At 39.1% G+C, this 57,671-nt stretch carries 46 protein-coding genes, 2 pseudogenes, 1 riboswitch and 1 other annotated feature (1 of these 50 running past the window's edge); of the genes and pseudogenes, 34 read left to right on the top strand and 14 right to left on the bottom strand.

Annotated elements, in window-relative coordinates; translation table 11 throughout:
• On the bottom strand, positions 1 to 160 hold the start of the coding sequence (locus tag HB912_RS11715; RefSeq protein ID WP_185374794.1) for a GHKL domain-containing protein. The gene continues 1,139 nt to the left of window position 1, outside the view; 160 of the gene's 1,299 nt are visible here — the first part of the coding sequence; the start codon lies at positions 158 to 160; its stop codon lies off the left edge, out of view.
• Between the two features lie 524 nt (positions 161 to 684).
• On the opposite strand from HB912_RS11715, the gene HB912_RS11710 reads away from it, so the two are divergent.
• Positions 685 to 1,452, top strand: a complete 768-nt coding sequence (locus HB912_RS11710) for a carbonic anhydrase (protein ID WP_185374792.1) — start codon at positions 685 to 687, stop codon at positions 1,450 to 1,452.
• Between the two features lie 151 nt (positions 1,453 to 1,603).
• Here HB912_RS11710 and HB912_RS11705 read toward each other — a convergent pair whose 3' ends face one another.
• Positions 1,604 to 3,823 (bottom strand): Cna B-type domain-containing protein, encoded by a 2,220-nt coding sequence (locus HB912_RS11705; protein ID WP_185374790.1) that lies wholly within the window; start codon positions 3,821 to 3,823, stop codon positions 1,604 to 1,606.
• Positions 3,824 to 4,414: 591 nt separating this feature from the next.
• Here HB912_RS11705 and HB912_RS11700 point away from each other — a divergent pair.
• The 9 genes from HB912_RS11700 to HB912_RS11660 all read left to right on the top strand — a co-directional run bounded on the left by HB912_RS11700 (position 4,415) and on the right by HB912_RS11660 (position 16,553).
• On the top strand, positions 4,415 to 8,092 hold the full coding sequence (locus HB912_RS11700; protein ID WP_342354372.1) for a nitrate reductase subunit alpha: 3,678 nt from the start codon (positions 4,415 to 4,417) through the stop codon (positions 8,090 to 8,092).
• Positions 8,082 to 9,650, top strand: a complete 1,569-nt coding sequence (gene narH / locus HB912_RS11695; RefSeq protein ID WP_185374786.1) for a nitrate reductase subunit beta — start codon at positions 8,082 to 8,084, stop codon at positions 9,648 to 9,650. The genes HB912_RS11700 and narH overlap by 11 nt, the downstream gene beginning before the upstream one ends.
• The gene (narJ, locus tag HB912_RS11690) at positions 9,643 to 10,218 is read left to right on the top strand and encodes a nitrate reductase molybdenum cofactor assembly chaperone (protein ID WP_036074275.1); all 576 of its coding nucleotides are present in this window, start codon (positions 9,643 to 9,645) and stop codon (positions 10,216 to 10,218) included. The genes narH and narJ overlap by 8 nt, the downstream gene beginning before the upstream one ends.
• A complete protein-coding gene (gene narI, locus HB912_RS11685) occupies positions 10,208 to 10,885 on the top strand; it encodes a respiratory nitrate reductase subunit gamma (RefSeq protein WP_036074273.1) in 678 nt (225 codons plus the stop codon). The genes narJ and narI overlap by 11 nt, the downstream gene beginning before the upstream one ends.
• Before the next feature lie 69 nt (positions 10,886 to 10,954).
• Positions 10,955 to 11,416: a GAF domain-containing protein gene (locus tag HB912_RS11680; RefSeq protein WP_052008599.1), complete on the top strand. Its 462-nt coding sequence runs from the start codon at positions 10,955 to 10,957 to the stop codon at positions 11,414 to 11,416.
• A gap of 1 nt (position 11,417) precedes the next feature.
• Positions 11,418 to 12,458: a sensor histidine kinase gene (locus HB912_RS11675; protein WP_185374784.1), complete on the top strand. Its 1,041-nt coding sequence runs from the start codon at positions 11,418 to 11,420 to the stop codon at positions 12,456 to 12,458.
• Positions 12,455 to 13,105: a response regulator transcription factor gene (locus HB912_RS11670; RefSeq protein ID WP_185374782.1), complete on the top strand. Its 651-nt coding sequence runs from the start codon at positions 12,455 to 12,457 to the stop codon at positions 13,103 to 13,105. The genes HB912_RS11675 and HB912_RS11670 overlap by 4 nt, the downstream gene beginning before the upstream one ends.
• A gap of 108 nt (positions 13,106 to 13,213) precedes the next feature.
• A complete protein-coding gene (locus HB912_RS11665) occupies positions 13,214 to 14,392 on the top strand; it encodes a nitrate/nitrite transporter (RefSeq protein ID WP_185374780.1) in 1,179 nt (392 codons plus the stop codon).
• A gap of 403 nt (positions 14,393 to 14,795) precedes the next feature.
• Positions 14,796 to 16,553, top strand: coding sequence for a Cna B-type domain-containing protein (locus HB912_RS11660; RefSeq protein ID WP_185374778.1), 1,758 nt, complete (start codon positions 14,796 to 14,798; stop codon positions 16,551 to 16,553).
• Between the two features lie 64 nt (positions 16,554 to 16,617).
• Here HB912_RS11660 and modA read toward each other — a convergent pair whose 3' ends face one another.
• The gene (gene modA / locus HB912_RS11655; RefSeq protein WP_185374776.1) at positions 16,618 to 17,403 is read right to left on the bottom strand and encodes a molybdate ABC transporter substrate-binding protein; all 786 of its coding nucleotides are present in this window, start codon (positions 17,401 to 17,403) and stop codon (positions 16,618 to 16,620) included.
• A gap of 149 nt (positions 17,404 to 17,552) precedes the next feature.
• On the opposite strand from modA, the gene HB912_RS11650 reads away from it, so the two are divergent.
• The 6 genes and pseudogenes from HB912_RS11650 (at position 17,553) to HB912_RS11625 (ending at position 24,709) form a co-directional block, all read left to right on the top strand.
• Complete coding sequence (locus tag HB912_RS11650) at positions 17,553 to 17,984, top strand: VOC family protein (protein WP_185374774.1); 432 nt, start codon at positions 17,553 to 17,555, stop codon at positions 17,982 to 17,984.
• Between the two features lie 312 nt (positions 17,985 to 18,296).
• Positions 18,297 to 18,611 (top strand): annotated as a pseudogene (locus HB912_RS11645) (ATP-binding cassette domain-containing protein); the annotation flags it as partial.
• Positions 18,612 to 18,796: 185 nt separating this feature from the next.
• Positions 18,797 to 19,474, top strand: a complete 678-nt coding sequence (locus tag HB912_RS11640; RefSeq protein ID WP_185374772.1) for a Crp/Fnr family transcriptional regulator — start codon at positions 18,797 to 18,799, stop codon at positions 19,472 to 19,474.
• A 56-nt stretch (positions 19,475 to 19,530) separates the two neighbouring features.
• Entirely contained in the window at positions 19,531 to 20,067 is a 537-nt protein-coding gene (locus HB912_RS11635) for an O-acetyl-ADP-ribose deacetylase (RefSeq protein ID WP_185374770.1), read from the top strand.
• A 681-nt stretch (positions 20,068 to 20,748) separates the two neighbouring features.
• Positions 20,749 to 22,530: a DNA helicase RecQ gene (gene recQ / locus HB912_RS11630; protein WP_185374768.1), complete on the top strand. Its 1,782-nt coding sequence runs from the start codon at positions 20,749 to 20,751 to the stop codon at positions 22,528 to 22,530.
• Positions 22,531 to 22,549: 19 nt separating this feature from the next.
• Positions 22,550 to 24,709 (top strand): DNA topoisomerase III, encoded by a 2,160-nt coding sequence (locus tag HB912_RS11625; RefSeq protein WP_185374766.1) that lies wholly within the window; start codon positions 22,550 to 22,552, stop codon positions 24,707 to 24,709.
• Positions 24,710 to 24,990: 281 nt separating this feature from the next.
• Here the strand turns inward: HB912_RS11625 and HB912_RS11620 are convergent, their stop codons facing one another.
• The 5 genes from HB912_RS11620 to HB912_RS11600 all read right to left on the bottom strand — a co-directional run bounded on the left by HB912_RS11620 (position 24,991) and on the right by HB912_RS11600 (position 29,302).
• On the bottom strand, positions 24,991 to 25,233 hold the full coding sequence (locus HB912_RS11620; protein ID WP_185374764.1) for a hypothetical protein: 243 nt from the start codon (positions 25,231 to 25,233) through the stop codon (positions 24,991 to 24,993).
• Between the two features lie 105 nt (positions 25,234 to 25,338).
• Positions 25,339 to 25,833 (bottom strand): hypothetical protein, encoded by a 495-nt coding sequence (locus tag HB912_RS11615; RefSeq protein ID WP_185374762.1) that lies wholly within the window; start codon positions 25,831 to 25,833, stop codon positions 25,339 to 25,341.
• Positions 25,830 to 26,018, bottom strand: coding sequence for a hypothetical protein (locus HB912_RS11610; RefSeq protein ID WP_185374760.1), 189 nt, complete (start codon positions 26,016 to 26,018; stop codon positions 25,830 to 25,832). Before HB912_RS11610 ends, HB912_RS11615 begins: the two co-directional genes overlap by 4 nt.
• An 86-nt stretch (positions 26,019 to 26,104) precedes the next feature.
• Positions 26,105 to 28,546, bottom strand: coding sequence for a MucBP domain-containing protein (locus HB912_RS11605; RefSeq protein ID WP_185374758.1), 2,442 nt, complete (start codon positions 28,544 to 28,546; stop codon positions 26,105 to 26,107).
• 105 nt (positions 28,547 to 28,651) lie between these two features.
• Positions 28,652 to 29,302 (bottom strand): Crp/Fnr family transcriptional regulator, encoded by a 651-nt coding sequence (locus HB912_RS11600; RefSeq protein ID WP_185374755.1) that lies wholly within the window; start codon positions 29,300 to 29,302, stop codon positions 28,652 to 28,654.
• Between the two features lie 851 nt (positions 29,303 to 30,153).
• On the opposite strand from HB912_RS11600, the gene HB912_RS11595 reads away from it, so the two are divergent.
• Positions 30,154 to 30,873 (top strand): methyltransferase, encoded by a 720-nt coding sequence (locus HB912_RS11595; RefSeq protein WP_185374753.1) that lies wholly within the window; start codon positions 30,154 to 30,156, stop codon positions 30,871 to 30,873.
• A gap of 452 nt (positions 30,874 to 31,325) precedes the next feature.
• Here the strand turns inward: HB912_RS11595 and HB912_RS11590 are convergent, their stop codons facing one another.
• Positions 31,326 to 31,871, bottom strand: coding sequence for a PadR family transcriptional regulator (locus HB912_RS11590; RefSeq protein ID WP_185374752.1), 546 nt, complete (start codon positions 31,869 to 31,871; stop codon positions 31,326 to 31,328).
• 101 nt (positions 31,872 to 31,972) lie between these two features.
• Here HB912_RS11590 and HB912_RS11585 point away from each other — a divergent pair, with 101 nt between their 5' ends.
• Positions 31,973 to 32,506, top strand: coding sequence for a phenolic acid decarboxylase (locus HB912_RS11585; RefSeq protein ID WP_185374750.1), 534 nt, complete (start codon positions 31,973 to 31,975; stop codon positions 32,504 to 32,506).
• A 49-nt stretch (positions 32,507 to 32,555) separates the two neighbouring features.
• Here HB912_RS11585 and HB912_RS11580 read toward each other — a convergent pair whose 3' ends face one another.
• Entirely contained in the window at positions 32,556 to 36,170 is a 3,615-nt protein-coding gene (locus tag HB912_RS11580; protein WP_185374748.1) for a M60 family metallopeptidase, read from the bottom strand.
• Between the two features lie 792 nt (positions 36,171 to 36,962).
• Between HB912_RS11580 and pbpD1 the strand changes: the two genes are divergently transcribed.
• From pbpD1 to HB912_RS11565, 3 genes are all read left to right on the top strand, one after another.
• Positions 36,963 to 38,267, top strand: coding sequence for a D-alanyl-D-alanine carboxypeptidase PBPD1 (gene pbpD1 / locus HB912_RS11575; RefSeq protein ID WP_185374886.1), 1,305 nt, complete (start codon positions 36,963 to 36,965; stop codon positions 38,265 to 38,267).
• A 189-nt stretch (positions 38,268 to 38,456) separates the two neighbouring features.
• Positions 38,457 to 38,557, top strand: a riboswitch (guanidine-I (ykkC/yxkD leader).
• Positions 38,558 to 38,618: 61 nt separating this feature from the next.
• Positions 38,619 to 38,960: a DMT family transporter gene (locus HB912_RS11570; RefSeq protein ID WP_185374746.1), complete on the top strand. Its 342-nt coding sequence runs from the start codon at positions 38,619 to 38,621 to the stop codon at positions 38,958 to 38,960.
• Positions 38,960 to 39,274 carry a DMT family transporter gene (locus HB912_RS11565; RefSeq protein WP_185374744.1) on the top strand — a complete coding sequence of 105 codons (315 nt, stop codon included), beginning with the start codon at positions 38,960 to 38,962 and terminating at the stop codon, positions 39,272 to 39,274. The genes HB912_RS11570 and HB912_RS11565 overlap by 1 nt, the downstream gene beginning before the upstream one ends.
• A gap of 39 nt (positions 39,275 to 39,313) precedes the next feature.
• Here HB912_RS11565 and HB912_RS13410 read toward each other — a convergent pair.
• Positions 39,314 to 39,463 (bottom strand): annotated as a pseudogene (locus HB912_RS13410) (substrate-binding domain-containing protein); the annotation flags it as partial.
• A 195-nt stretch (positions 39,464 to 39,658) separates the two neighbouring features.
• Here HB912_RS13410 and HB912_RS11555 point away from each other — a divergent pair.
• From HB912_RS11555 to serS, 11 genes are all read left to right on the top strand, one after another.
• Entirely contained in the window at positions 39,659 to 40,639 is a 981-nt protein-coding gene (locus HB912_RS11555; RefSeq protein WP_185374740.1) for an aldo/keto reductase, read from the top strand.
• A gap of 59 nt (positions 40,640 to 40,698) precedes the next feature.
• Positions 40,699 to 41,079 carry a MerR family transcriptional regulator gene (locus tag HB912_RS11550; protein WP_185374738.1) on the top strand — a complete coding sequence of 127 codons (381 nt, stop codon included), beginning with the start codon at positions 40,699 to 40,701 and terminating at the stop codon, positions 41,077 to 41,079.
• Positions 41,080 to 41,212: 133 nt separating this feature from the next.
• Positions 41,213 to 42,277 carry an L-ascorbate 6-phosphate lactonase gene (gene ulaG, locus HB912_RS11545; protein WP_185374736.1) on the top strand — a complete coding sequence of 355 codons (1,065 nt, stop codon included), beginning with the start codon at positions 41,213 to 41,215 and terminating at the stop codon, positions 42,275 to 42,277.
• Between the two features lie 31 nt (positions 42,278 to 42,308).
• Positions 42,309 to 43,733: a PTS ascorbate transporter subunit IIC gene (locus tag HB912_RS11540; protein ID WP_185374734.1), complete on the top strand. Its 1,425-nt coding sequence runs from the start codon at positions 42,309 to 42,311 to the stop codon at positions 43,731 to 43,733.
• 20 nt (positions 43,734 to 43,753) lie between these two features.
• A complete protein-coding gene (locus tag HB912_RS11535) occupies positions 43,754 to 44,035 on the top strand; it encodes a PTS sugar transporter subunit IIB (protein ID WP_185374732.1) in 282 nt (93 codons plus the stop codon).
• An 11-nt stretch (positions 44,036 to 44,046) separates the two neighbouring features.
• Positions 44,047 to 44,529 (top strand): PTS sugar transporter subunit IIA, encoded by a 483-nt coding sequence (locus HB912_RS11530; RefSeq protein ID WP_185374730.1) that lies wholly within the window; start codon positions 44,047 to 44,049, stop codon positions 44,527 to 44,529.
• A 6-nt stretch (positions 44,530 to 44,535) separates the two neighbouring features.
• Positions 44,536 to 45,183 carry a 3-keto-L-gulonate-6-phosphate decarboxylase UlaD gene (locus HB912_RS11525; RefSeq protein WP_185374728.1) on the top strand — a complete coding sequence of 216 codons (648 nt, stop codon included), beginning with the start codon at positions 44,536 to 44,538 and terminating at the stop codon, positions 45,181 to 45,183.
• Positions 45,180 to 46,067, top strand: coding sequence for an L-ribulose-5-phosphate 3-epimerase (locus tag HB912_RS11520; RefSeq protein ID WP_185374726.1), 888 nt, complete (start codon positions 45,180 to 45,182; stop codon positions 46,065 to 46,067). Before HB912_RS11525 ends, HB912_RS11520 begins: the two co-directional genes overlap by 4 nt.
• Positions 46,040 to 46,741: an L-ribulose-5-phosphate 4-epimerase gene (locus tag HB912_RS11515; RefSeq protein ID WP_221635732.1), complete on the top strand. Its 702-nt coding sequence runs from the start codon at positions 46,040 to 46,042 to the stop codon at positions 46,739 to 46,741. The genes HB912_RS11520 and HB912_RS11515 overlap by 28 nt, the downstream gene beginning before the upstream one ends.
• A gap of 56 nt (positions 46,742 to 46,797) precedes the next feature.
• Positions 46,798 to 48,957 carry an HTH domain-containing protein gene (locus tag HB912_RS11510; RefSeq protein ID WP_185374724.1) on the top strand — a complete coding sequence of 720 codons (2,160 nt, stop codon included), beginning with the start codon at positions 46,798 to 46,800 and terminating at the stop codon, positions 48,955 to 48,957.
• Positions 48,935 to 49,159, top strand: a binding site (T-box leader). It overlaps the preceding gene by 23 nt.
• 68 nt (positions 49,160 to 49,227) lie before the next feature.
• A complete protein-coding gene (serS, locus tag HB912_RS11505; protein WP_185374722.1) occupies positions 49,228 to 50,517 on the top strand; it encodes a serine--tRNA ligase in 1,290 nt (429 codons plus the stop codon).
• Positions 50,518 to 50,569: 52 nt separating this feature from the next.
• Here serS and HB912_RS11500 read toward each other — a convergent pair whose 3' ends face one another.
• Positions 50,570 to 52,060: an AcpB/EbpR/MafR family transcriptional regulator gene (locus HB912_RS11500; RefSeq protein WP_185374720.1), complete on the bottom strand. Its 1,491-nt coding sequence runs from the start codon at positions 52,058 to 52,060 to the stop codon at positions 50,570 to 50,572.
• Positions 52,061 to 52,260: 200 nt separating this feature from the next.
• On the opposite strand from HB912_RS11500, the gene HB912_RS11495 reads away from it, so the two are divergent.
• The gene (locus HB912_RS11495) at positions 52,261 to 52,968 is read left to right on the top strand and encodes an EAL domain-containing protein (RefSeq protein ID WP_185374718.1); all 708 of its coding nucleotides are present in this window, start codon (positions 52,261 to 52,263) and stop codon (positions 52,966 to 52,968) included.
• A gap of 44 nt (positions 52,969 to 53,012) precedes the next feature.
• Here the strand turns inward: HB912_RS11495 and HB912_RS11490 are convergent, their stop codons facing one another.
• Together HB912_RS11490 and HB912_RS11485 are read right to left on the bottom strand one after the other, a co-directional pair.
• Positions 53,013 to 53,255: a hypothetical protein gene (locus HB912_RS11490; protein ID WP_036074213.1), complete on the bottom strand. Its 243-nt coding sequence runs from the start codon at positions 53,253 to 53,255 to the stop codon at positions 53,013 to 53,015.
• A gap of 88 nt (positions 53,256 to 53,343) precedes the next feature.
• Entirely contained in the window at positions 53,344 to 54,849 is a 1,506-nt protein-coding gene (locus HB912_RS11485; RefSeq protein WP_185374716.1) for an AcpB/EbpR/MafR family transcriptional regulator, read from the bottom strand.
• Between the two features lie 369 nt (positions 54,850 to 55,218).
• On the opposite strand from HB912_RS11485, the gene HB912_RS11480 reads away from it, so the two are divergent.
• The coding region (locus HB912_RS11480; RefSeq protein WP_185374714.1) for an immunoglobulin-like domain-containing protein at positions 55,219 to 57,671 on the top strand (2,453 nt) is incomplete at its 3' end.

Below are 57,671 nucleotides of genomic sequence, written 5' to 3'. Positions count from 1 at the left end.
TCATAGACAAAACCACAGAAGAAAAAATGAGTGAAATAAGGGAAAGAGAAATAATTGTTATAAGTGAAAGATTAAAAACCTTTCTAAATAAGATTGTAACGACCCACTTAGACAGTAAAAAGCCAAAAATGAAGAGCGAGGAAACAGAACTAAGAATCATTAAGATTATCCTTTCACGAAATTATTTACAATTTTTCAAGAGAAGCTCCAAATGATATCAGTTAGTATTGCTCTAATAATATAGAGCATTTATTTAAAAATTGCAATCCCTAAAAGATGATTTGTATGGAATGATAGAGTAGATATACTGTGAGCAGGTTTCTATTCATATTTTAGTGATAAGTTAATGGCGTTAAGTATGACAATAAAAGAGAACATAAGGCTAACCGAGTAAAAGGAGGTTTGCCTTTTTTATTTGATTCGCTTCATCATTTATAAAGATCTCTCAAGTTATGTAAGTTCACCGAATAGGCTTCCAAAAAATTTGACAGATGAAGCTTTTTGGAATTTGTTTTGAGTATGATTGTATTGGAGTTTTAAATCAGGTGTTGGCTGTCAAGGTATATTTTTATTTAAAAGTAGGGGCATTTTATTTTTTTTGTAATATTTTGTCCATAGTTTTTTGGGTGACTAAGCGTTATAGTATAGTAGTGTTAATTAATTCATTCCAAGGAGGAAATACTTTTGAAAAAGACAGCATTAGCAGCCGCTTCTGTTCTTTCGTTATCACTGCTTTTTGCAGGGTGTTCGGATGATGGATCAGCTAAGAAATCAAGCGCGAGCAATGGAAGCAAAACAGAAAAAAAAGCCGAGGATCATTTAGATTATAATGATCAAAAAGGCTGGGAATTTGAAGCGGGGGATTCGCAATCTCCAATCAATATCGAGACAGCAAAAACGGAACCAATGAAAGATGAAGGTGAAATTGAACTAAACTATAGCAAGACAATGGTTGATGAAGTTGATAATGGCCATAGTATCCAAGTTGATGATACCGGATCGGCAGTTATAGATGGACGCAATTTCGATTTGCGACAATTTCATTTCCATGCAAAAAGTGAGCACACTGTAGATGGAAATCATTATCCTATTGAGGTGCATTTCGTTAATCAAGCGCAAGATGGACGCCTAGCGGTGGTCGCTGTTTTCTTCAAGGAAGGGAAAGAAAATGCCGCTTTTCAAGATGTTCTAAATAATATCAAAAAAGGTAAGAAGGCAGATGTTTCGAATCCAATTGAAGTTACACAAATGATTCCAACGAATAAAACGTATTATCATTATATTGGCTCATTGACTACTCCGCCGCTTTCCGAGAATGTAGAATGGTATGTTATGAAAAATCCTGTGGAAGTTTCAAAAGCACAAATTGAAACTTTTAATAAATACTATGATTCCAATAATCGTAAAGTCCAAAAACTAAATGGACGGAGTGTTTTAGAGCACGCTGAATAATTAGCGTAGATACTATGGGTAAGTAAACGTTTATATTTAGAAATAAATTCATTATGATTGGTGCTCCATTCTGTCATGGAACGGATGCACGGATAACAGTAAAAAGTTGATGCTAAAACAATGAAAATTCTGTTTAGCATCAACTTTTTATTTATTTTTCTGTTCGTCTATTATTTCGACGAATGAAAATAAATGTACCGATAAAAGTAATAAATCCCGTGAAAATGAGTAATAGATCACTTCGATAAGTGTCCCCTGTTCTTGGAAGTGATTTTTTCGTTTCCGTTTTTGGATCACTCATTTTGGGTGGTATGGGATCGATAACTGTTGGATTTGCTGGTACCGTGTTACTCGGATCAATCTTTATTGGTACGGCAATTTGATTTTCAACCGGTTTATAGACATTTGTAAAGTCATTTCCGGTTTGAATAGTTTGATAACCCTCTACAGGAGCTTCTTTAAGCGTATATTTATATTCATTTCCCTCGCTATCGTACTTTGGTAAAGAAGTGAATGTATACTTCCAATTGTCGCTTTCAGAGACTTTTTTAGACTGAACCTTTTTACTGTTTTGATAAAGTTCAATTGTAATAGAACTTGGTCTTTTTTGTGCGGCATCCTGATTGTCAAGCCATGTCTTACTGCCAGAAATTTGAACGCCTTCGACATTTGATTTTTCTAGTTGAAGAGTATTTTCCTCACTTGGTCGCACAGTAAACGGGATAGGCGTTGCATCTAAAATATAGCCATCAGGAGCCGCCACCTCTACGAAACTATATTTTCCTGGTTCAAGTAGACCAGTATTAACCTGCCCGTTAGCGTCAGAACGTAATTTTTCTTTGACTACTTTTCCTTCTGCATTTACGACATTAAAGAGAGCATTTGCCAAAGGTTTGTGAGTTAAATTATCTAATTTTTTGAGTACAGCAGTCCCTTTAACAGTTGTTGTAGCATCATTACTATAAATTTTGGTTCCCGCATAATTGATATATGCTTTGTTTGTAATTTTATAGCCTTCTTTTGCTGCCGAATTATGATAATTCACCTTGAATTGTATTTTTTTCTGCTCGCCTTCTGTAAGGTCTTTTAATAAAGTATATTTAACAGTATTTGTGGTGCTGTCATAGGTTCCGTTCGAAAAATATTCACTTGACGGTTCAACTGTGTTTGAAAAAGATGTGTGATCCGGCAGTGGATCAACAATTTCGCTTCCTGCTGGAATCGTCCCCACTTTAGAGCTTAAATTGAGTGAATAAATAAATGAGCCACCAGTCGTTGAAATGGTTTCTTGATTGACTCTTTTAATTAGTCCTATTGATTCATAGCTTAAAGTGTCTAAAGCCAAAGGTTCTGTTGCAGTTCTAAGTGTTGTGCCATTACTCTTTAGAATTGCTTGATTGTATTTCACCCCGAAATCTGATGCCGTTGCATTTATATCTACTTGTTGTGCGTACATAACAACATAGCTTTTGTTTGGTGAAATCGTCCCAAAATTAATTTTAAAACCAGAGGATGAAGTTGAGATTTTGTCTATAAATTCACTTGTCACATATTTCCAAGCAATTGGTAAACCAGCATCATCCCGTTCTGTCACTTCTGCGATTCGTATATGTTGCGAAGGTGTAGCATTACCGCTTGCACTAATATACTTGATGGGATCAATTAGTTCAGTTTGCTCAGGAATTACATCTTCAAGAACTGCATTTGGTATCTCCTGTTGGTTATAATTCACAAGAATAGCAAATACATTTGAAGAAGGTGCACTCGTACTCATAATTGCAACGTTTTCTCCATTTATATCTTTGTGTGGTCGAGTGCTCATCTTACTTAACAGAGGTAGCCCGGATATATCTTTTTTGATTTTTGATTTATCTGTGGCTGTGCTCATTTTTATGCCAGCTTTATATAAAGTCGCTTCATATGTTGCAGAATCTGGGGCACCATCTTTAAAAACGGGTGTTCCGTATTTGATTGTAAAAGTTTGGCCAGTTGCTTCAATTGGATTTATTTTTGAATGATGATATGCAACATGGAGTACATAATTTCCGGCGTTGTCTTCAGTTACGGCTGAATCTGGCAAGTAAAATGGATCACCAAGTAATAAATTATTGGTTAAATCAGAAACTTGTGCAACTGTATTCTTAGGAATCTTGATTTGGATTTCTCCATCTTTTTCTAGTTTTCCAGCCGATGCAGATAAAGTAACTCGAATTTCAGTTTGTTGACGTGAAGTCAAAGTTTCTGGAGCAAGTAATGTAACCCCAGGGTCGTCCTCTTCTTTTGCCTTTACGAAATGATTATTACTCACGAAATCCAGTATAGAACCTAAAACCAATAAACTAATTACTAGAATACCTATTATTTTTTTCATTAACCTACTCCTTTTATCAATGCGGTTTCTATTACTTTTAAATTGTCAAACAAGTTACGATATCTGTATTTAGTTACGTTATCCCCTTTTTTCGTAGTAACATTTCAAATTGTATACTTTTTATAAGGAAAAAGGCTGTAGAAAAAGAGTGAATAATTAAGTTATTTAAGTGCAAAAGGCGCTTAAAAAACCCTTGACTTTATTTCCTTTTTAGTATCTAAAAAGTTTTTAGTAACTTAGATATAAGTTTTAATGGAAGATTGCTGTTTGTGATATTCAATAGGAAATAATGATTTGTTTAAATAACGAATATTCTCGGGTTTTGGTATCAGGATTTGATGAAATTAATATCAGGTTTAATCGAATAAATGATTTTTAGCAAAAATTCCTGCTCATTGTTGAAGTCTATGCTTTATATTTTTAAAAATTTGTAACCTTGACAGGTGTTTCAGAAGTGCTTTGAAAATTTTTTTGATTTCTTCTGTAGCAGTTCAAATATAGCGGTTTCCCTAATATGTAAATCTCCTCACAAACGCTATAGTATAATTAAGAAAATCTCTTGATTTTGAAATGAAAATAGAGGTGAAAATCGTGAAATATCGAAAAAAAGGATTAAAATTCTTCAAACGAACAGAAAAATTTAATGGTAACTGGACGATTTTGGAAGAAAAAAGCCGAGCTTGGGAGAAGATGTACCGTGATCGCTGGTCGCATGATAAAGTTGTTCGAACAACACATGGTGTCAATTGTACAGGTTCATGTAGCTGGAAAGTTTTTGTGAAAAATGGAATTATCACTTGGGAAAATCAAGCTACTGATTACCCATCTTGTGGCGTTGACATGCCAGAATTTGAACCGCGTGGCTGTCCGCGAGGTGCGAGTTTTTCTTGGTATGAATACAGCCCACTTCGTGTGAAATATCCATATATACGCGGCTTACTTTGGAAAATGTGGCAAAATGCACTTAAACAACATCCAAACCCTGTTTCTGCTTGGGCAAGTATTGTTGAGGACCCAGAAAAAGCACAGGCCTATAAGGCTTCTCGTGGAAAAGGTGGGCAAGTTCGAGTCTCTTGGAATGATGCTTACGTTTTAATTGGCGCTATGTTACTTTATACCATCAAGAAATACGGACCAGACCGGATTGCTGGTTTTACACCAATTCCTGCAATGTCCATGATTAGTTATGCAGCGGGTTCGCGCTTTATTACATTGCTTGGTGGCGAAATGCTCAGTTTCTATGATTGGTATGCAGATTTACCGCCTGCTTCTCCACAAATTTGGGGTGAGCAAACCGACGTTCCTGAATCGAGTGACTGGTACAATGCTGGCTATATCATGATGTGGGGCTCAAACGTACCACTTACAAGAACACCGGATGCACATTTTATGACGGAAGTTCGCTATAAAGGTACAAAAGTTGTGGCAGTTGCGCCGGATTATGCAGAAAATGTAAAGTTTGCTGATAACTGGCTTGCGCCAAATCCAGGAACAGATGCCGCGCTTGCACAAGCAATGACGCACGTTATTTTGAAAGAGTTTTACCAAGATAAAAAAGAACCGATGTTTTTAAATTATGCAAGAAAATATACGGATCTGCCTTTCTTGATTTTGTTAGATCAAGATGCAAGTGGTGTTTATAAAGCAGGGCGTTTCCTTCGTGAAGCAGACTTTGGCAAAAATAGTGAGCATGCCGAGTGGCGGACATGCCTGATTGATGAAACAACAGGAGAAATTGTGTCTCCTAACGGGACGATCGGACAGCGCTGGGCTAAAGATGAAAAATGGAATCTAAGTTTGGAAAATGAAGATGGAACAACGATTGCTCCGAAACTTTCATTGCAAAAAGAAGGACAGTTTGAAAAAGTTGTTTTCCCATTCTTTGATGATGCTGGAAATGGTGTTTTTGAACGGCATATTCCAGTTCGAGAAATGACTCTTGCGGATGGGACAATTCGGAAAGCCGTGACAGTTTATGATTTGATGCTAAGCCAGTATGGAATTGAAATGTTTGATGGCGACGAGCTTGCGGCAAAAGATTTGGATGATGAATCGAGTAAGTATACGCCAGCTTGGCAGGAAAAAATTACAGGCGTGAAAGCAAGTATTGTCACGCAAATTGCTCGTGAGTTTGCTCAAAATGCGATTGATACGGAAGGGCGATCGATGATTATCATGGGCGCTGGAATCAATCACTGGTTTAATAGTGATACGATTTACCGGTCGATTTTAAATCTCGTTGTGCTTACAGCATCGCAAGGTGTGAATGGCGGCGGTTGGGCGCATTATGTGGGTCAGGAAAAATGCCGTCCGATTGAAGGCTGGCAAACAGTTGCTTTCGCGAAAGATTGGCAAGGCGCGGTTAGGCAGCAAAATGGGACAAGTTTCTGGTATTTTGCAACAGATCAATGGAAATATGAAGAAATGGAAAATGCGGCGCTGAAGTCGCCGATTGCGGATGAACTTCGGTATCAGCATCCGGCTGATTACAATGTGTTAGCGGCTCGACTTGGATGGTTGCCTTCGTTCCCGCAGTTTGATAAAAGTTCGCTTTCTTATGGGCAAGAGGCGGCTGAAAAGTCGGATGCGGAACTGGTGGAACAGTTAGTTGAGGATTTGAAATCGGGGGAGACGAATTTTGCGGTGGAAGATCCGGATAATCCGGTGAACTTCCCGCGTGGGCTTTTTGTTTGGCGTTCGAATTTGCTTTCTTCAAGTGGGAAAGGGCAAGAATATTTTATGAAGCACTTGCTTGGGACAACGGATAATTTGATGTCGAAGCAAAATGATGAGTTCCGCCCAGAAGAAATGGTTTGGCGGGATGAAGAGGTTCGCGGCAAATTGGATTTACTCGTGACGCTTGATTTTCGGATGACTGCAACGCCGATGTATTCAGATGTGGTTCTCCCAGCTGCTACTTGGTACGAAAAAACAGATTTATCCAGTACGGATATGCATCCATTTGTACATCCATTTAATCCGGCGATTGATCCACTTTGGGAATCTAAGTCGGACTGGAATACGTTTAGAGGGCTTGCAGAAGTGTTTTCGAAGATGGCGAAACATGTTTTTGAGAAGCCAGAACGCGATATTGTGATGCTGCCGCTTGGGCATGATTCTGAGAAGGAAATTGCTCAGCCTTACGGTAAAATCAAAGACTGGAAGCGGGGCGAAGTGGAAGCTATACCGGGCAAAACGATGCCAATTTTTCAAGTCGTGGAACGCGATTATCGCGAAATCTACAACAAATTTATCACGCTCGGACCGAATGTTTCTAGCGGAAAAGTTGGGGCGCATGGGACTCAATTTTCTGTGGCGCAGGAATATGAGGAGCTTAAGCAAATCAACGGTGTTTACGAGGACGACACGATTAAAGATGGAAAACCGATTTTGAAAGATGCGCGACATGCGGCGGATGCGATTTTGACGATTTCGAGTGCGACAAATGGCAAGGTGGCGGTTCGTGCTTGGGAAAGTGCGGAAGAAACGACTGGGGTTCCGCTTGCTGATCTTGCGAAGGACCGGGAAGCTGAAAAAATCACATTCCAAAGCATCACAGTTCAGCCTCGTGAAGTCATTCCGACACCTGTATTTACGGGTTCTAATACGAATGGGAAGCGTTACTCACCATTTACAACAAATATTGAGCGGCTTGTTCCGTTTCGAACATTAACAGGAAGACAACAATTTTATTTGGATCATGAATTGTTCTTGCAATACGGGGAATCGTTGCCTATATTTAAACCTACGCTTCCACCGCATGTATTTGCAAAGCGTGACAATTTTGATGAAAAACAAGATGCGGATGCGATCACGCTTCGTTATTTGACGCCACACGGAAAATGGAATATTCACAGTATGTATCAGGATAATCTTCATATGTTAACACTTTTCCGTGGCGGTCCTAATGTATGGATTAATAATGAAGATGCCGATGCAGCGGGAATTCAGGATAATGACTGGCTTGAGGTTTATAACCGAAATGGGGTTGTAACAGCCCGAGCAGTGGTTAGTCATAGAATGCCACGTGGAACGATGTTTATGTATCATGCGCAAGATAAACATGTGAATGTGCCAGGTAGTGAACTTACGGGGCAACGTGGTGGTAGCCACAACTCGCCAACGAAGATCCATGTGAAACCAACGCAAATGGTAGGTGGTTATGCACAACTTAGTTACGGCTTTAACTATTATGGCCCAATTGGGAATCAACGTGATTTGTATGTGAATGTGAGAAAACTGAAAGAGGTGGACTGGCTTGAAGATTAAAGCGCAAATTGGAATGGTCATGAATTTAGATAAATGCATCGGCTGCCACACTTGCAGCGTAACGTGTAAAAATACGTGGACGAACCGGCCGGGTGCGGAATATATGTGGTTTAATAATGTTGAAACAAAGCCGGGTATCGGTTATCCGAAACGCTGGGAAGATCAGGAAGAGTATAAAGGTGGCTGGACGCTTAATAAGAAAGGGAAGTTAGAACTGAAATCTGGTTCGAAACTGAATAAAGTGGCGCTTGGGAAGATTTTCTATAATCCCGATATGCCAGAAATGAAAGATTACTACGAGCCTTGGACATATGACTATGAAAACTTGTTCTCACCGGAACAGCGCAACAATCAACCAGTTGCTCGTCCGAAATCGGTTGTGACGGGTGCGAATATGGAAATCGAATGGGGACCAAACTGGGAAGATGATCTTGCTGGGGCTCCGAAAACGATGCCGCAAGACCCGAACATGAAGAAAATTGAGTCGGAAATCAAATCGAATTTTGAAACGGCATTTATGATGTATTTGCCTCGCCTCTGTGAACATTGTTTAAACCCAGCTTGTGTAGCTTCTTGTCCGAGTGGCGCGATGTATAAACGTGATGAAGATGGGATCGTGCTTGTTGACCAGGAAGCTTGTCGGGGCTGGCGCTATTGTATGACAGGCTGTCCTTATAAGAAAGTTTACTTCAACTGGAAAACGAACAAAGCCGAAAAATGTACATTTTGTTTCCCGCGGATCGAAGCAGGTTTGCCGACAGTTTGTTCGGAAACTTGTACAGGTCGAATTCGCTATCTAGGTGTTATGCTTTATGATGCTGACCGAGTAAAGGAAGCAGCAGAAACAAAAGATGAAAAAGCACTTTATGAAGCCCAACTTGATCTTTTTATTGACCCGAATGATCCGAAAATGATTGAACAAGCACGTAAAGATGGAATTTCGGAAGACTGGATTGAAGCAGCTCAAAACTCACCGATCTATAAAATGGCAAAAGAATACAAAATTGCTTTTCCGCTTCACCCTGAATATCGTACAATGCCGATGGTTTGGTACGTGCCACCACTTTCACCGATTATGAATTATTTTGAAGGAAAAGATTCGGTTGAAAACCCAGATATGATTTTTCCGGCAATTGAAGAGATGCGCCTTCCAGTTGATTACTTAGCGAGTATTTTGACGGCAGGAAATACAGAGGTGATTAAGTCGTCATTACAAAAAATGGCGATGATGCGGCTTTATATGCGAGCAGCTTCTTCTGGTAAGGACTTTGATATAACACGTCTTGAAAGAGTTGGACTTACAGAAACAGAAGTGAAGAAAATGTATCGCTTGCTTGCAATTGCTAAATATGAAGACCGCTTTGTAATTCCAATGAGTCATAAAGAGGACTACATTGATACTTACCGAGCACAAGGTGGAACAGGTTACTCGAATGATGTTTGTAATGGATGTAGCCTTGCTTCAGAACATGGACAGATGATGCAGGCTCAAGCAGATGGGAAGACAACTCAAGAAATGTACGAGGAAAGTTTCTATGGAGGGATTTGGCGTGATTAATGCAGCAGTTTTAAATGAAAAACGGCCGGTATTTGGCAAATTATCAAACCTGCTTGATTATCCAAATAAACTGTATATGAATGAAGCCTATCTTGAAACGGAATTAGATACTGCTGAAGCGGGGACGAAGGATCTTCTTCTTCGCTTTTGGCAGGAAATTGAAACGAAAAGTCTGTTTGAGTTACAACAGTTTTATACGGATAGTTTTGATTTTACTAAAAAATTATCGCTATATATGACGTTCTATAAATTTGAAGATGCGCGTGAACGTGGACAGATGCTCTCTAAATTAAAATTTTTATATGAAATGTTTGGTTTGCTAGCTGTCGATGCTGAATTAACAGACTTTTTACCGCTAATGCTTGAATTTTATGAAGCGGGAGACTGGTTTCAAGATGAGCGTGTTCAGGATTTAGAAGTGTTATTTGGCGTGATGGAAGATGGGACTTACTTTTTACTTCAAAACTTAAATGAAGAAGAAAATCCTTATCGATATCTAATTGAAGCAGTGCGTGTGGAACTTAAGGCATGTCTTTTACAAAAGGAGGGCTCTCAGTATGTGGAATGAATTTTTGTGGGTCATTGTTCCTTATCTTGTTCTTGCGAGCTTTATTGTCGGTCATATTTTCCGCTATCGTTACGATCAGTTTAGTGTGACCGCAAAATCAAGTGAAATGCTTGAGAAAAAGCAGCTAATGATTGGGAGTCTCCTGTTTCATGTAGGAATCATCTTTGTGATTGGTGGCCATTTTGTTGGGCTTGTTATCCCAGAATCTTGGACGGCGGCACTTGGAATTAGTGAGCATATGTATCATATTTTTGCGGTTGGAATCGGCAGCATCTTTGGTGTGATGACATTTGTTGGGATGTTTTTGTTGACGTTTCGTCGCTTATCAAATCCTAGTGTTCGTAGAATCAGCTCGACAGGAGATATTATTGTGAACATCACATTACTTCTCACCGTTATTCTTGGGATGGCTAGTACAGTCTTTGGAACGCAAGAAATCCCTGGTTTTGATTATCGTGAATCAATTTCGATTTGGTTTCGACAACTTTTCTTGTTTCGGCCAGATGCAAGTTTGATGATACACGTTCCAGTTCTATTTAAATTACACATTTTAAGTGCGTTTATCATTTTTGGCTTGTTTCCATATACGCGACTTGTTCATGCATGGAGTGTGCCGCTTAGCTACTTGAGGCGACGCTATATCATTTATCGCAAAAATCCATCTTAATAATCTGACTGTTTTTTTCAGTTAAATTGCGTTATAGTGATAGTATCAGTTCATGGAGGATTCGAGAAAATGGAAGGACAGCTAAAACATGAAATAACGGATTATTTAATTGAAGCAAGACTGGATTTAGGTGTCGATTTTCTTGGGATAGCATTAAATACAAGTGCAACGAGTGTGAAAGAAATTAGATGGTTGTTTGCTTCTGGGAATCGTAATAATCGCTATCAGAAAATTGTTTTGCAAAACGGAAAAGGAATAGCTGGAATTGTCTGGAAGACTGGGCGGGCAATGTCTGTTCAGAATTTAAGAGAAGAAGTGGATGATCTTTCGCAGTTTCCAATTGCGATTATGGAAAATCTAGTTTCGATCGTGGCTATTCCAATTCTCATGGAGCAGGAAGTTTTGGCGATTTTTCTAGGTGGATATCGCAAGGAAACCGTGATGGACGGACGAATCAAACGGCAAATGGAAGCGGTAGCGGCAAAGCTCTCGCCTTATTTGCTTCAATTTATGCAAAGAAAGGAAGATTAGCTTGACTGCATTTGCAAACCATCCTCATTTAGTTGATCTTTTTTTTGAAAAAACAAGTGATGCGATTTTTATCATGGATGGCAACCAGAAAGTCATTAAACAGAATCATGTAGCCGAAGAATTATTTGAGCATGGAACGACGATGGACTGGCAACAAATTAAAAATTTTTGTCAAATTTGTCGCGGTTGTATGTCGTTTGAAGAAGAGCATACATGTGCTAATTGCCGCATCAAAGAACGAGAAAACGGCGAATCTTTTCAAATCTATCTAACGAGCTTAGATGGAATAGAAGTGCCTTACAGTGCAAGTTTTACAGTTTTGGAAGAAAAAAATGGTATCGGCGTTTTGTCACTACGTAATTTAACTGAGCAACAAGAAACGGCCAAAGAACTGCAAAAATCAATGCTGACAAAATATGTGATGAATGCCCATGAAGCGGAACGGAAAAAACTTTCACGTGAACTGCATGATGGGATTGCTCAAGAATTGTATAGTGCGCTAATGGAAGTTAGAAAACTGAAATATATGGAAAAGGGTTCTTCTTTTGATACGCAGATGGATGGTGTCGAAACTTATGTGGCTAATATTTTGAGTGATATTCGGAATATGGCAGTGGATTTGCGCCCGGCAGCTCTAGATGACTTGGGCCTATATTCAGCCTTAAAGTCTTATTGTAAGCGTTACGAGCAGATTTTCGGCGTAGAAGTTGCACTTATTTCTGACATTCAAAATGCGCGGTTTGACCCTTTCATTGAGACCACGCTTTACCGTGTAGCCCAAGAGGCGTTATTAAATGCTGCTAAGTACGCGGATATTGACGATATTGTTGTTACTTTGCGGAGGAAAGATGAGGTCTTGATTCTTGAAGTAATAGATGACGGTTGTGGTTTTTCGACGGAGGACATTGAAGTTAAAGGCTCTGGACTAGGCTTGATGAATATGAAAGAACGCGTTGAGCTGTGTGGGGGGACTTGTGAGATTCATTCGGAGTACGGCAAGGGAACAGAAGTGATTGCTAAAGTAGGAGTTGAGGTCCGATGATTCGAATCATGGTTGTAGACGATCATGTGGTCGTGAGAAGAGGCTTGTCATATATCATTAATGAGCAGTCAGATATGCAAGTAGTTTCCGATGCTGCTGATGGGTTAGAAGCAATGATGAAACTGGAACAAAATGAAATAGATGTTATTTTGATGGATCTTAGCATGCCTCCAGGAGAAAATGGGCTCGTGACAACGAAAAAAATCAAGGAAGTAAACGAGAAAGTCAAAGTATTGATTATGACAATGCATGACGATGAAGAATATCTATTCCGAGCACTCAAAGTAGGAGCATCGGGATATTTGCTGAAAAATGCCTATGATGAAGAAATGCTTGAAGCGATCCGTGCCGTTTATGGAGGCGGTATTTATATCCATCCAAGTGTTGCGCCCGCTCTTGTTCGAGAATTTTTAACAAAAAATGAAGTGGATGAAAAAATCAATTCCTATGAACTTCTATCGAAACGGGAGCAAGAAATTTTGCCACTAATTGCGCTTGGATACGGAAATAAGGAAATTGCTGAAAAGCTGTTTGTATCTGTGAAAACGGTGGAAGCCCACAAAACAAGTATCATGCATAAGTTGGGATTTGAAAAGCGCACAGATTTAGTGCACTATGCAATTAAAAAAAATTTGATTGATTTGTAAAAGATATTGCCCTGTGTGCAATATCTTTTTTAGGTATTTCCCTAATAGTGTTTCATTTGTGAAAAAGGTATCATAATGATGTACAAAACCGTTAAAGGGGATATGAAAATGAATTACTCAAAAAAAGATGCAATCACGGCACTCATTTTTGCGACGGTTGCCATGGCGATTTCCTTCATGGTATGGGCATGTTTGTCGCCTGTAGCCAATCAAATCGCATCCGACTTTGGACTTTCGGCATCGCAAAAAAGTTTAATGATCGCAACACCCGTACTACTTGGTTCTGTCATGCGCATCCCAATGGGGATCCTCAGTGACCGAATTGGCGGAAAGAAAGTTTACATTGGAACAATGCTATTTATCATTATTCCACTTATTTTTGTTCCGCAAGTTTCTTCGTTTCCACTACTCATTTTATTAGCGCTTTTCCTTGGAATGGCAGGAACAACATTTGCCATTGCCATTTCGTATGTTTCTGCATGGTTCCCGCCAGAAAAGCAAGGACTTATCCTTGGTATTGCAGGAATGGGGAATATTGGAAATGCACTTGCAGGACTCATTATTCCACAAATTAATAAGTCTTGGGGATTTGACTGGGTCTACTATTCACTCATTATTGCACTTTTAGTTATCATCATTTTGTTCAGCTTATTCGCAAAAGAAATGCCAATCTCGGCAGAGAAAAAGACACTTGGCGAGCAACTATCTGTTGTGAAGGACAAAAATACTTGGTTCCTGTCATTATTTTATTTCTTAACATTCGGAGCTTTTGTTGCGCTTAGTAACTATCTACCAGCCTTTATGTCAGACCAGTTCCTGATGAACCCTGTCAATGCGGGACTTGTTTCTGCAGCCTTTGCGGCTGTTGCAACACTAATGCGACCAATCGGTGGTGTCGTTGCAGATAAAGCGAGCCCTACGAAGATCTTGACGGGATTATTCTTTCTTGTGATTGTCTTTGCGCTTGTCATGGCACTGTTACTCCAAAACTTCATTATTTTCATAAGTTGTATCTTCCTAACTGCACTTGCGATTGGGATTGGAAATGGTGTGGTTTTCAAAATGGTCCCAATGGTCTCTAAAGGAAACACAGGCGCTGTTACCGGATTTGTAGGGGCAGCTGGCGGACTTGGGGGCTTTTTCCCACCGCTTTTACTCGGAGCTATTAAGGATGCCACAGGTTCATTTTCATTAGGATTTGTCCTCTTAGCACTATTCGCCGTGATTTGTCTAATTGTAGTTTGGGCTGTTTATTTAAGGCCGAAGACAAACTATCAAAATTCTTAATAAAATGAATAACTCTAAAGCGTAACAAATAAAATTATGATATTTAGGAAAAATGAAAAGAACAGAAACTTTGAAACGAAACCATTTATAAAATGGTAGTTCTTAGGATTCTGTTCTTTTTGGTTTGATTTTTTGATTCTGGTTGAGAGAGTCAGATAATTCAGCTAGTAGGTTAGTGAAATTTTCATCTAGTAAAACTAGAAATTGATCGATAACAGATTTGATGTTTAAAGAAAATAGAATTGTGGAATGATTTAAAAAGATAGTTTTTGTTTCTTTTGGATGAAAAGAAACAATAAATGATATAACGGATCTACTTAACCACAAGGAGCTACATAGTTCAGCGAGAAAATATCATTGTTACTTTATACTTTTAAAAAGTATGTATGGGGGAGAGATGACAATGAAAAGAAAGATGAACAATTGGCTGCTTGTTTTTGCGTTGCTTTTTGGTTTAGTTGTTAACTTCGCGACGCCAGCTTCGGCGGCTGAAAACCTGGATGCGAGTCAGTTTGTAAAGGAAGTTTCGCTTAGTAATTCTTCTGGGCCTATTGGGGATAAGAAAATTAGTGATGCATCATCCGTGAATGCTACATATGATTTGACGGTTGGAGATGGGAGTCAAATTGATACAAGTCAGCCGTATACGATGCCTATGCCACAGGAATTGAAGTATGAAACTTCGGCGCCCATTGAACTTTTTACGGAAAATGGGGATCGACTTGGGAATGTAACTATTCAATCAGGAACGATAGCCATTCATTTTGATGACAATGTGAAAACAATGCGCAATGTAGAAGTGTTCTTTAATTTTTGGTCGAACTTTAACAAAGGAACTTTGGATTATGAAAACGGGAATGATTTAGCTTTTCCGCTACAAAGTAATCCAAACAATACCATCCATGTAAACTTTTCGAAAAGCAGTTCGGGTGGTGGATCGGGAACGAGTGCTATATCCAAAACATTAACTTATGACCGAACTGATCCAACGATTGTTCACTGGACAGTGACGGTGAATAATGGTGGTTATGAAGTCGCGGATTCTGTTTTTAAGGACACCATGGAAAATACACAAGACTATATCCCAGGTTCTGCTAAAATTCAGTATCGGAACTGGAATAAGCAAGTAATTGAGGAAAATACAAATGATTTGTCATTTACAACAAATGATGATGGAACGAAATCAACACAACTAGATTTTGGCTATTTAACAAGTGCCGATGCGAAGGAAGATGCGGCAAGAACTTCAGTCTTGATTCGCTATGACACCAAATTAAATTATAATGAGGACAACAACCGTTTCCCAAATCGTGCTTTTTCTTATGATGGAACGAAATTGATTGATTCAGCGCTATCAACAGCATCTTACCGTGGACAAGGTGGCGGAGGTTCTGGTGACGGTTTTATAGACGTAAATGGTGAGAAACATTGGGAGGACTACAACGATAAATTTGGAACGCGTCCAAAAAATATCACTGTGGAACTACTGCGTGATAATCAAGTTATTGACGAAACGAATGTAGTTGATAATGGCACGGATGATTGGGACTACTCGTTTGTAGATTTACCTGAATACAAGGAAACGGGCGAGAAATATGTCTATACAGTCCGAGAAAAAAGTGTTCCTGAGGGTTATACGAGTGATGTAGAGGGAACAGATATTACAAACCGATATGAAAACACTGAAAAAACGACGCTTGAAGGAACTATTGATTGGAATGACTTAGGTAATGAGCTAGGAATACGTCCAGAATCAGTGACGATTGAGCTGCTGCAAAATGAACAAGTATACGATGAGCAAGTTGTAAATCAGGACGATCAAGGGCTTTACAAATACAGTTTTGATAATCTTCCAAAGTATGATGATGATGGCGAAGTTTATAAATATACTGTTCGATTGAAAAATGTTCCTGCAGGCTATACGAAAGTAGCTGGCACATCAGGCATGACGTACCGACTAGATGATGTGACAACCGGAAAAGCACTTGCGAAGAAGCAGGAAGCTGCGAGAGATGAAGCGCCGAAAGTTACTCTAACAGGTTCTTCAGATACGGCAGTACTACCGCCGACAGGAGATGATGATGCCATTCCATTTGGAGGTCTGGCTGGAGTCGGATTACTCAGTTTAGGAGCAGCTTTATTATACGGCCGAAAGTTTTAAATAGTAAAAGCGAGAAAAAATGAATTGCAGAACATTTTTTCTCGCTTTTTTATGAACTTAAAGTTTATTTCACTGATTTAAACCCATACCGTTCCAAAATTTTCTGTGCTTTTTGATGACGCATAAAAGCCATAAAAGATTCGGCAGCTTGCTGATGCTCCGTGTCAGATACAACTCCTGAATAGTATCCGATAGGGGCATGTAAGGAATCTGGAACAGCTTGTGCAACACGTACCTTATTAGAAATCAGTGCATCAGTTTTGTAAACAAAGCCAGCATCTGCGTTTCCAGAAGCTACATAAGAGAGTACTTGGCGTACATCTGAAGCAAGTACAAGTTTGTCTTTCATGTCATTATATAAATTTAGTTTTTCGAGGGTTTCTTTTCCGTATTGTCCGGCAGGAACGGATTCAGGATTTCCAAGAGCAAATTTTTGATAAGTTTCTAGCTTGTTTGACAAGTCTTTCCTGTTTCTAGCTTTTTTTGATGCTGGTTCAATTAGAACAAGTGTATTTTGTGCGAATTCAGCTTTATCCGTTGCTTTTTTCGCTTGTATCAATTTATCCATATCAGATTCGCTTGCAAAAAGAACTCCGTCAATTGGAGCGCCACTTTCAACACGTTCTCGAATCTGTCCAGAGCCAGCAAAGTCGAAAGTTAATTTTGTCCCAGGATGAGCCTTTTCATAAAGCGGTTTGATCACATCAATCGCATCTTTTAGGCTAGCGGCAGCTGAGATATGTAAATCGGTTTTGGTTTCCTTTTTGGATGGACTTGCCTCGTTTCCACAAGCTGCTAAAATAACTAGCAGAAAAATGGCAAGAAAGACCCCCAAATTTTTGAGTTTCATGAGTTAGCCTCCTTTTCTTCACTATTTTACCGCAAAAAGCAAAAGAAACTCTAGTTGTAACCAGCAAAATTTAAAAGTCATAGGGTTTTCCCGAATCAATTATTTTCGTTATACTATTAAAAAAGACATATAAAAAGGAAGGTGGAAGAATGAGGTCGGTTGAAATTGATTTTATTGTAGAGGATAGTTTAGCGGCACTTGCGCTTTACGAGGAGATTTTTGATGTGAAGCGAATTGAAGCGACAAGTTTTGATAAGGGTCAAAATGAAGCTGTTTTTGAGATTTATGGAACAAGGTTCCACATGCTTGATGCGAATGCAGACGCCGGGCTTCCAGCGCCAAACCCAGAAGAGAACTTACCTATTTGGTTCAATGTCACTGTAGAAGATATCGCGAGAACCTATAAGCGAGCACTGGATGCAGGTTGTACGGAGATTCAAGCCGTGACTGAGATGAAGGATTACGGCGTTAGCAATGCAATGTTTAAAGATGCATTTGGCTATATTTGGATGTTGCATCAAGTTCATCGCGAAATTAGTTTTGAAGAGCGAGAAGCGATGCACCGCAAGAATATGGAGTGAGACTGGACTTCTTGACAGTAAAACGGTTTCACGTTATCCTTGAATCGATTATGAAATGAAAGTAGGTGAGATTCAGATGTTTCTTTCAAAAGCACAAGCGGGATTTTTAGCATATTTATACACTGTTCGTGCGATTTTTTCCAGAATGACAGTTACAGAGGACAAGTCTGCCCTTTTTCATCAAAACTGCATGAATGGAAAATGAGTTGAGAAGCATGGATGAATCTCCAAATCAAAATAACGGAGGCACCGGGCGCTTGTCTGGTGTCTTTTTTTGTGTATAAAATGTTTCACATGAAACATCTATTGCGAGTAACGGAGGGAGAAGCTAGAAATATGCTTGCTGGATTTATGTTTTATCAGGAAATGGTCTTTCGCAAAGTGGCAAATCTGAGTGGAGGTGAACGGATGCGGCTTCGCTTGGCCAGATTTATCCATCAATCGGTAAATACACTGATTTTGGATGAGCCAACGAATCAACTTGATATTGTTTCGCGCGAGGTTCTGGAGGAAGCGCTTCGGAACTTTAAAGGAACAATTATTGCCGTGTCACATGACCGTTATTTCATCGACCAAATTTGTTCGAAAGTGATTCATTTGCACGAAGGGCGGTTAAATGTTTATTAGGGAAATTATACGTACTTTGCTCAAAAAGTGAAAAAGAGTACGTAATCCTCGAATTTAAAACTGAATTTGTGTCTTTTTTGTGAATTTTTATTTGCTGCATCAATTTTTTTTTGAAAAAGTGTTAACATCTCGGTAGTAATAAAGTATGATTGCATCAATAAATACATTTTAAGGAGATTGTGAAGATGTACATGACAAAAGAACGTAAAAAAATGTATTCTGCAGATACGATTTTAGCCCTTTGTAAACAAGATCCGGAATTTCATAAATATGCAAAGACCATTTATTTCAAAAAAAACCAAAAAATTTTTGATTTGACGGATAGTAACGGGAAGATCTTTTTCTTAATTACGGGAATATTGATGCTTACAGTTCGATTTGATGAAAGCGGAGAAAACGAGATCATTTTAAACTTTGTGAAAGAAAATCAATTGTTTGCTAAGGATCTGTTTTCTCAAATTTATCCGTCAACGAGTGAAGTGAAGGCTCTTTCAGACGGTGCATGTTGGGCTATTGATCGCTACTTTTTTGACCGGATTTTGACGGAATATGACGTGAAAGAGCAGTTCATCATCCATGAATTGTTAGGCCTTTCAAAAGACACATTCAGCCACTTAAGGAAGAGCACAACATCTAAAGAAGAGCGCGTCAGAATGTGTATCAAACAAATCGGTGAACAGCTTGGAACGGTAGGAGAAAACGGGGAAATCGTATTACCTGCTGCGATTACACAACCGATTATCGCAAGTTTCTCAACGGCAACACGTGAATTTGTCGCGTTGATTATTAAAAAGTTGACCTGTGAAGGGATTTTACAAGTACGTCCAAAGCCTTGGATTATTTTGGATGTGGATCGTTTGTAAGACGCTGGCACTTTCTTTTTCTATCGCTTACAATAGAAAAAGGAGGTGCTTTTTTCGTGGAAGTGAAACTGATAAAAGGCGACATTACTAAAGAAAACGTGGATGCGATCGTAAATGCCGCAAACCACACGCTTCTAGGCGGGGGCGGTGTGGATGGTGCTATTCACAAGGAAGCAGGTCCAGAGCTTCTAGCGGCATGTAAAGAAGTGATTAAGCGGATTGGAAGCTGCCCGACAGGAGAAGCTGTTTTAACGGAAGGTTACGCTCTTCCAGCGGATTACGTGATTCACACGGTGGGACCGGTTTGGCATGGCGGCGACAAGCAAGAAACAAGTGCACTCGCTTCTTGCTATTTTAAATCCCTTGACCTTGCAGCATCTAAAGGACTGGCAAGTATTGCTTTTCCAAATATCTCAACGGGAGTTTATGGATTTCCAAAGGAGCTTGCTGCGGAGGTTGTGACTTACACGGTGAAAAAATGGATTGAAGAAACGGCGTATGATTCGGTGCTTAAAGAAATTCATTTTGTGTGCTTCGATGATGAGAATTACAACTGGTATGAACAAAAAATGGTGGAACATAATCTGATATAAATAGAAAAGCAAGCCTGCAAAGGAGTTTCGTAGGCTTGCTTTATTTTTAAAAAAAGATAATGCTTTTCTTAGTGAATTTTCATTTTTTCCACAGTGAAATTTAGTTAAAAATGGTTATGATATATTTATAAGCTAACAACAAACAACTTTTTCATTCTTTCCCTTTTTTGAATGAAAAACCCAAAACTCCCTTTTTGACCAGTGTGGTTTCCTCCCTTTTTCCACACTGGTTTTTATATGCAAAAAAACGTAGTTAAAATTGTTAGATAGATGAAAAGAAAAACATGATTTTCTTAGTGAATTTTCATTTGCTACACAGTGAAATTTAGTCGAGGAAAGGTATGATATATTCATAAGCTAACAACAAACACAACTTTTTCATTCTTCTCTTTTTTGAATGAAAAACCCAAAACTCCCTTTTTTGACCAGTGTGGTTTCCTCCCTTTTTCCACACTGGTTTTTTTGTGCGGAAAAAAGTTAAGTGATCATTGGGATGTTTAGGAACTTGAAAACCTAACGGGTTTTGAGCCGCGGTTCAAAACCCCATTTTTATATGTCCAAAGTGATAAACGAAGCTTGGAATCTCAAAGAAACACCTTGAAAATACGTTTTTCCCCAAAAGGGTTTTATTTAGCTTTTAAAAGCTTTATACTAAATATATTGAAAAGGAGGCCGGTCGCGATGATGGAAGAAGCCCGTGCTATTTTACAACAACAATTTGGTTATCCAACTTTTAGAACGGGACAGGAAGATGTGATTGCGCATTTGCTTAATCACGAGGATTCGCTTGCTGTCATGCCAACGGGCGGCGGGAAATCGCTTTGTTATCAGATTCCGGCACTTATTTTTGATGGACTGACTATCGTTGTTTCGCCGCTTATTTCACTGATGAAAGACCAAGTGGATGCTCTTCAAGCGGCGGGAATTGAAGCAACGTTTATTAATAGCTCGCTAACGATGCGTGAAACAAATGAACGTTTGAATTTGATTCGCGCAGGTAGTGGGATTAAACTGCTATATATTGCGCCTGAACGACTTGAGGCCGCTGGATTTAAAGAACTTTTGCAAGAAGTGGAAGTGTCGCTTTTTGCAATTGATGAGGCGCACTGTATTTCACAGTGGGGACATGATTTTCGTCCAAGTTACCTGCGGCTTTGTGAGCATCTAAATGAGATGCCGGAAAGGCCACTTGTTGTGGCTCTCACAGCAACGGCAACTCCGACTGTCGCAGATGATATCTGTAAGTTGCTTCAAATTCGAAAAGAAAATCGTGTACAAACGGGGTTTTCACGGGAAAATCTGGCTTTTCAAGTGGTCAAAGGACAGGATAAGGATCGCTTCTTGATTGATTACTTGCGCAAAAATGAAGCGGAATCTGGGATTGTCTATGCGGCTACCCGTAAAGAAGTTGAACGGATTGAAGCGATGCTCACAAAGTCAGGCATCAAAGCGGCGAAATATCATGCGGGGCTTTCAGATTTGTTTCGAGAAGAAACACAAGAAGCTTTTCTTTACGATGATGTTCAGGTGATTGTTGCGACCAATGCTTTTGGGATGGGCATTGATAAATCGAATGTGCGGTTCGTGATTCATTATAATTTGCCGCGTAACATGGAAGCTTACTACCAGGAAGCGGGAAGAGCTGGCCGGGATGGACTGCCAAGTGATTGTGTGCTGCTTTTTTCACCGCAAGATGCACATCTGCAGCATTACTTGATTGAGCAGTCAGAACTTCCTGAAGACCGCAAGGAAAACGAATTTCGCAAGTTGCGAGAAATGACGGGTTACGGCTACACGGAAATTTGTTTGCAAAAATATATCGTTCACTATTTCGGGGAAGAATGTGAGGATTGCGGAAACTGCAGCAATTGTTTAGATACGCGTACTGAAACGGATGTGACCATTCTAGCTCAGCAAGTCTTTTCTTGCGTGAAGCGAATGGGAGAGCGCTTCGGAAAAGTTATGGTCGCTAAAGTGCTTACGGGTTCTAAAGATCAAAAGATTAAGCAATGGCATTTTGAAACGCTTAGCACGCATGGTTTAATGAAAGAACGCTCGCAAAAAGATGTTTTACAGCTGATTGATTACTTGACGGCGGAGAAGTTTCTAGAGGCTGCAGATGGTCAGTTTCCTTCACTTCATTTAACAGCGAAAGCGGTTCAAGTCCTTCGCGGTGAAGAAAAAGTTATGCGCAAAGAAGCGGCCGAAGCGACGCGAATTGCGGTGGATGTTGATGCTGGTTTGTTTGAACTTTTACGTGAGAAACGCCGGGAACTGGCAGAGCGAGACCACGTGCCGCCATATGTCATTTTCTCGGATGAAACACTTCGAGAAATGTGCCGCTATTTGCCTCAAAACGAAGAAGAAATGTTGCGAATTAAAGGCGTTGGCGCTGTGAAACTAGAAAAATATGGAATGACATTTTTGCAGATTTTGCAAAATGAAAAGATAGATCAAGATTGAAACAAAGAGAGGTTTAAAAATGACGAAAACACTTGTACTTGCAGAGAAACCTTCTGTTGGAAAAGACATCGCCCGTGTACTTAGTGCAAAAGGCGGCGGGAAAAATGGCTTTTTGGAAGGTTCAAATTATGTTGTCACTTGGGCACTTGGCCATTTGATTACACTAGCGGATCCTGAACAATATGATAATAAATATAAATCCTGGGACTTGAATGATTTGCCTATTTTACCGGATAAAATGAAGCTTGTTCCTATTCGCGAAACGCGCAAGCAATATGAAACGGTAAAAAAATTATTGAATCGTAGCGATATTACGGATATCGTGATTGCAACGGATGCAGGCCGTGAAGGTGAACTTGTTGCGCGCTGGATCCTTGACTATGCAAAGGTGAAAAAGCCTGTGAAACGTCTTTGGATTTCTTCTGTGACAGATAAGGCGATTCGCGAAGGTTTCAAGAAACTTCGTCCTGGTCGTGATTATGAGAATTTGTATCATTCTGCTGTTGCGCGGTCTGTTGCGGACTGGGTCGTTGGAATTAATGCCACCCGGGCGCTTACAACAAAATACAACGCACAATTATCTTGTGGCCGTGTTCAAACGCCAACGCTTGCGATGCTACTGAATCGTGAAAAGGACATTCAAAGTTTCCAGCCTAAAGAATTTTACACGCTCACGGCTGTTACGGAAAATGGAAATTTTGTCTGGAAAGAAGGGCAAACTTTCGACAAGGAAAAAGCGGAAAAAATTGAGCGGAGCTTGCGCGGAAGCGATGCGGTTGTTGAATCGGTCTCCGTGAAGGAAAAGAAAAGCTTCTCGCCGGGGCTTTATGATCTAACAGAACTGCAGCGGGATGCCAATAAGCGCTATGATTTTTCAGCGAAAGAAACGCTTGCTGCCATGCAGACGCTTTACGAGCGCCATAAAGCACTAACGTATCCACGAACGGATTCGCGTTATTTGTCGGATGACATTGTGCCAACGTTAAAGGAACGTCTTGAAGCTTGCGGTCGCGGTGAATTTGCGAAACCTGCTCGGGGGATTTTAAATAAGGGGATTAAAGCGAATGCCTCGTTTGTGGATAATCGAAAAGTAAGCGATCACCACGCAATTATCCCAACAGAAGAAAGTGTTTCCTTAGCCGATTTATCAGATCGCGAGCGAAAAATTTATGAACTCGTTGTGAAACGCTTTTTAGCAGTGCTTTCCGAGCCATACGTTTATGAAGAAACACGCGCAGAAGCGAAAATCGGCGATCAAAATTTTGAACTGAAAGGGAAAGTAGTAAAATCGCTTGGCTGGAAAGCCGTTTACGGGAAAGATGAGGAAGCGGATCTAGTAATGAAGGTGAAAAAAGGCGATCAAATCCCTGTGCGTGCTATAAAGCTTGATACAGGTAAAACAAAGCCGCCAGCTCGCTTTAACGAAGCAACGCTACTTTCTGCGATGGAAAATCCTGCGAAATATATGGATTCGAAAGATAAGGAACTGGCGAAGACACTTGGCGAGACGGGTGGACTTGGAACGGTTGCGACACGTGCTGACATTATTGATAAATTATTTAATAGCTTTTTGATCGAGAAACAAGGGAAAGAGCTACACATCACTTCAAAAGGCAGACAACTTCTGGAGCTTGTCCCTGTCGATTTGAAATCCCCAGAATTAACAGCCAAGTGGGAGCAGAAGCTCGCTCAAATTGAAAAAGGTAAATTGAAGGAGCAAGCTTTCACTGGCGAAATGCGTGAATACGCCAAAAAAGCAGTACTTGAAATTAAGCAAAATGAAAAGAAATTTAGGCATGATAATGTGACTTCACAAAAATGTCCAGATTGCGGCAAGTTGATGCTTAAAGTGAAAGGCAAACGCGGCACAATGCTTGTTTGCCAAGACCGGGAATGCGGGCATCGTGAACCGCTTGCAAAACTTACCAATGCGCGTTGCCCTAATTGTCATCGCAAATTAGAGTTGCGAGGTCAAGGGGATAAACAAATTTTCGTTTGCGCAACTTGTGGGCATCGTGAAAAACTCTCCGCATTCGAAGCACGGCGCGGCAAGGAGAAAAAAGGAAAAGTATCCAAGCGAGATGTAGCGAATTACATGAAAAAGCAAGATCAAACAGAAGAGGAGCCGTTTAATAATTCAATGGCGGAGGCTCTTGCGAAGTTGAAATTAGATAAGTAACAAGAAGAAGCTGCTGATTCTAAATCAGCAGCTTTTTTTGCGTCTTAAGACCAGTGTCTCTACTAGGTTAATTGAACTATTCTTAGGAAGAAGTTAATTTTTTAAAATTTTTAAGAATGAAATAAAAAAATCCAAACGCTAATTCCGATTTTTCCTAAGAAATTAGCGTTTGGATAAACTATAATATGTTTTCTAAGTCTAGAACTTATAAATTCTAGACCCCTCTTCTCCCAATAAATTGCTTTTATCTCTTAAGTATTTATTCTTTTTTTGCCTGATAACTAAAAATCATGTTTAACGCTACTTTCTTCCCTTATATGTGTTTGTCGAATATGGCGAAAAACTTGTTTCTTCAATTCCGGATAGTTTATCACAAGGCTTTCTTCTTTCTCGGCTATGTATTGACGGTAATAGGTTTTCCAGCTTAAACGTTGTTGAATTTTTTTTGGATTCGTTTCTCGTTGTGCAAACGTAGTTTCCTCCTCAAGAGTAAGTCTTTTCCCAACAAACATCGGATAATTCATCGTTTCCTTCCTCCCTTCTCAAAACATACGATACACTTGTTCCATAGTATAAGCCGCTTGTATCCATTCGTGTTCTTCTTTTGGGAAGTCTTTCTCAGTCGCTAGTCATCCAAATCCTAGTCCAGCACCTTCAGCTAGACTACCTTCAATCTGCTGAAATTCTCTTTTTCCTCTTAAATAGGCTTCCAGAGTAACAACGCGATTCGGTTGTTCTGAAGTCCATACGGCGTATTCCTTTCGATGCGCTAAAAATTCATGGAGAGAAAGACAACGCTTCATCAAGTAATTGTGGTCATATTGTGTAAAACCTTCTTCCTGCATAAGAAAGGAGGGGACCTCCCATTCCAGTCCGATACGTAAAGCTGTTTGGTCCCATCTCCAACGAAGACAGGTTCCTTTCCTGTGATAAATACTTCTATACGTGGCCACTAGTTGTTCATCTTGTAAAGCAATATCTGGGGCTTGGATATGTTTTTCTTTCTGAAACGAAGCGTACATATCAGCTTGCAGTTGCTGCCACTTTTCCCATATCTTTGGATTAATAAGTATCCCTTTATCCATCCGATCTAAACGATGAAAATCTTCCCGTTCTATCTTCATTCTTTTGACCGCCCTTGATAAACAATTTGAAAAACCTCTGGAAAAGCCGTTTGCCTACCTGATTGAAAGCCTTTTTTCCTCTCATCTGTTTGAATCACATGTCGATTAACCCACCGGGAGACCGCCGCTTTTGTTGGGGCTTCATAATAAATTTTCTGCGTTTCTAATCCTATAACTTGATACATGGTTCTTCCTCTCCTAGCTATTCTTTTTTACGTCAAAAAAGGGATACCCATCATTGGATACCCCTTTCTGACTCACATGGATGGTGTTAGGCTTCTTTTTTCTTCTCATTTCTCGTACGACGAAGGACATAACCACTCAACAAGAGAAAGGCTGCGCCTACTCCCATGAGTAAGCTTGTTTCCGCCGTTTGGTCTCCTGTTTTAGGTAGAGGTGCGACTTCTGTTGTCGTCATTTCTGTTTGACTTGGTACCTGCGCAGATTCTCCATTTTCTGTCACACTCGGTTGAGTGGGTTCAGGTTGTGGGGGATCTTGTTTCCCAGGGGTTACCGGTTGACTTTCTGCCACTTTTTCATAGACATAAGTCACCGTTTGCACCTCTGCTGTAAAGGTTCCTGCCGCATTTTCTGGCGTTTCTTTCAGCGTCCATCCATCGATAGTTTGAGCGTCTGTTGTATAAGCATCCCCGTATTTGCCCGTTACAATAACTGGATTGGTAAGGGGGTTGCCGTCTTCATCGACATAATTCACGGTGATATTGCCGCCCTCTGCTTTTTCATACACATAGGTCACCTCTTGTTCGGTTCCACCAAAAGTCCCTTCCGCATTGGCCGGTACTTCTTTTACGACATACCCTTCAATGGACTTGGGATCTGTATCATACGCTTCCCCATATAAGCCCGTTAAGGTATCGTCTTCCGCTAATTTTTGCCCGTTTTCATCCACATAATGGACGGCAACTTCTTCGCCCGCTTCATGGTGATAGACAAACGTCACCGTTTGCGCCTCATCACTGAAAGAACCCTTTACAGAAGCGTTGTTCGTTGGGTCTATCTCGTTAGGTGCTGCCGTTGGGCTCGTTTGAAGCGTACTATTCACCAGTGTATAGCCTTCAAATGATTTCGCGAGTGCCGTGAAGTCATTGCCATATTTGCCTGCTAGCACTTTGTTTTCTGCCAACGGTTGGCCTTCTTCATCCACAAACTTGACAGTTACTGGTGCTGCATCTGCTTTTTCATACACATACGTCACGGTTTGCGGTTGATCTGTGAACGTTCCACTCGCATTAGTTGGGGTTCCTGTAAGTGTCCATCCCGTAATCTCTTTTGCCTCTGTTGCATAGTCATCTCCGTACTTGCCACTCTTTGTTTCAGATGGAGCCAGTTCATTCCCATCGGCATCTTGATAGTTTACCGTGATGTCACCGCCTTCCGCTTTTTCATAAATATAGTTCACAGTTTGGGGTTGATCCGTAAACGTTCCACTAGCATTGCTTGGCGTTCCTTTTAATACCCAACCCGTGACATCTTTAGGTGTACTCGTATAACTTTCATCCACATTTCCAGTGAGTGTCTCTGAACCTGTAATCGGTTGTTGATTCTCATCTAAATAATTGATTGTCACATCCCCACCTGGTACAGGAGCAGTCACTTTATATGGAACTCGTAAATAGGTGGTCCCATTTGGATTTTCAATTTGAATAACCGCTGACCCATTATCCGTTGCTGTCGATGAATCAGGTTTCATATACCAAGAAATAGCTATTGACTGATCTGAAATAGGAACATTTTTTCCTCCGTCATCTGTTATTGAAGCCACTAGACTTTTAGGATCTGTTTCAACTGATTCTCCTTGTTTATAAGCCAATTCTGTTTCTTTTAGTGCGGCTGCATAAGCTAGTGTCACTTCTTCTTGTTTTGCATAGGAAGAAGATGAGAGCGCAAAATGATCATATAGGCCTGGTTTATTCAGTCGAATAGACTTACCATCAGGTAAAATTACATCCCGTGACATATAATTTTTAATAGGTAGGCCTGGAGTAGAACCATCTCCCGCATCACCTCCTTGAAATTGAAGTATAGAACCTACTGCTAATTCATCATTTGGATCAATTTGATAATTAGGATTTTTCACCGTAAGTAATCCATTCATACTATTATCACTTCGATCATTCACTACACTTAACTGAACTATAGGAGCTGTCTCTGTGTCGTCTAAGATGAACCCAGTAAATGTGCCTAATTTCAATTGATTCATGGAATAAGAAGAGGCTTCTTCCGTAGACATCGAAGACATTTCTTGAGAAGTTGGCAATTCATTCTTATCTAAAGAAAATACAGGAAATTCTTGATGAGCCACAACAGAAGACCTCTGTCCGGCCACAAATGTTTTTAGCGTCAGATTTCCATAAAAAGCGCTTTGTAAAAGTCCCGTATTATTTCCATTAGGAGTTGAACTCGAAGGAACCTTACTATACCAAGCAAAGGTTTTTAAGTCACTTGTTGTTGTCCTTATGATTGTCCAATCAGTTTGCCCTAACTGTTTATTCAATCGCTGAGCAGCTGCATCTTTCGCATTTGCAATCCCTTGTTCAACTAGGGGCTGTGCCTTGCTTCCATTTTCTAACAAAGCCGCAGACACTTTCTCTGGCCAAACCCACTGGCTAGAGATAAGCAGAAGGCTAAGCAAACTAAACCCTATTCCTTTCCCAATTTGATTGATCCATTTCTTTTTCTTTTGATGTTCCAAAAGAATTCCTCCTTTTCTTACTTTATTACTGTCCTTCTATTCCCATACCCTAAATGTATAAAAATAGACATTTTCTAGTTCTTACTTCACTGTGTGGCTTTGCGTCTATGAATCCGCTTGGAGAATAAAAGAACGATATTTTTGTTTGAGTATGTGTTCGGCTTCAAGTACTTTAATCGCTTCATGCAATTGCTTCTCAGAAGTATGTAAATGTTCGGCAATAACCTTCGTGTTGATCTCTTTTGGCAAAACCACTTGGCCATTTTGAGGATAGAAACCGCCTGACTCCACAAGTTGGTTCAAATAATGAACCACGTCTTTTGTGAGCTCCCCCACTTGTCTATAAGCGATATACTGATGATGTAACAGTCCTCGAGTTAATTGTTCCACCAACGCAAAGAAAACTTTGGGGTTGGCGTACATATGATCTAAAAAATAGTGTTTTTTAATCAGGCACCCCTCGCCTTCTGTCAAACTTTTCACCCGATAATGGATTCCTTTCCACTCTTCCCGATTCTCTAAAAAGCTTTCAATCCCTAAAAATTGATCTTGAAGGACTAAATCAATGGGATGCCAACGGCTATGTTGAAGTACCTCGATTTGAAAAATGCCTTTTTGAATATAAAGAACCCGGGCTGAATCTTTCCAACCTCGAAATTCATAGATCACTTTCTGTGGTTCAGCATGAAAGGAACGGCTATACCGTTCGGCCAAATCTGGATGTGGGAATAAAAAGGAAAAAAGAGTAGATGTCATGAGAACCCCTCCCTTCTCTTTATTTATACGTTTCTTACAGTCTCGTTGGGACAAACCTATGACTTGTAGAATAGTTTACGTTTAGCTAAAAAGCGCATAAAAAAGAGCCATCCAAAACGTTAAGAAAAGAATACAAACTTTTATACAATGTCAAAGGTTATTTATAGAGAAGGTTATGGAAGTAATAGACACAAAAGTTGAGATGGAGTATGAGAATCTCTTAAAAAAATTCATGGAAATAGATGCTACAATTACAGAAGAAAGCCACTAGGGAATATGTGTTTATGAGTTAAGGGAACAATTTTATCCATTGACAGAAGAAATAATAAAATTGTTTGAAAAACTAGAAGCATCCAGTGGGATTTAAAGCATTTTAATTTAATAACTATCCAATAAGCAACCAGATATATTAAATTATTTGGTCGCTTGTAATTTACTCATCATTTGAATAAAGGGTATAAATATATAGTTTGTCTGTAGCCTAAGACTATCATCTTATTTAATAGGATGATAGTCTTTTTTGCTTTTTATCGGTGGCTGTGAATTTCTTAAAATAGTTGATAGCAAAAAAACGCGCGATGTATTTTTTAGCTAAAATTTCACAAATTGGACACAGACACGGCTCTTTAGTTTGTGTTATATTAAAAATTAATAGTAAACAATATGTAAACAGGATATGGGTTTCATATTTGAACAAATAAGTATGACCTCAACAAAATTGTGAGATCGTACTAAAACTTATGACTCTGTTAAAGAAATAGATAAAGTATCCAAAGAAAAGCTAATATCAAATATTGAGATTCCAAGGTAAGTGAGAAAACTGTCGGATAACCCATAATAGAGGTGACAAAATGATCGATGTGACAAAGCATTCATCTGAGTACTATAAACGAATGAAAAATTCTGTTTTGCATGGAGGAAAGCAAGAACTTATTAAACGCGTGAAAAAGGGGGATATCTTAGATTTGGGGGCAGGAGACGGTTCACTAGCCATTTCCATAAAAGAATACTTCCCAGATTCAGAGGTTTATGCGGTTGACTTGAGCACCAAAGGGAAACAAGCTATGGAAAGAGCAGGGGTGCAATTTTTTCAACAAAATCTCTCTGCCTTAAATAAAGTTCAGTTGGCGAGTAGTGGGAAACAGTTTGATTCTATCATTCTTTCATCCGTGTTACATGAAATTTTATCTTATAGTGAAGATAAGCAGTTACACACGGTTTTTCTTGAAAATATCAATCTTCTGTTAAAGCCAGGAGGAAATCTGTTGATCCGTGATGGTGTTCAAGTTGAGTCAAGGATGCAAGAAAAATCATTGACTTTGTTTCCAACCGAAATTTCAGTTGGAGCGTTAATGGACATGCTAGCAGAATTTGAAGCAGAAAATTTGAAATCGGTTAGTGCCTATTATCAAAGTGAAAAATTTAATTATCATCAGCTTGAAAAGGTAGGAGTAGTGATTGATTCCACTGATGAAATATTGCAAGAACTTATTTTCACATTGAACTGGGGTCCCGATTCTTGGGATCGAGAAAAAAAGAACGAAATTATTTCACTTCTCAGCCGAAGTTAGTGCGGCAACTGGAGAAGAGTATTCCAGGACGACTGGTTTTTGGATTAATAGAACACGATCCCATATATTACCAAAAAATTCAAGAGAAATTTGGGGTTTTCGTAGATTATCCAACTATGCAGGTTTTAGAATATCAAAAAACGAAGTAAAGAAAAAGGCTATATATCAAGGAGAAGGGAACGTGGGGAACTTTTCTTGAGAGTGTTACTAATCGGTTATTTTTTTATATAAAAGCGAAAAATTAATTGTGTCATATCTGTATCGACAAGGTGGATGTAGAAAGATGCCATATTCTTGGAATGGATTGAAGGCTAGAATTTATAAATTCTAGCCTTTTTTAGCGAAAGAATACGGGCTTTCGTGATCGAAAAAGTTTGATTTTAGTCTATCGTATCGATTATTACATTAAAGACCAGAACCAAAATTACAAAATAAAAGTAAGTATAAAAATTTCATTCTAAAGGGAGCGAGGCTAGCGTTCTTTCAATCCATGTTAATGTGCATTGTTCTCGGTTTATAGCGTGATCAAGTATTAGATAATGGCCAATATCTCCATTGAGTGCCTTTTTTTCTGGAAAAATGACTTCTCTACGTGCATAGAGATGCTCTAGTTTTAGTCTATGAAGTCGTTGCTGCTCAGTTAAAATATCCTGAATTGCTTGTTGATCATTTTCTTTAATAAAATAGAGTTTAAGGATAAATTCATCTTTAAATGAAGCGAGCTCGTTTGGTTGATTAAACAGCCAATCATTAACTTGTTCTTTGCCTAGTGGAGTAATGGAATAAACCTTTTTCTCTAGCTTAGTACCAACGATTGTAATTGTGGAAGATATCCATCCCTTTTCTTCGAGTTTCTTAAGGGTGGGATAGATTTGGCTATGCTCGGCCTGCCAAAATTCACCAATTTCATTCTTAAAAACTTCTTTTAAATCATAGCCAGACATCCCTTTTTGTTCGATTAGACCAAGCAAAATATATTGAAGTGTATTTTTTTTCATTTTTGTGTAACTCTCCTTGACAAATTAGTAAAATAAGCATAACATATTCATGTCGATAAAAACATGTAAATATTTACATGTTTAACAGAGGAGGAAGCATTATGAAAGAATTCGACACGCTAGATGATTTTGTCGGAACCCATTTTATTTATACATATGATAACGGATGGGAATATGAATGGTATGGTAAAAATGATCATACACTTGATTACCGGATTCATGGAGGTATGGTAGCAGGACGGTGGGTAAAAGATCAGGAAGTGACCATGGTTAAATTGACAGATGGTGTCTTCAAAGTAACCTGGACGGAACCAACGGGAACTGATGTAGCGCTTGATTTTATCCCAAATGAAAATAAAATGCATGGGACTATTTTCTTTCCAAAATGGGTAGAAGAGCATCCCGAAATTACTGTTACTTTCCAAAATGATCATATTGATGAGATGATTGAAGCTCGGGAAAAATATGAAACCTATCCAAAGCTAGTTGTTCCAGAGTTTGCAAAAATCACATATATTGGAGACGCGGGCATAAATAATGAAGAAGTTATTGCTGAGGCGCCTTATGAAGGCATGACGAATGATATACGAGAGGGTAAATACTTTGATGCTAATTATAAGCGAATAAAAAGATAAGAAATTAGTGTTTTGATGTAAAATAAAAAAGGGCCTTCATGGCCCTTTTTTATTTCATTCGATATCTATCCACTTTTCGTCTGGTCCAGATATATAGACCTTGCAAGCATAGTAGTAATATGCCTAATGATAGTATCACTATATTTTTTTGGTCAGTGTCTCCTGTGTGAGGCAACTTTTTACCTTTGACAGTCGACTGTTTTGGATCTTCTATGATTCGACTATCTTTTTTATTTGTTGGTTTTTCAATAACAATCGGCTCTTTTTTGGAAACTTTATTATTTTGAATGGCCTCTTTGTCATCAGATGTCGCTTCTTTACCCTCTGGAGGAGTAACGTTATCCTCTTTTGATAGTTCTTCCGCTACTTTAAATGTTATTTTAGTGGAAAGCATTGGTGCTATTGCTGTTTTTCTTGTTAAACTATCGGAAATCGCGCGAACTTCAATCGTTGTTTCTCCTGCTTTTTTTGCTACCCATTTACCTTCGCTTGTGACACTTACGATATCCGGGTTTTCTACCACATATTCAAATACATATTTTTCTTTATTGGTCTCGGGAAGGATGGAGACTTGGAATGTGCCCTCATCACCGACTTTGACACTGATATCTTGAAGTTTAAGCTGGTTTGGTTCATATTCGAATACAATTTCTTGCGATTTATCAGTGAAAGTGAACATTTGATTTTTAACGGGAACAGCTGTATAGCCGTTTATTCTTTTTGGTATAGCTTGATAATTTTCTCCCTTATTCCCATAAATGTTTTCTTCGTCTAAGAGTTTTCCAGTTGTCGTTTGATACTTGATATGGATTGGTTTAGCATTGTAACCAATCGTTACTTCAAGTGGCTTAGCTAGTTTTAGTTTTTTACCACTGTCTAGTGTCACTAAAATAGTAATTGTCGTTGAACCGTTTTTAAGAGCCTTCCATCTGCCGTCCGACGCTAATTGAAGAATACTTGGGTCAGCCACTTGATAAGTGATGTCTTTGGCTTTCATAAGCTTTTCTGCTGGCATTTCTGTTATTTCAGGAACTAATTCGATTTGTAATTTCCCGGTCTCACCAACTGCTGTTCCGATATTATCGCTTGTAACATCAATAATGTTCCCGCCATAACGCAATGAAATAACCTGAGCTTCACTAGAAATTACTGCTGTTTTATTCGCTGTCTCTGTGAGGAGTGTGTAACCGGGAACCGTCAGTGCATACTGATCTAAGTGAATAACATCACCGGTATCACCATTAAGCACTTGTTCAGGCACATCTTTCAGCGGATTGCCTTGCAAATCAACATATTGAATTTTAATTGGAGCTCCACTATTTGCAATGTCTACTTCAATCGTTGTTTTTAATTCAGTCGGATAATCTGCACCAGCTAACTTTCCTACATCGGGAAGTTTAGCCGTTACGTTGATTGTTGTTTTGCCTTTTTTCAATGCTTGCCAGTGCCCTTTGCTATCAATTTTGATGACAGAGGGGTCTGAAACAGTGTACTCATAGCTACTCGGTAAAATACTGTTTGATGGTGTCATTTGTAAATCTAAATCACCGCTATCACCGACTTTGGCAGCGATGGAAGAGCCTTCGATACTTTGCGGATTGAAGGTGATTTCTCGCCAGCCCGTTTTCGTAATTTGGTAATAATAAGTATCCTTATTAGTTGTCAAAAGTTCGTTGTTTTTATAGCGCTGTACCCGCTTGGTTGCTTCACGATGATAAATTTCAACGATGTCTCCAACATCAACGGGTACATTGTCTAGATTACCTGCAAATTCATAACCATACGTTTTTCCATAACCTTCTGCTTCTTTTTTGACGGTTTGCATATTTTTATCATAAACTTTTACTCGCGGATAAAGGTTATTAGGCAGGTTTTCTAAGATTTTATTTGAATTTCCCCGTGCAAGAAGAGTTTTTGCTTTTGGATCGTAACTTAAAACGGCGTAGCGACCACGTTGTCCTCTCATTACAACACTATCTCCGGGCGTTATTTTTACAGAAAAAGGAATTTTGTTAGGGATCCCCAGGTCGTTTATAAAGTAAGCATAGGCATTCTGGATATCAAAACTCGTTCCATCTGCAACCGTTCCAGTTGTTACTAAACTTGTATTCGACGCAATAGGTGTTGAATACATATTGGCGACTAAGTCACTTGCATTCAGAGCATTTCTTAAATTCTCAAATGGAAATTGTGGAATACTTGAGTTCCATTCAACTTGTGGAACAGAGTAAGGTCCGACAGTATTTGAAATACGATATGTCCCAGCTTTTTCCTCTTGCTCTGTTGCTAATATATCTTTCCAAATCTCTTTTTCCAAAGTTGGAAGTTTTAATGCGTTTAATTTTTCTTTTGTTTCATCTGTTACCGTGAAACGCCAATGTTCAAAGAAAGGTGTTAAGTCACGATGGGCCGTTTTACTCGTCATTAAAATAAACAGTTGCTTCTGTTCTTCATCGGTTTTCGGTAACTCCTCTTCTGGTAAGGAACGATAGGATTGGTTTAGTACTGGATAAAAATCATAGCCGAAAGTTCTCGGTAATGTTAAAAACATCCCTAGTAAAGCAAAATGATAATCATTTGTTTCCGTGGCCTCACGGTCGAAATTCCATGTCGGATCTGCTTCTAATTTTTTAAAATACTTTTGTACGCTTGCTCGACTACCGTTTTTTACATTTACTGCATCATATCTTCCTGTTCCATTCGAAGACCACATTTTTTGTACATAGTCTGCATAAATATTAACGGTTACTTCGGTCATATTATACCATTGATACATTTTATTTTGATAGGTATGTCCAGACTCATGAAGCATTCCCCAGTCTGTACTACTAAGCCCCGTGCTGAAAATTGTGCGGTCTTTATCCGTTGCACTGTGAATTCCGATGAAGTTATTTGTTGCAAATAGTTGCCCTGCTCCCCATTCTGGGTTCACAACATGAATGCGCTGCGGATCCTTTCTTTCTACCCCTTGACCGTCATAGGAAAGACCAGCTGCTTCGTTTTGCAGTTTAACAATTTTAGCTAGCGAGGACATGAATACATCCACTTGATCCCCTTTTTCAAAAATATCTTTCGCTCGATCTATCCGAATGGTTGCAATGGCGTCATCATTCACAAACTCCATAAATGGAACATCTTTATAATTCTCCAATTGATTTTTAAAGGAATCAATTGACGTCTTTCCTTGAATGTAGTGTGGAACTTTTACGCCACCTTTAATCGTAATATTTTCTGTTTTCGTAGTGGAATAATTGACTAGATAAACCATTCCTCCTGAAAAATTTCTAGTAAATTTATTAGTTCCTCCATGAAGTTTCACCACACCGTCTTGGAAGGCATATAATTGTGAGCCGGTAGCAATATAAGGAGTATTTGTATAGCCGCCCCATTGTCCTACTCGCAATTCCAGATTCTCTGGATCGCCTTCTACTTCGATAGTGATTTCATCTCCCTTGTATAAAAATAAACCAGTCGATTCAAATGATGTATGTTCTTTGCCACGTTGCTCTCTCTCCCTACTAGTCGCAGGGTTTCCTCGTGGAATAATTTTCATCTGCAGACTTTCATTTCGCACGCCATCTTTACTTTCCTCTGCTGCGGAAACGCTCCCCTGAAAACAAATAAAGGAAAGAACAAACAGGGCGAATAAGCTAATCGCTCCCAAAAAAACCTTCTTAGTTTGAACACGCATTTTCATTGTTTTTATGATCAATTCCCCTTTCACAACTAATTTAAGTGAATTATATCACTGCCACTACACTGAAACGAGTGAAAGTTAAGCACACATTTGAAGGAAAATTCTTATTTTGTGTCGAATTTATGACATTTTCAAATGAACAATTGAAACGATTTTCAAGGACAATCTCCCACTACTTTTTATTTTAAGCATTTTCATTAAATCTGAAATATAAAAATTAAAATGTTCCACATATCTAACTTCACATTCAATAGTGCCCTAATTTGATGAATGAAGCAAAGGGTTTTTGCTAGCGCTCAAAACATGGATTTTTTAGCTTCGTAATTGAATTGGAAAGTTTTATATAAAAATATCTAAAACAAATAGAAATATTACATAGGTATAAAGGCTTGATTTTCGTCGGTACATCAAATCGGGGCACAGAGATCACCGAGGAGAAACTATTCCTGTCATTTTGTCATCGCTAAAGAAATCTTCTGTATTCACACCTGAATTCCCAAGAATAAACACGAAAAATAAAAATAATCTCATTAATGTTTCTAAATATAATGACCTAGAACATTTGGATGAGAAGCAAGTTTGATTTATGCCGTTCATCTCCTATACGTTCCCTTTTATTCATGTTAAAATAAATCCATGCGTGAATAAAGATAACGAAATTTGGAATGAATTGAATAACTGGCTGTTGTAAGTTAGCAGCTTTGAATAAAGGAGAAGGTATTGTTGAAAAAATTATGGAATAAAATCGGCGCTGTCGTTATGGCAGGAACACTAGCAATCTCTGGGCTTGTTTTTGCACCTCAATCGGCGGCCGCGGCAGATGCACCAACGATTAATGCAAATGGAGCAATTGCAATCGAAGAAAGCACTGGAAAAATTCTTTATTCAAAAGATGCGGATAAACTCATGGGCATTGCTTCAATGACGAAAATGATGGATGAATATCTTCTTTTCGAGCAACTGGATGCGAAAAAAATTAGCTGGGATGACAAGGTGAAAATTTCCGAGTATGCTCACAAAGTTTCGCAAGATACTTCCCTCTCAAATGTGCCTCTACGTGAAGGCGAAGAATATACGGTGAAAGAGCTTTATGAAGCGATGGCGATTTATTCGGCGAATGGAGCGGCGATTGCGCTTGCTGAAAAAATGGCCGGTTCGGAAGGCGACTTTGTGAAAATGATGGACAAAAAAGCCGATGAATTAAAACTCGGTGAGCATCATTTCGTCAATTCGACAGGCTTGAACAACTCGGATTTAAAAGGCAAAGAGCAAGTTGGCGATAAAAATGATGAAAATAAAATGACTGCAAAAGGCATGGCAAAACTTGCGCAACACTTGATTCTAGATTATCCCGAAGTTCTTAAAACAGCGAGCACGACGAAAAAAGATTTTCGTCCAGGAACATCGGACCGAATTGCGATGAGTAACTGGAACTGGCTACTTCCGGGACTTATTTACGGGCGCCAAGGGGTAGATGGACTGAAAACCGGAACAACAGATTATGCCGGCATGTGTTTAACGGCAACAGCAACTCAAAATGGGATGCGCGTGATCACTGTTGTCCTTCATGCGAATGGTGGAAAAGGCAGTGGACAGCATAATAGTGCACGCTTTGATGAAACGAATAAAATGCTTGATTACGCATTTGATAACTTTAAATTAGAAGAAGTTCAGAAAAAAGGCAGCAAAATTAAGAAACCAGCTTCTGCAAAAGTCGAAAATGGAAAAGAAAGCACAGTTTCACTTACAGCAGGGAAAGACGTGTCGCTTGTCGTGCCAAATGCAACGGGAAAACCAAAAGTAGACACGAAAGTCACGTTAAAGAATAAAACCGTAACAGCTCCTGTGAAAAAAGGAGATAAGCTTGGAACAATGTCACTTTCGCTTAAAGATGGAGATAACCTTGGCTATATAGATGGCAAACAGTCAGAAAGCATTCCCGTTTTAGCAAGCGAAGATGTGGAAAAAGCAGGTATCTTTTCGCGTTCTGCAAAAGCAGTTGGCAGCTTCTTCCAAGGAATTGGAAACTACGTGGCAGATGGCGTCAAGGGCTGGTTCAACTAATAATATGAAATAAATGAGTGAAGGCAATTCTGACGTTTCTTGTTAAAAAGCTGAGGAATTGTCTTTTTTTCTAGTGCATGGAATTTGAATCTTAATAAATGGTATTTTAGAGTAGAGGGGATATTCGATTAAGAAAAAACTTGATTTTTGGATATAAATGTGTATAATTTTACGTAATAATAAAATAAATGAAAAGTTTTCTAGGGTTCCGTAACTTTTTGGTTGGTCTGGTCCAAGAGAAAACTCGTCGCTTTTTAGCGATGCCACGGAAGGATAAAAGCCTGGGAGATAACTGATTTAGTCATCAGTTTCTCCCGGGCTTTTTTATATTCAAAATTGGAGGTTTTAAAGATGAATGTAAATTGGATTAAAGTATTTATTGCAGCATTTTTTGAAGTTTTTTGGGTGATTGGACTAAAGCACGCCACAAATACACTAGAGTGGATTGGAACAGTCATTGCAATTGTGATTAGCTTTTACCTCATGATTATGGCGGGGCGCAAGTTGCCGGTTGGGACAGTGTATGCAGTTTTTGTTGGACTTGGAACCGCAGGAACAGTTTTTTCAGAAATACTCTTTTTCGGAGAACCGTTTAAATTGGCTAAAGTCTTGCTGATTTTACTGCTTTTAGCTGGCGTAATTGGACTCAAACTTGTCACAAAAGACAAAGTGGAAAAGGAAGGTGAATCGTAATGGCATGGTTAGCACTGATTTTGGCAGGGATTTTTGAAATGTTTGGAGTGCTTATGATTAATAAATTACACAAAGATAAAAACCTGAAAGCCTTTTTATTACTGGTTCTTGGGTTTGGCCTTAGCTTTATCTTCCTCGCTTACGCGATGAAGATAATCCCGATGGGAACAGCTTACGCCATTTGGACGGGGATAGGCGCTTCTGGGGGAGCGATTCTTGGCATGATTATCTATCATGAATCAAAAGACTGGAAGCGAATTGTATTCATCGCGATGGTACTGTGTGCGGCAATTGGACTCAAACTCGTTTCCTAATAAAACGTAACCCCGAGCAAACGCCTCGTTTGCTCGGGGTTACGTGGTTTCTCGCTCAATTAAATGAACAGGGACAAGTTGCTGTTTAGGCACTGCCAAATTTGGATTTTGAATAAGTGCTAAAAGATTTTCGCAAGTAGTCTCGGCAAGTTTTAGCGTATCTTGCGCGACAGAAGACAATTTTGGCGATGTATGCCGTGATAAAGCGTATCATCAAAGCCAATTAGTTTCATTTGGCGAAGAACAGCTAACTCGAGTTCCTTTAAACAATCAAGCGTAAGGATGGCTAAGTCGCTATTAGAGATGCTAGTTTGTTTTTATTTGCTTTAAAGTAAACTTTAAGTTGTAAAATAAATGTAAATTTATTCTGAAAGGGTGATTAAGGTGGAATATACGAAACTTGGAAATACTGGACTAGATGTTTCAAGAATTTGTTTGGGAAGTATGAGCTTTGGAGATCCTGATAGTTGGATACATAAGTGGGTACTAAAAGAGGAAGAAAGTCGTACTTTGATTAAGCGAGCTCTTGAATTAGGAATCAATTTTTTTGATACCGCAAATGTATACTCTCTAGGTAGAAGTGAAGAAATTCTCGGAAAAGCGCTTAAGGATTTTGCCAAAAGGGATGAAATTGTTTTGGCGACAAAAGTACACCAGAAGATGTTCACTGGACCAAATGGACAGGGGCTATCGAGGAAAGCCATTATGACACAAATCGATCAAAGTTTGAAACGGCTTGGAACTGATTATGTGGATTTATACATTATTCACCGGTGGGATTATCATACACCGATCGAAGAAACTATGGAAGCATTGCATGATGTTGTAAAGGCAGGGAAGGCAAGATATATTGGGGCTTCGTCTATGTATACGTTTCAATTTCAAAAAGCCAACTATATTGCTGAAAAGAATGGTTGGACGCAGTTTGTGTCTATGCAAAATCATTTAAATTTGATTTACCGGGAAGAAGAAAGAGAGATGTTACCCTACTGCACAGACCAAAAAATTGCACTGACTCCTTACAGTCCACTTGCTTCGGGTAGATTGATTCATGAAAAGACAGAGACAACCAAACGTACGACGACAGATGAAATATTAAAATCTAAATATGATGAAACCGCCGAAAAAGATCAGGCAATTATTGATCGTGTTTTTGAGCTGGCAGAAAAATATGAAACGAGTCGAGTGAATATTGCACTTGGATGGTTGCTGCAGAAGGAATCGGTGGCTGCACCTGTTATTGGTGCGACGAAGCTAAGTCATGTGGAATCAGCAGCAGCTGCAGTGGATTTCAAGTTGACACTAGATGATCAGACATATTTGGAAACCCCCTATGTGCCACATAAAATTGTTGGACACCTTTAATTTATGGTTTCTTGCTTGAGGAATTGCTAAAATAAAGAAGAGGAAAGGAGCGAAGTGCAGTGAATATTTCAGAAGCGGCTGAGAAGTACGGGATAACGCCGGCAACTCTGCGCTATTATGAGAAAGAAGGCTTACTACCCCCTGTAACACGAAATCAGGCAGGAAATCGAGATTTTAATGACGATGATTTAAATTGGATCGAATTTATCAAATGTATGCGAGATGCAGGTCTATCTGTGGAATCGTTAGCTCGTTATTCCAAGCTGTATCAAGAAGGTGAGGAAACTCTTGTAGAGCGAAAAGAAATTTTGGACGAAGAGTATCAAAAGTTACTAGAGAAACAGCGCTTTATGAATGATACGGTTGCTCGACTAGAGAAGAAGCTTGCGTTTTATGAGAATGAAATTATGCAGGCGGGAAAAGTAGGCGCTCGGGAGTAACCATAATGGCTAAATAAGAAACAGACCACCTCCGCACAGTTTTAGTGTGACAAGGTTGGTCTGTTTTTTGTTGGCGTATTTTCTTAATATAAAAATATAAAGCGCTTACTTTTTAAGAAGAGGAGAGAAGAAAATGAGTCAAATTAGCGAAGTAACACGCGAGAATTGGATTTTATCAACTTTCCCTGAATGGGGAACTTGGTTAAATGAAGAAATCGAAGCAACACAAGTTGAAAAGAATAGTTTTACAATGTGGTGGCTTGGTTGTACGGGGATTTGGTTAAAGACGCATGAAGATACGAACATTCTTTGTGATTTATGGTGCGGAACTGGGAAGCGCACGCACGGTAATGGCAAGATGAAAAATGGACACCAAATGCAGCGGATGAGCGGTGTTCAAAATTTGCAACCTAATTTGCGCACGCAGCCATTTGTAATTGATCCTTTTGCGATTCGGGGAGTCGATGCACTCGTTGTCACGCATATTCATTCCGATCACTTGGATATAAATACGGCAGCGGCAGTTCTCCAAAATAGTGCGGAAGATGTTCCGTTTATCGGGCCGAAAGAAGTTGTGGAAACTTGGATTCGCTGGGGCGTCCCGAAGGAAAGATGCATTGTTGTGAAACCGGGGGATGAGATGCAGGTGAAATCTGTGAAGATTACGGCGCTTGAAGCCTTTGACCGGACGGCACTTGTGACCGCTCCAGAAGGCGAAACATTAGCAGATAAGTTGCCGCAAGATATGGATGGAATTGCAGTCAATTACTTATTTGAAACATCTGGCGGTTCAGTTTATCATGCTGGAGATTCCCATTATGCCAACCAATTTGCTCGCCACGGAAATGAACATCAAATTGATGTCTGCCTTGGCGCATTCGGAGAGAATCCACGTGGAATCACAGATAAGGTGACATCGATAGATATGCTCCGGATGGCGGAATCACTTAATGCAAAGGTGGTAATTCCTGTTCACTATGATATTTGGTCCAATTTTGCAGCGGATCCGAAAGAAATTTTGGCGCTTTGGAAAATGAAAAAAGACCGCCTGCAATACAAATTCAAACCGTTTATCTGGCAAGTTGGTGGAAAGTTCACCTATCCAAATGATAAAGAACGTCTAGAATTTAATTTTGATCGTGGCTTCCACGATGTGTTTACAACAAGCCCAGATCTTCCTTTTCCTTCGTTTTTATAAAATCAGCAAGTAAAAAGGAGTAGAAACTATAATGAATATTTTATTGAGCTGTTTTGAATGGTTTGCTAACAATATTTTGCAGAAACCGGAGTTTTTCATCGGAATTATTGTTTTCATCGGTTATTTACTTCTGAAAAAGCCCATTTATGAATGTTTTGCTGGCTTTGTTAAAGCAACGGTCGGCTACATGATTTTAAATGTCGGGGCTGCCGGACTTGTGTCTACTTTTAGACCGATTCTTGCGGGGCTAAATGATAGGTTTCATCTGGATGCAGCGGTGATTGACCCTTATTTTGGTTTGAATGCAGTTAACGCCGCCATGAAGTCGATTGGTCTTACAACTTCATGGACGATGATTGCGCTTCTTGTTGGCTTTGTACTTAATATTTTGCTTGTACTGTTTCGTAAATTTACTAAGGTGAGGACTTTATTTATTACGGGGCATATCATGGTACAGCAAGCGGCTACTGTAACGTGGATTGTGTTCTTTATTTTCCCGGACTTCCGCAATGTGACAGGAGCCGTCATGGTTGGTGTGTTAATAGGACTTTATTGGGGTGTGACATCTAATTTGACAGTTGGTCCTACGCAGCGTTTAACGGGAAATGCAGGGTTTGCTATTGGACACCAACAAATGATTGCTGTCTGGTTGACGGATAAGGTAGCTGGAAAATTGGGCGACAAAGAAAAAAATCTCGATAATATTAAATTGCCGAAATGGCTCTCCATTTTTCACGACAATATTGTGGCGACTGGAACGCTTATGCTACTTTTCTTTGGGACGATTATGGTTATTCTCGGTGAAGGTTATATGCGGAGTATCAACCCCGAATTTACGGCTACAACATCGTTTCCCATGTACATTTTACAGCAATCACTGATGTTTGCTGTTTATCTAGCGATCTTGATGCAAGGGGTTCGGATGTTCGTAGCGGAACTTACCAACAGTTTTCAAGGGATTTCCAATCGGATTTTGCCCGGGGCACTTCCAGCTGTCGACTGTGCAGCGACGTATAACTTTGCCCCACCTAATGCGATTTTATTTGGTTTTATCGCCGGTGCTATTGGTCAATTTATTACGATCCTTGGTTTGATTGTTTTTAAATCGCCGGTGCTTATTATTACAGGTTTCGTTCCTGTATTTTTTGACAATGCAACGATTGCTATTTACGCGAATAAGCGTGGCGGTACTCGAGCAGCGCTGATTTGTTCATTTGTTTCTGGGGTATTGCAGGTGGCGATTAGTGCGTTTGCGGTGATGTTCGTCGGGCTTTATAAATTTGGCGGCTGGCACGGTAACATTGATTTCGAACTTTACTGGCCATGGGCAGCGGTCATCATGGACAAACTGGGTGTGATTGGCTATGCCATTCTCGTTGTTTTGTTCTTATTGGTGCCGATTTTACAGTACAGACGTGCGAAGAGCAAAGAAGCTTATGAACAAGGTCTTGAATAAAATTAGAGGAGGAATTCTAAATGTTAAAAGTACTAGCGGCATGCGGAAACGGAATGGGGTCGAGCATGGTCATTAAGATGAAAATTGAAAAGGCGCTTCATGAAATGAATGTAGCGGATTTTAAAGTGGATTACTGCAGTGTTGGTGAAGCTAAGTCTCAAGCGGCAAGTTATGATATCGTAGTGGCTTCGAAACATTTGATCCACGAACTAGATGGTCAGACAAATGGTAAATTGCTAGGACTTGAGAATTTGATGGACGATACAGAAATCAAATCGAAACTGTCAGAAAGCCTAGAATAGGAGGGATTTAGATGGAGTCTGTTTCATTAAAAAAGTCACTCTTGGATAATCACTCCATTCGGCTTAATGAAAAAGCAGCAACTTGGCAGGAAGCTGTTTTGAAGGCTGTAGCGCCACTTGTTGAAAGTGGTGCTGTAGATTCAAGATACGGCGAGGCGATTATTCAGTCCACAGAAAAATTTGGTCCTTATTACGTTTTAATGGAAGGAATGGCTATGCCTCATGCAAGACCGGAAGATGGGGTTTACCGGGATGCCTTCAGTTTGATTACGCTTGAAAAACCTGTGCAGTTCTCGGATGGGAAAAGTGTGGAAGTGCTTGTCGCGCTTGCTGCCACTTCAAATGATATTCATACGGGGATTGCTATACCACAAATCGTGGCGTTATTCGAAATAGAAGAGATTATAAAAAAATTAAAGGCAGCAAGAAACACTCGGGATATCCTACAGCTAATAGATGAAGCGGATGTTTCCAAGTATTTAAGTAAGGAGTGAAGAAAAATGGCAATACCAAATTTACAAGTAGCACTCGATCAGTCGAGTTTAAGTGATGCGCTTAAAACTGTCAGAAAAGTGGGCGACGAGGTGGATATCATTGAGGCTGGCACGATTCTTTGTTTGGCAGAAGGGATGCAAGCGGTAAAATGTCTACATGCACTTTATCCAGATAAAGTTGTGGTCGCGGATACTAAATGTGCCGATGCAGGTGGGACAGTTGCTCATAATGCAAGTCTAGCAGGAGCAGACTGGATGACTGTTATTTGCTCGGCGACCATTCCGACGATGAAAAAAGCAGCCGAACAAGTTTCCGAACTGCAAGTAGAACTTTATGGAAATTGGACGTATCAAGATGCGGAAAAGTGGCTTGAAGCAGGAATTTCTCAAGCGGTTTATCATCAGAGTCGGGATGCGCTTTTGGCTGGTGAAACTTGGGGTGAAAAAGACTTAACACGGGTGAAAAAGTTGGTTGAAATGGGTTTCCGGGTTTCTGTTACGGGTGGCCTTGAGAAGGAGACGCTCCAATTATTTGCTGGAGTTGATGTGTTTACATTTATTGCGGGGCGGTCAATAACGGAAAGTCCAAATCCTAAAGTCGCGGCTTTCGAAATGAAAGAGGAAATGCGGCGGATTTTTGGTGATGCAAAATGAAACAGCCGATTTTTGGGATTTATGAAAAGGCGCTACCAAAAGCTTTTTCATGGAAGGAAAAATTTGCGCTAGCAAAGGAGCTTGGCTTTCAGTTCATTGAGCTTTCGATTGATGAATCGGATGAGCGGTTAGCGCGGTTAGACTGGACTCGGAAGGAACGAGAGGAATTTTGGCTAATGTGTGCAGAAAGTGGCATCCGAGTCCCTTCAATTTGTTTAAGTGGACACAGACGTTTCCCGCTTGGATCGAGTAAACAAGAAACGCGTGAGACGGGACTTGTCATTATGAAAAAAGCAATTGATCTTGCGGCGGATTTAGGTGTGCGGGTTATTCAACTGGCAGGCTATGATGTGTATTATGAAGAAAAAAGTGTCCTAACTCGTGCTTGTTTTATTGAAAATCTGCGCTTGGCATTCGATTGGGCAGCTGAAAAACAAGTGGTGCTCGCGATTGAAATCATGGATGATCCATTTATGAGCTCGATTACAAAATATTTGCGTATCAAAGCTGAACTGGGCACTTCTCCGTGGCTTAAAGTTTATCCTGACATTGGGAATTTATCGGCATGGCCAGAAAATGATGTGGGTTTTGAACTTGCGGAAGGAATTGCTGAAACGGCGGCAATCCATTTGAAAGATACACTTCAAGTGGATGGATTATTTCCCGGGAAATTTAAAGAAGTTCCTTTCGGTTCGGGCTGCGTAGATTTTGTTGGTGCGTTTAAAACCTTGCAGATGTTGCATTATGCGGGGCCTTTTTTGATTGAGATGTGGAGCGGAGCAAGTCCCAATTATTATGATGAACTGGTTGCAGCGAAGCGATTTATAGAAGAAAAGTGGAAGGAGGCTGCGGCGACATGGATGGAAACCGAATTAACGAATTGAAACAAGCGGTTTATCAAGCGAATATGGCACTTCCAGAAGCTGGACTTGTCAAATTAACTTGGGGAAATGTCAGCACAATTGACCGCGAACAAGGTGTGATTGTAATTAAACCGAGCGGAGTGCCTTATAAGGAGATGGCACCGAGTCAAATGGTTGTGACAGATCTTGATGGTAAGCCGTTTTCTGGTCAACTAAAGCCGTCATCGGATTTAGCAACACATGTGATTTTATATCAGAATTTTGAAAGCGTTGGAGCGGTGGTACACACGCATTCGAAATGGGCGGCGAGTTTTGCTCAAGCAGGCAGGGCGATTCCGGCTTATGGGACGACGCATGCGGATGCGTTTTATGGCGAGGTGCCGTGTACGCGGCAACTGACGGAAGCGGAAATTGCACGCGACTATGAGGGCGAAACAGGGAACGTTATTGTTGAAACTTTCCGGGGAAATCAAGTGGATGCGGCAGCTGTTCCTGGCGTTATTGTTCGCGGACATGGCCCGTTTTCTTGGGGGAAAGATCTTGAAAAGGCTGTGGAGCATAGTATTATTTTGGATGAGGTGGCGCACATGGCGCTTTTGACGGAATTGCTCGGCGGGAAGGAAACGATCCCGGATTACTTGCTCAACAAGCATTATTACCGTAAGCACGGGGTAAATGCTTATTATGGGCAGTGAGGATATTTTCAAACGAATGGATTTCTGATAAGCTCAAAATAAAAGAGGTGCAGAAGATGATGCGAATACTGGATACTCGGTTTTATTTGTTTTTAAAGCAGTTGGTGGAGCAAAAAGAATTTCAAAGTATTTCTTCGCTTGCACGGATGTTGGGCTTTTCACGGCGAACGATTTATCATTATTTAGAGAAATGTAATTATTTACTGAAACAGGAAGAAATTGAGCCGCTTGAAAGTGTAGCTGGTAAACTTAGCTTGTCCGCCGAGCAAGTTACTGTTATTGAGAGTTGGCTGAAACAAGCGGGCGAAACAAAGTACCTACTCAAGGTTGAGGAAAGACGCCAATTGATACTTGCACTACTTTTGATAGAAAATCGTAAGTGGCAACTGGGTTCGTTACAAGCGGAGTTAGATGTTTCGCGCAATACAATTTTAAAGGATATTCAATTTTTGAAAGCACAATTACAGAAACAAGGATTAGAAGTGAAATCGACAAAAGCTCGGGGCTACTTTATTTCTACGATGGAAATAAAGCGCCGCGAGCTCCTTTACGATTTTGTTTATCGGATTGAAATGGAACGAAATGATCCACTTTATGAGACTTTGCTTGAGCTGCTACTCGGTAAGTCAAAGGGAAGCGAGCGAGCATTTTCAAGAAAAGCTAGGAAAGCAGTCGAAACGGCAGAAGAAATTTTAAGCAAGAAACTTTCGGAAAAAGACTTGCGGATTTTGACGAAGGCGATGCAACTTTACCAAATTCGGGTAAACTCGAATCAGCCATTTTACTGGGAAGAAATTGATCGCTCTTTGATTCATGAACGGCTCGAATTTACGGCAGCTAAAGCTCTGCTTGATGGGGTCCAAGAACTATCTCGACCGGAAGAATATCTCATTGAACAGGAATACTATGGAGCGCTTTTGCTTTGTTTAGATAAGAATGAAGATGCGCATTTTCAAAGTGTGCCTTTTGGCGAACTACTTCAAATTTCTGAACGGATTATCCGATTGTTTGAAAAGATGATTGGTCTTTATATAAAGCGAAAGGAAGAACTGACGGAACATATTCAGACGTATATCAAAGTTTTGTTTTATCGCCATCAGTTTCAAATGGAGCTACCCGCGTATTCGCTCGATACGGTAAGTGAGCAATTTCAAAAAGTTTTTGGACTCACGAAAAAAGTAATGCAGCTCATGGAGCAAGATGCTCTTTATAAGCGGTATTTTGGTACGGCATTTAAAAATGAAGAATTAGCACATTTAGCTGTGTTTTTCGAAGAGGCGATTGTAAAAGAACAAACGGATGTGAGCATTCCCAAGGTTTTAATCGTGTCCGATTACTCGGATGTCCTTAATTCGCTGTTAAAAACCCAAGTTAAGCAGTTAATGCCCGAGGTGATGATTGTTGGTGCCTTTTCGAGTGAAAATGCTCGTTATTTTCCAGAAAAAGTGAATTTTTGTATTGCTACAGACCCGAGTTATTTTCATTTTACGGGGCAAACGATACATGTCCCAGTAATTTTAACGGAAACTGCTAAGAAAAAGATTTTACGAAGTTATAAAAATGGGGAAGCGAAACCGAAAAAGCGGGAGCAACTCAAACAAATTTTGAAGCGGCAAACGGGGATTGAGGAGATTTCTGAGCGTTTGCTAAATCAAATTGAAAGTCTTTACGGGGAGATCTCGGAAGAAACGGTTGTGAAACATTCTGAGACGGCGAAACTAGAAACTTTCATCGCGGATTCAGAGTTTGCAATGGTTTGGGGAAAAGCGGAAACTCTCACGGATGTGATTTGTGCCCTTAAAAAGCCACTACTTGAGCGCAAGTTTGCACAAGAAAGCTATTTTGAACGTTTACTGATGGAGATGGAGGCGCACCGGACGGCTCTCATTTATCCTCATGTTATGTTGATTTTAACGGATTATCGTTTTGGATCGTTTCGTGCAGGCGCAAGTTTATTATATTTAAAAGAACCAATTACGCTAGCGGAAAATGAGGAAGTGGCTTTATTTGTTCTTATTGCAACGGAAGAAAAAATGACGCATGTACCGCTTTTATTTGAACTCGATCATTTGCTTCAAAATGGTTTTTTGGATGCTCTCAAATCTGACTATACGATGTTCGAAAGTTTCTTGCTTAGTGAAAAAGGGGTTGCGAAGTTAAAAAATATCGAGTACACTGAAGGTAATATAAAAAACGAAAACGTTGACAAGAAATAGTAGCAAATTTTGGGTTTTAAAGAGAGCAGGTGGCTGGTGGAAACCTGTAGCCGGAAATTGTGAATCCATCTTGGAGTGAATGGTGGAATGCCTAGTAAAGGTAAGTAAATCATTCCGGTTTAGAGCCGTTAATTCTTAAGTGAGCTGGGGATCTATGGATCTCAATTAGGGTGGCAACGCGGATATAACTTCCGTCCCTTTTCTGCATATTTGTGTGGGAAAGAGATGGGAGTTTTTTGTTTTTTAAGCTTAAATAAAGGAGGAAAATAAATGTTAGATGTAAAACTATTGAGAAATCATTTTGATGAAGTAAAAGCAAAACTCGCACATCGCGGGGAAGACCTTGGGGAATTTGAGAAGTTTGGGGAACTTGATGCACGCCGTCGTTCTTTAATTCTTGAAACGGAAACCCTTAAAGGGGAACGAAATCGTGTTTCGGAAGAAATTGCAGTCTTGAAACGGAATAAAGAAAATGCGGATGAGAAAATTGAAGAAATGCGTATTGTTGGAGATAAAATCAAAGCGCTCGACTTAGAATTGAAGGAGATCGATGACAAGTTAAACGATATTTTGATGTCAATTCCAAATATACCGCATGAATCGACACCTATAGGAGATTCCGAAGACGATAATGTTGAAATTCGCAAGTGGGGAGAACTACCTAATTTTGATTTTGAAGCAAAACCACACTGGGATCTGGGCACAGACCTTGATATTTTAGATTTTGAAAATGCAGCAAAAGTAACAGGAAGTCGTTTTGTTTTTTACAAGAAACTAGGCGCTCGACTTGAACGCGCTTTGTTGAACTTTATGATGGACCTTCATTCAGAAGAACATGGCTACGATGAAATGCTCCCCCCTTACCTCGTAAATCGGACGAGTATGACGGGTACTGGTCAACTTCCAAAATTTGAAGAAGATGCTTTTTTGGTAGAAAAAGAAGATTATTTCTTGATACCAACGGCTGAAGTGCCCGTAACGAATTACCATCGTGATGAAATTTTGAATCTAGAAGATTTACCAAGAAAATATACTGCTTTTAGTGCTTGTTTCCGCTCAGAAGCTGGTTCTGCGGGTCGCGATACTCGTGGACTTATTAGGCAACATCAATTTAATAAAGTGGAACTTGTTCAATTTGTTAAACCAGAAGATTCCTATGAAGCGCTTGAAAAATTAACAAATAATGCGGAAGAAGTTTTGCGCCGTTTAGAACTACCTTATCGTGTGCTTAGCATGTGTACAGCGGATTTAGGCTTTACTGCTGCTAAGAAATATGATTTAGAGGTTTGGATTCCAAGTTATGGGACATATCGTGAAATATCGTCTTGTAGTAATTTTGAGGCTTTCCAGGCGCGCCGTGCAAATATTCGATTTCGTCGTGAGAAAAATGCGAAGCCAGAATTTGTTCACACATTAAATGGTTCAGGTCTTGCTATCGGACGGACTGTTGCAGCCATTTTAGAAAATTATCAAGAAAAAGATGGTTCTGTGCGAATTCCGAAAGTTCTTCAAGGATATATGGGTGGTATTCAAAAAATTGAAGCCCCGAGAGCTAAATAAACTAAAAAACGGACCTATCTGCTGAATAGCTCAGTAGATAAGTCCGTTTTTTTTATGCTTCAAGTGCTTGCTTGGCTAAAGTTATTTCGTGCAGATTTTTTCTAAGTGACAGCAAGTTGCGAGTTGTTAGGTTGCGATTGATAAAAATAATACGATCGCTTACATGGCGCTCAATATGTTGCTCAAGTGGGATATTTGTGAGTAAAATATCGCTTTTTTCGGCAGCTGATTCATCGATAAATCTGATGTTGAAACTATTACCGAAAAGATTACAAATTTGCTCACGAATCCGTAAGTACGCGAGATAGGGTAAATCTGTGGAGATTTTTATAGTGACTTTAGGCTCGTAATAAAGATGGGCATCAATGAAGCCAAAAAGTAAAGCATATTTGGAAACTAAATATTCTCCTTTTAAGAAAATTTCATTTTTTGTCTTCTTATAGAAGTCATTGATTAACTGTAAAATGTTCTCCTGAAGACTTGCTATAACGGGAGAAGGCAGACTTGGATCAAAAGCAATTGAATAATCGTAGCCACTAATGTCAGTTGAAAAATGATCGAAAACTTTTGCAAATAAATGAAAGGAAAAAGCATTTAATAAAAATAACTCCCGTTTATCTTCAGGAATTTGCTGAATGTTTTGATCGACCTTTTCAAAAAGCATTTCAGTTGCTTGATAGACAGAGCTGTTGTTTCTTTTGTTGGCGTGAAAGTTTGCTTTAAGCAATGGAAGAGTTTGCAAGTTCTCGTTTTGAATAATAAGTAATAGATAGAGAAATGCGATTTCGCCGGGAGCAGAATTAAAAAATGTAGTGGAAAAAGGAGCAACTTTTTTCTTGAAAAGTGAAAAGACTTTATTATCGTCTAAAATTTCTGCCCAAGCGGGATCATATTCTACAAAATGATTATTTCGACGTCTAATCATTGCAACAGCAAGCTGATACATTAATTGTCGAGTTTGGAGAGACGTTAATTTCAAGTTACCTTTTTTTGCTAAGGAGTTTGCAAGAAACTCAACGTATTGTTCGTTGACGCCTTCAAATGGCCATCCTTTTCCAGCATAAATTTTCCATAAAACAATATTAAAAAAAAGTCTTATTTGGCTTTCTCTGCCTTCGATAATCGCATCGTTTCGAGAAATTTCTATTTCATAAGGTTTAATTGCATCTCGAAATTTATTTAAAACCCTGCGAACTGTAGCATCACTGACAAAATGGTCATAGGCGAATTTTTGAGTAGAGCCAAAGTTTTCATTTAAGAGAGCTTTAAATAAAGCGAATCCGAGCGTTTCTTCAGTTAAAAAAATAAGTAAGTCGCGCGGGTTAGCATTTGAGTGATTGGTTATAAATCTTATACCGCGCCCCTTCGAAACCTGTATTTCAAGCTGACCATCGCCAAAACTATCAATATCAGCCACAAGCTTATTGATTGTTTTTAATAAATACGCAGGCGTTACATCTAACTTTTTTCGCAATTCTTCAGTTGAAAACCAACGATCAACTCCACGAAGAATGGCAAGGAGATCCCATTCTTTTTTTAACATGGAATCAAACATATCTAGTCCAATTTTCATTTATGTTTCCTCCTCGTTATAGTCCTATACTTCTATTTTAGCCTTTTTCTCACATAGGTAAACAAAAATGTTCAGAGAGCAAAAATGACATTTTCAAAAGGCGAAACCTGATTACTATTTTAAAAAAAAACGAGTAAGATGAGGACATGAAAAGCGAAAGGACTGGGAAGATGTTTAAAAATTATCGATTAATTGCGCAGCCAGTGTATGATATTAAACATAAAAAAATTGTTATGCACGAGCTGGTGATAGGAAAAAAAGAAGGAAAAAAAGGTTCTTTTACAAAAATTGACGATGAGATGGCTGTTTTTTTTGAGGAAAATTATCCATCATTTATAAACTGGTTGCAGAAAGAATTGATGAAAATTGTAGCAAAAAAAATATATCCGAAAATTTCGATTAATATTAGGTCAAGTCAATTCTTTCGTTTAGAGACAATGAAGATGTTTGAGAAGTTACGTATCTATAATGAACAAATTGTTATCGAGATTACTGAGAATTTGGTACAGTTGCCTGAAAGTAAAAGTCATTTTACACCAGCTGAGTTAGATGCCTTTTTATATGGAAAAATAAGATCATTACAGGCATTTGGCTACGAAGTAATGTTAGATGATGTAGGTTGCGGGATTAATAGTTTGGAACGGCTTATGTACTACCTGCCCCTTATTTCAGGATTTAAAATTTCACTAGAAAAATTTGAGTTGTCAATCCTTGAAGCGTTCATTGCTGCTTGGAAAAAAATTGCTGATAAGCATCAAAAGGTAATGGTTCTTGAATACGTCAAGAATAAGAAAGATTCTTCTATACTAGAAGGGATGAACCTTATTTTGCAACAAGGGCAATGGTTAGATAAGCTTATCAAGCAAAAGGTGTCTTAAATAAATAGAAAAAGCGAGTACTCTTAAAAAGAATACTCGCTTTTTTAATGATGTTGATGTTTAAAGGCTTTGAATTTACGCTCATTTCGTTCCATTGCTTCAAAGGAAAATTCGACCTCTTTTACGATAGTTTGCGGGAAAATATCTAACCAATTCTCGATCACTTTTTCTTTATCTAATAATTGTTTTTCGATAATGGTTCTTGTAAGAATTTTCCTTGGCTGTTCCGGGAGGATGAATCTAATCGTATAAATAAACCGCTCATCCCAAGGGTTAATAAAAGTCATTTTTCTGCTCCTTTACTTTCTTTCATTCTATCTTCCATTTTTATTATAAATGAAAAAAAGGACTGTGAACGCCTAAAAAAGTGTTATTTTAACTAAATTTATGAAGTTTTTGCTGTTGCACTTTTTTCTCGGTAATTCGGTCAAGTGTCTCCCGAATGAGTTTGAAATCCCGTGGTGCAAGAAGACGATGAATAGAAACTACTTCAGGACCTTTTGGGATTTGAGATGGAATATTTGTTAGTACTAAATCGGCTTGTTCACTACTTTCATTACGAATAAAAGCAATATTATAGTTGTTTGTAAAATATTCTTTTACTTGGTCAATGATAGATTTATTCGCAATATAAGATAAATCAGTTTCTAGTCGAACTTTGATTCGTTGCTCAAAGACATGGAGTGGTGTAATTAGACTTAGAAGTAGTGCATAGCGTGAGGCTAAGAATTTTTTCTCTAAAAAAATAGGATTTTTTGTTTCATTATATAGCTCATCGATAAGTTGATGAAGTTTTTGCTTTAAAACAGGTAATCGGTGATGGGTATAAGGTGAAAATTCATTCCCACTTATACTAGTTGAAAAATTATGGAAGAGACTGGCGAATAGATGTTCAGAAAACACTGCCAGCAGAAATGACCGCTTCTGACTGTGAGGAACTGGAACGATTTTAGTTTCAAATTTCTCCATGAATTGCTCAGTGGCTTGATATAATTTTGTGTTTTTAGATCGATTAAAACGAAAATTACTAATTAATAAAGGTGTAGTCTGTGTAGATTCACTTTGGATGATAGTCATGAAGAATAAAAAGGCCATCTCACCAGGATATTGTTGGGTAATAGGTGTGTAAGGCTTGATTTGTTCTTTGAAAAGTTGAAAACTATCATTGGATTCAAGTAATTCATGCCAGGATTCTTCTATTGAAATGTAGTGGTTATTTCGTCGCCTGATCGCGCTAATGGCAAGAAAATACATCAGTTGTCTTGCTTGGACTTCGCTAAGCTCAATGTTTGCATCAGCAGAGATACGCTTCGTTACAAAATAAAGGTGATGCTCATCGATATTTGAAAAAGGCCAAACTTTTCCAGAAAAAAGGCGCCAAAAAACCATATTTAAAAAGAGCCTTACTTGTGCCTCTCTGCCTGAAAGAACCGCCGTGCTACGATTTAATTTCAGTTCATAAGGCTGAATAGCTTCTTTTATCTTTTTAATATGTCTGCGTACTGTTGTTTCACTTAGAAAGTTTTCAAAAGCAAATTTTTTAGCCGAAACAAAATTTTCTGTAACTATACTATAAAAAAGCTTATACGTACTTGTATTTGAAATCAAAAAAATTAAAAATAAGCCGATATCAATATTACTGCTCTTGATTTCTAAATAAACGCCTTTCCCTTTTGAAACATGTAAAGTCATTTGGTCACTGTTGAATTCTTCTAAGTTATCCCTTAATGAAGCAATTGCTTTCAAGATCAATGAAGATGTCTTGTTCAAATTTTTTGCAAGTTCTTCCGTCGAAAACCAGCGATCCTCTTTTCTAAGTAAGTTGAGTATGGACCACTCAAGTTCGATATTTGTATCAAGAATATCTAAATCTAACTTCATTAGTTCCCCCCCTTAACATTTCTATTAAGCTTTATTCATTAAAACATATAGGAAAAAGACAAATGAGCATAATCAGACATATAAAAAAACAGATTTTGATTATTAATGGAAATGATATGTGGTAATATGCAATCGGTTTCTTGGATGAATCTCATTCTTCCTTTCCTTTTTGAGCAAAAAGAATCTTTTTATAATCGCGTTTTTGATTTTTTAGAAGGGTGATTTCGCTCTATACTAAGTCTCGTTGGGGCGATCAATTGATACACACAAATCAAAAATTGCGCAATTAAATTTTTAATTTTACGTAAATGACTATGAAGTGTTAATTATAATTGTTTCACCCAAAATTCAAAATAAAGGAGACGAATAATGTCTAAAAAAGGAAATGCACAAAAAGTTTTAACTCTTGCAGCAACGTTAGCGCTTGTAGGTAATGTTTTAGTAACTCCGGTAACAGCTTGGGCAGCAGATGCTGAGGAAGCTAATCAAGTTGAAGGCGTAATCGTTACAGAACAAGAGCAAAACACAGAAGCAGCAACTACAGAAGAGAACACAGAAGCAACAACTAAAGAAGAAGCAACTACTGAAGGAAGCAGTCAAGAAGCAACTACTGAAACTTCAGGAGAAGGAGTAGAAGCAGCTTGGGGACCTGGGATTTCTATTGGTTTCACAACAAGCACAACAATTACTGGTGATACATCGGTAATCAAAAATGGTCTATCAATCATTGATGGAAAAACTACAGGTCACTTGCAAATCAGTGTACAACGTAGCACTTTAGTTGAAGCAAGCATCGAAGCATCAACAACGGCTTATATCGATTTGCCAGATGAGTTCAAAGAAATCGCAAATACAAAAGAATTCGTTCAAAATGTAACTGCGAAAACTGGACACATGATCTGGGGCGTTGACCGTCAACCAGAACCAGTAAACTCTGGGAAAATCACTTATAACGCTTCGAAAAACCGTTTGGAAGTTGTAAACCCTCCATTCACTGGGACAATCGTTCAACCAGTAAACGGTGTTGTTACGTATGTTGATATTGACCTTGGAACAGCAGTTCAAGAATCTGGCGTTCGTATTCCAGATTCTATTAACTCACAATATAAATTTGTTGGTAGACAACACGGTGGACTTAATCTTTTAGGTAAATGGAAAGATACAGCTACAATAAATCTTCAAAAAATCGACCCTGGTTATGGTGTTGAAAAACCAGAAATCGAATTCACAGACCAACGTATTGAAGAAGTAGAAGTTGGTTCTGATTATACTGACCAAATGGCTCTTAAAGGTGTAATTGCTACAGATGCTAAAGATGGTCTTATTACAAATAAATTAACTGTTACAAGTAACCAAGTTGATACACGTACTGAAGGAACTTATCCTGTAACTTATCGTGTTGTAAACAACACTGGTCTTGCAACTGAAAAAACTGGTTACGTTAAAGTAGTTTCTAAATCCGGTGGTGGAAACGGCGGAAACGAAGGTAACGAAACTGAAGGTGCTTTCAAATCTGCTAACTACACAATCGGTGAATCAAACATTACTGGTTCTTTCGATGGTGACATTAGCTACGCGAAAATCATGATCAATGGAACTGAACTTGGAAACAAAGGTGGAACATTCAGTAAAGACGGAAACTATTCTTTCTGGATTGGTGTAAATACAATCACTAACAAAAACGATAATGTAGTCATCATTGGTTACGATAAAGACGACCATGAATTAGATCGTAAACAAGTTAATATTAAAGAACAAGTTGCCGCAACTTCTGGAACTATCAATCCAAAAGTGGCTTCTGAAGGAGAAACAACAATTACTGGCACATACAGTGGCGATGTAAAACAAGTTGATATGTATATCGATGGTGTATACAAATCAAGTGGTGGCTCATTCTCAAACGGCAACTTCACTTACTATGCTGGATCGCTTAAAGCGGGACAAAAAGTTGAACTAGTTGCTTATGATGCAGCAAAACCAAATACACGTAAAGAGTTAGACAGAAAATCATTTACAGTTCAAGGTAAACAAGTTGTAACTGAAGGGTCTATTAATCCAAGCGCAGCATTTGCTGGTGATTCACAAATCAATGGCACATACAGTGGCGATGTAAAACAAGTTGATATGTATATCGATGGTGTATACAAATCAAGTGGTGGCTCATTCTCAAACGGCAACTTCACTTACTATGCTGGATCGCTTAAAGCAGGACAAAAAGTTGAACTAGTTGCTTATGATGCAGCAAAACCAAATACACGTAAAGAGTTAGACAGAAAATCATTTACAGTTCAAGGTAAACAAGTTGTAACTGAAGGGTCTATTAATCCAAGCGCAGCATTTGCTGGTGATTCACAAATCAATGGCACATACAGTGGCGATGTAAAACAAGTTGATATGTATATCGATGGTGTATACAAATCAAGTGGTGGTTCATTCTCAAACGGCAACTTCACTTACTATGCTGGATCGCTTAAAGCAGGACAAAAAGTTGAACTAGTTGCTTATGATGCAGCAAAACCAAATACACGTAAAGAGTTAGACAGAAAATCATTCACAGTTCAAGGTAAACAAGTTGTAACTGAAGGGTCTATTAATCCAAGCGCAGCATTTGCTGGTGATTCACAAATCAATGGCACATACAGTGGCGATGTAAAACAAGTTGATATGTATATCGATGGTGTATACAAATCAAGTGGTGGTTCATTCTCAAACGGCAACTTCACTTACTATGCTGGATCGCTTAAAGCAGGACAAAAAGTTGAACTAGTTGCTTATGATGCAGCAAAACCAAATACACGTAAAGAGTTAGACAGAAAATCATT

Source organism: Listeria aquatica, from assembly GCF_014223975.1.
In the GTDB taxonomy this organism is placed as follows: domain Bacteria; phylum Bacillota; class Bacilli; order Lactobacillales; family Listeriaceae; genus Listeria; species Listeria aquatica.
This window is presented reverse-complemented; position numbering and strand designations above follow the sequence as displayed.

Coding starts and splice junctions, on each gene's coding strand:
- HB912_RS11705 (WP_185374790.1), bottom strand. CDS start 3,823: ATGAAAAAAATAATAGGTATTCTAGTAATTAGTTTATTGGTTTTAGGT.
- narI (WP_036074273.1), top strand. CDS start 10,208: ATGTGGAATGAATTTTTGTGGGTCATTGTTCCTTATCTTGTTCTTGCG.
- HB912_RS11680 (WP_052008599.1), top strand. CDS start 10,955: ATGGAAGGACAGCTAAAACATGAAATAACGGATTATTTAATTGAAGCA.
- HB912_RS11670 (WP_185374782.1), top strand. CDS start 12,455: ATGATTCGAATCATGGTTGTAGACGATCATGTGGTCGTGAGAAGAGGC.
- HB912_RS11665 (WP_185374780.1), top strand. CDS start 13,214: ATGAATTACTCAAAAAAAGATGCAATCACGGCACTCATTTTTGCGACG.
- HB912_RS11660 (WP_185374778.1), top strand. CDS start 14,796: ATGAAAAGAAAGATGAACAATTGGCTGCTTGTTTTTGCGTTGCTTTTT.
- modA (WP_185374776.1), bottom strand. CDS start 17,403: ATGAAACTCAAAAATTTGGGGGTCTTTCTTGCCATTTTTCTGCTAGTT.
- HB912_RS11650 (WP_185374774.1), top strand. CDS start 17,553: ATGAGGTCGGTTGAAATTGATTTTATTGTAGAGGATAGTTTAGCGGCA.
- HB912_RS11640 (WP_185374772.1), top strand. CDS start 18,797: ATGTACATGACAAAAGAACGTAAAAAAATGTATTCTGCAGATACGATT.
- recQ (WP_185374768.1), top strand. CDS start 20,749: ATGATGGAAGAAGCCCGTGCTATTTTACAACAACAATTTGGTTATCCA.
- HB912_RS11625 (WP_185374766.1), top strand. CDS start 22,550: ATGACGAAAACACTTGTACTTGCAGAGAAACCTTCTGTTGGAAAAGAC.
- HB912_RS11620 (WP_185374764.1), bottom strand. CDS start 25,233: ATGAATTATCCGATGTTTGTTGGGAAAAGACTTACTCTTGAGGAGGAA.
- HB912_RS11615 (WP_185374762.1), bottom strand. CDS start 25,833: ATGAAGATAGAACGGGAAGATTTTCATCGTTTAGATCGGATGGATAAA.
- HB912_RS11610 (WP_185374760.1), bottom strand. CDS start 26,018: ATGTATCAAGTTATAGGATTAGAAACGCAGAAAATTTATTATGAAGCC.
- HB912_RS11600 (WP_185374755.1), bottom strand. CDS start 29,302: ATGACATCTACTCTTTTTTCCTTTTTATTCCCACATCCAGATTTGGCC.
- HB912_RS11595 (WP_185374753.1), top strand. CDS start 30,154: ATGATCGATGTGACAAAGCATTCATCTGAGTACTATAAACGAATGAAA.
- HB912_RS11590 (WP_185374752.1), bottom strand. CDS start 31,871: ATGAAAAAAAATACACTTCAATATATTTTGCTTGGTCTAATCGAACAA.
- HB912_RS11585 (WP_185374750.1), top strand. CDS start 31,973: ATGAAAGAATTCGACACGCTAGATGATTTTGTCGGAACCCATTTTATT.
- pbpD1 (WP_185374886.1), top strand. CDS start 36,963: ATGGCAGGAACACTAGCAATCTCTGGGCTTGTTTTTGCACCTCAATCG.
- HB912_RS11570 (WP_185374746.1), top strand. CDS start 38,619: ATGAATGTAAATTGGATTAAAGTATTTATTGCAGCATTTTTTGAAGTT.
- HB912_RS11565 (WP_185374744.1), top strand. CDS start 38,960: ATGGCATGGTTAGCACTGATTTTGGCAGGGATTTTTGAAATGTTTGGA.
- ulaG (WP_185374736.1), top strand. CDS start 41,213: ATGAGTCAAATTAGCGAAGTAACACGCGAGAATTGGATTTTATCAACT.
- HB912_RS11540 (WP_185374734.1), top strand. CDS start 42,309: ATGAATATTTTATTGAGCTGTTTTGAATGGTTTGCTAACAATATTTTG.
- HB912_RS11535 (WP_185374732.1), top strand. CDS start 43,754: ATGTTAAAAGTACTAGCGGCATGCGGAAACGGAATGGGGTCGAGCATG.
- HB912_RS11530 (WP_185374730.1), top strand. CDS start 44,047: ATGGAGTCTGTTTCATTAAAAAAGTCACTCTTGGATAATCACTCCATT.
- HB912_RS11525 (WP_185374728.1), top strand. CDS start 44,536: ATGGCAATACCAAATTTACAAGTAGCACTCGATCAGTCGAGTTTAAGT.
- HB912_RS11520 (WP_185374726.1), top strand. CDS start 45,180: ATGAAACAGCCGATTTTTGGGATTTATGAAAAGGCGCTACCAAAAGCT.
- HB912_RS11515 (WP_221635732.1), top strand. CDS start 46,040: ATGGATGGAAACCGAATTAACGAATTGAAACAAGCGGTTTATCAAGCG.
- HB912_RS11510 (WP_185374724.1), top strand. CDS start 46,798: ATGATGCGAATACTGGATACTCGGTTTTATTTGTTTTTAAAGCAGTTG.
- serS (WP_185374722.1), top strand. CDS start 49,228: ATGTTAGATGTAAAACTATTGAGAAATCATTTTGATGAAGTAAAAGCA.
- HB912_RS11500 (WP_185374720.1), bottom strand. CDS start 52,060: ATGTTAAAAAAAGAATGGGATCTCCTTGCCATTCTTCGTGGAGTTGAT.
- HB912_RS11495 (WP_185374718.1), top strand. CDS start 52,261: ATGTTTAAAAATTATCGATTAATTGCGCAGCCAGTGTATGATATTAAA.
- HB912_RS11490 (WP_036074213.1), bottom strand. CDS start 53,255: ATGACTTTTATTAACCCTTGGGATGAGCGGTTTATTTATACGATTAGA.
- HB912_RS11485 (WP_185374716.1), bottom strand. CDS start 54,849: ATGAAGTTAGATTTAGATATTCTTGATACAAATATCGAACTTGAGTGG.